A 50,632-nucleotide genomic window follows, 5' to 3' on the forward strand; every position below is an offset into this window, starting at 1 on the left:
ACAAGAGAAACCGAACAGCCCAGGGGCGGCCGGTCTCTTGCTCTCGCCGCCCCCCCCCCCCCCCCCCCCCCCCCCCCCCCCCCCCCCACCTGGCACCCTGGGAGGGTGAGTATCTCCCCCTCCCCGAAGAGCGCCGAGCAGCGCGCCCGTGCCCGTAATCCGGTCGGCGGCCATGTGCCGGTGGCCGGCGGTCTGGCGAAGACCGGCATTCCGTACGCCCAGGAGATGGGCGACGAGGTCGTGCAGGTCTTCGTGGCCAATCCGCGCGGCTGGGCGACGGTCCCCGGCAACCCCGGCCAGGACGAGGCGTTCCGGGCGGCCTGTGCGCAACAGGGGATTCCGGCGTACGTCCATGCGCCGTATCTGATCAACTTCGGTTCGCACACCGAGGCGACCGTCGAGAAGTCCGTGGCGTCGCTGCGCCACTCCCTGCGCCGCGGCCGGGAGATCGGTGCGCTCGGAGTGGTCGTGCACACCGGCTCGGCGACCGGCGGACGGGCCCGTGCGGTGGCGATGGCGCAGGTCAGGGAGCAGATGCGGCCGCTGCTCGACGAGCTGACGCATCCGGACGACCCCTGGCTGCTGCTGGAGCCGACGGCCGGGCAGGGGGCGTCGCTGTGCGCGCGGGCCGAGGACCTCGGTCCGTATTTCGACGCGCTGGACCGGCACCCCAAGCTGGGGGTCTGCCTCGACACCTGCCACGCGTTCGCCGCGGGGCACGACATGGCGGCGCCCGGCGGGATGAAGGCGCTGCTGGACGAGCTGGTGGAGGTCACCGGCGAGGGCCGGCTGAAGCTGATCCACGCCAATGACTCCAAGGATGTGGCCGGCGCCCACAAGGACAGGCACGAGAACATCGGCGCAGGTCACATCGGTGCGGAGCCGTTCGGCGAACTGTTCGTCCATCCGGCGACGGCCGGGGTGCCGCTGGTCGTCGAGACGCCGGGCGGCAAGGAGGGCCATGCGGCGGACGTGGCCCGGCTCAAGGAGCTGCGCGCGCCCTGAGCCCGCCGGCCAGGACCGCTGCCTCGCGTTGGGGGTTTCCATGGAACAGGCACCGCACGAGCACGGGGCGGCGGCACCCGACACCCGCGCCGCGGCCGTCCCGCCGGCCGCCGGCCCGGCGGGCTGGGCGCCGGCCGCCAGGGCGACCCTGCACTGTCTGACCGGCTGTGCCCTCGGCGAGATCCTCGGCATGGTGATCGGCACGGCGCTGAGCTGGCACAACGTCCCGACGATGGTTCTGGCGATCGTGCTGGCCTTCGTCTTCGGCTATGCGCTCACGGTGCGCGGCGTCCTGGCGGCGGGCGTCGGCCTCCGGGCGGCGCTCCGGGTCGCGCTGGCCGCCGACACGCTGTCCATCGCGGTCATGGAGCTGATCGACAACGGCGTGATCGTGCTCTGGCCGAGCGCCATGGACGCCCAGCTCTCGGACGCGCTGTTCTGGGGCGTCCTGGCGGCGTCCCTGGTGCTCGCCTTCGTGGTGACCACGCCGGTCAACAAGTGGATGATCGGCCGTGGGAAGGGGCATGCGGTGGTGCACCGGTACCACCACTGACCAGGCGCCCGCCGGATGACGGTAACCCGTCCCGGGGGCTCCGGCTCAGAGCTCGGGGCCGTCCCCGGGCTCTTCCTGGTACGAGTAGCGCTGCTCCCGCCACGGGTCGCCCAGGTTGTGATAGCCGCGTTCCTCCCAGAAGCCGCGGCGGTCGGCCCGCATGTATTCGATACCGCGGACCCATTTGGGCCCTTTCCAGGCGTACAGATGCGGCACGATCAGCCGGACCGGGAATCCGTGCTCCGCGGTGAGGAGTTCACCGGAGCGATGGGTGGCGAAGAGGCACTTCTCCGCGGCGAAATCCTCGATCCGCAAATTCGAACTGAAGCCGTACTCGGCCCACACCATGACATGGGTGGCATCGGGTGCCGGCGGCGCCAGCTCCAGGATCGTCCGGGTGCGTACCCCACCCCATTCGGCTCCCAGCATGCTGAATTTCGTCACGCAGTGCATATCCGCGACGACCGTGCTGTACGGCAGCGCCGTGAATTCCTCGTGCGACCAGCAGTGTTTCGCCCCGTCGGCGGTGGCGCCGAATGCCCGGAACTCCCAGCGTTCGGCGCGGAACTTCGGCACCGGCCCGTAATGCGTCACCGGCCAGCCCCGCTGGAGCCGCTGCCCCGGAGGCAGCTCCACAGGCTCCTCTTCGCGGCTTTCCGGCTGACCCATGCCTCCATGTTGTCAGACCGGAAGGGGTGCCGATGACCAGGGATGGGAGGGAATCGGGCAACTCGTACTAAGCGTGCACTTACTGGACGCCCCACTCCGGGCGGTGCGAGGATGCGCGGCACCTGCCCAGTTCTCGCGTGGAAGGAGCCCGCTGCCATGCAGGGCGACCCCGAGGTCATCGAATTCCTCAACGAGCAGCTGACCGCCGAGCTGACCGCGATCAACCAGTACTTCCTGCACGCCAAGATGCAGGAGAACTTCGGCTGGACGAAGCTCGCGAAGTACACCCGCTCCGAGTCCTTCGACGAGATGAAGCACGCGGAGATCCTGACGGACCGGATTCTCTTCCTCGACGGCCTGCCGAATTACCAGCGGCTGTTCCATGTCCGGGTCGGCCAGACCGTCACCGAGATGTTCCAGGCCGACCGGCAGATCGAGGTCGAGGCCATCGACCGGCTCAAGCGCGGTATCGAGCTCATGCGCAACAAGGGCGACATCACGTCGGCGAATATCTTCGAGGACATCCTCGCGGACGAGGAACACCACATCGACTATCTCGACACCCAGCTGGAACTGATCGAGAAGCTCGGAGAAGCGCTCTACATCGCCCAGGTCATCGAGCAGCCGAGCTGACCGAGCGGCCCACTGCCCGCACTCCGCGACGGCCGGGCCGGCACGGGGCGCTCACCCGCGCCCTGAGGGCTACGCGGCCTCCGAGAGCGCCGCTGGCACCACTGCGCCCGCCTCCGCGGCCAGCGGCTCGGACGCGCCGCTGTCGATGAGCTCCCGGCGGGGGCAGTCCCCCCGGCCGAGCAGTGACTGGATACGGCGCACACAGCCGCCGCAGTCGGTGCCGGCCTTGCAGGCGGAGGCGATCTGGCGGGGCGTGCAGGCGCCCGTGTCCGCGTGCTCGCGGACCTGCTGCTCGGTGATCCCGAAGCAAGAGCAGACGTACACGCGGTTCACCTCCGGTGGGAATCCCCACCGATCCGGGTGATCTTCAGTGAGGTAACCCTTACCTTACCTGGCCCGGCGGGGGCGGCACAACGCAGTGGGGCGCGGATCACAGGATCCGCGCCCCACCTCTGCTATGTCCCTGACCGTCGGTGCAGGTCAGCGGCTGGTCGCCTCACTGATCGCGGTACATCTCCGCCACCAGGAACGCCAGGTCGAGCGACTGGCTGCGGTTGAGCCGCGGGTCGCAGGCGGTCTCGTAGCGCTGGTGGAGGTCGTCGACGAAGATCTCGTCGCCGCCGCCCACGCACTCGGTGACATCGTCACCGGTGAGCTCGACGTGGATGCCGCCCGGGTGCGTGCCGAGGCTCTTGTGGACCTCGAAGAAGCCCTTGACCTCGTCCAGCACATCGTCGAAGCGCCGGGTCTTGTGACCGGAGGCCGCCTCGAAGGTGTTGCCGTGCATCGGGTCGCAGATCCAGGCGACCTGCGCGCCGGAGGCGGTGACCTTCTCGACCAGCTCGGGGAGCTTGTCGCGGATCTTGTCCGCTCCCATGCGGGTGATGAAGGTCAGCCGGCCCGGCTCCCGCTCCGGGTCGAGGCGCTCGATGAGCGTCAGCGCGTCCTGGGCGGTGGTCGTCGGGCCGAGCTTGACGCCGATGGGGTTGCGGATGCGCGAGGCGAACTCGATGTGCGCACCGTCCAGCTGACGGGTGCGCTCGCCGATCCAGACCATGTGGCCGGAGACGTCGTAGAGGTTGCCGGTGCGCGAGTCGACGCGGGTCAGCGAGGACTCGTAGTCGAGGACGAGTGCCTCGTGGGAGGCGTAGAACTCGACGGTGCGGAACTCCTCCGGGTTGACCCCGCAGGCGTTCATGAAGTTCATCGCGCGGTCGATCTCGCGGGCCAGCGCCTCGTAGCGCTGTCCGGAGGGCGAGGACTTCACGAAGTCCTGGTTCCAGGCGTGCACCTGCCGCAGGTCGGCGTAGCCGCCGGTGGTGAAGGCGCGCACGAGGTTCAGGGTCGCCGCGGAGGCGTGGTACATCCGCTTCAGCCGCTGCGGGTCCGGGATCCGGGCCGCCTCGGTGAACTCGAAGCCGTTGACGGAGTCGCCGCGGTAGGTCGGCAGCGTCACCCCGTCACGCGTCTCGGTGGGCTTGGAGCGCGGCTTGCTGTACTGGCCGGCGATCCGGCCGACCTTGACCACCGGCACGGAACCGGCGTAGGTCAGGACGGCGCCCATCTGGAGGAGCGTCTTGAGCTTGTTACGGATGTGCTCGGCGGATACGGCGTCGAAGGCCTCCGCGCAGTCGCCGCCCTGAAGCAGGAACGCCTCACCACGGGCGACCGCTCCCAGGCGCTCGCGCAGCTGGTCGCACTCGCCCGCGAAGACGAGCGGCGGATAGGACTCGAGCTCCGCGATCACATCGCGCAGAGCCTCTTGGTCCGGCCAGTCAGGCTGCTGCGCCGCGGGCAGGTCTTGCCAGGTGTTGCCACCGGCGTGGGTTTCAGCGTTCACGGTCACAAGCCCCACATTACGGGGTCCCGGCAGACTGTCCGTCCCGGCATCCGGACTTTGAGACGCACCGCACTCGGAGGGTCCGGTAGGGTGCCCTCCATGTGCACGCGACCTGCGATGAACAGCAACTGGTGGTGGACCGCTCATCCGGCGGCCCACTGATTCGCGCGCACAACCCACACTTCGCGAAGGCCGCCCGAGGGGCGGCCTTCAGCCTTTTCCGGCGGCCGTTCCTCCTCTCCTGGAAGGAACCCCGCCATGCACCGCGAGCCCCCCGCCCGCACCGGCGCCGCCGCGCTCGTCCAGCGGCTGCTCGACCCCGCCTGCCCGCCGTTCGCCCTGCTGCACCGCCGTACCCCGGGGCGGGACGCCGCCTCCCCCACCGTCGAGGTGCTGACCGGTGAGGTGACGGAGGTCGAGCGGCTGGCCGACATCCCGCTGGGCGAGGGCGTGCCGGACGCGCCGGTCACCGACGCGCTCGCGCTGATCCCGTTCCGGCAGATCCGCGAGCGCGGCTTCCGGGCCCATGACGACGGCACCCCGCTGGCCGTGCTGCGCCCGCGGGAGACCGCCGAGCTGCCCCTGGACGAGCTGCTGGCGGCGCTGCCCGCCCATGACGTGCGGGTGACCGACGGGGCGTTCGACGTGGACGACGACGCCTACGCCGGGATCGTCGGGCGGGTGGTCCGGGACGAGATCGGCACCGGCGAGGGCGCGAACTTCGTCATCCGCCGGACGTTCGAGGGCGAGATCGCGGACTTCTCGGCGGCCGGTGCGCTGGCGCTGTTCCGGCGGCTGCTGGCCGGTGAGCGCGGCGCGTACTGGACCTATGTCGTCCACCGACCCGGGGTGCACACGCTGGTCGGCGCCAGTCCCGAGGTGCATGTCCGAGCCTCCGGGGGGACGGTCGTGATGAATCCGATCAGCGGCACCTACCGCTACCCGGAGGGCGGCCCCACCGCCGAGAGCCTGCTGGCGTTCCTCGACGACCGCAAGGAGGTCGAGGAGCTGTCCATGGTGGTGGACGAGGAGCTGAAGATGATGTGCACCGTCGGCGACAAGGGCGGGGTGGTGATCGGGCCCCGGCTCAAGGAGATGGCGCATCTCGCGCACACCGAGTACGAGCTGCGCGGCCGGTCCACCCTCGATGTGCGCGAGGTGCTCAAGGAGACGATGTTCGCGGCGACGGTCACCGGGTCACCGGTGCAGAACGCCTGCCGGGTGATCGAGCGGCACGAGCCGGTGGACGCCGACGGCCGGGGGCGCGGCTACTACGCGGGGGCGCTGGCGCTGATCGGGCGGGACACCGGCGGAGCCCAGACACTGGACTCGCCGATCCTGATCCGTACCGCCGATATCTCCGCCGCCGGGCGGCTGCGGGTGCCGGTCGGGGCCACCCTCGTGCGCGGCTCCGACCCGCACGGCGAGGTCGCCGAGACGCACGCCAAGGCCGCGGGGGTGCTCAGCGCGCTGGGTGTGCGGCCGGCGCCCGCGCGCCCGGCGGACGGGGGGCGGCCGCCGCGGCTGGCCGACGACCCGCGGGTACGGGCCGCGCTGGACGCCCGCCGGGCCGATCTGGCGCCGTTCTGGCTGCGGATGCAGACCACCGCGCCCACCGCCGAGCTCAGCGGGCACGCCCTGGTCATCGACGCGGAGGACACCTTCACCGCGATGCTGGCGCATCTGCTGCGCACCTCGGGGCTGACCGTGACCGTGCGCCGCTTCGACGAGCCGGGGCTGCGCACGGCCGCCCTTGCGCACCGGGGCCCGGTGGTGCTGGGCCCGGGGCCGGGCGATCCGTCCGACGCCGCCGACCCCAAGATGCGCTTTCTGCGGTCGCTGACGGCCGAGCTCGTCGCGGGCCACCGGCATGGGCCCGCCCGTCTCCCGGCCACCGCCCCTCATCGAGGCCCTTCGGGCCGCCCCTGCTTGTTGGGGGTCTGCCTCGGCCATGAACTCCTCGCCGCGGAGCTGGGGTTGGAGATCGTCCGCAAGGAGGTGCCCTTCCAGGGCGCGCAGGAGCGGATCGAGTTCTTCGGGCGTGAGGAGACGGTCGGTTTCTACAACACCTTCACGGCCCGCTGCGATGACACCACCGCGGCCGAACTGGCGATGCACCGCGTGGAGTTGAGCCGGGACGCGGCCACCGGCGAGGTGCATGCGCTGCGCGGTCCGGGCTTCGCGGGGGTGCAGTTCCACCCGGAGTCGGTGCTGACCCTGGACGGTGCCTCGGTCACGGCGCAGCTTTTGGCAGCTGTCCTCGTGTGACCAGCATGTTCTCGTTGGTGCGGTGGGCCAGGTAGTCCTCGACGTTGGCCACGGTGGCCTCGATGATCTGGCCCACCGCGTCCTGGGTGAAGTACGCCTGGTGCGAGGTGACCAGCACGTTCCCGAAGGTCATCAGGCGGGCGAGGGTGTCGTCGCTGATGATGTCCAGGGACTTGTCGAAGAAGAAGAACGCGGCCTCCTCCTCGTAGACGTCCAGGCCGACGCCGGTGAGCCGGCCGGCCTTGAGCGTGTCGACGAGGGCCACGGTGTCGACCAGCCCGCCGCGGCTGGTGTTGATCAGGATCGCGTCGTCCTTCATCGCGGCCAGCGCGGCGGCGTCGACGAGATGCCGGGTGTCGTCGACCAGCGGGAGGTGCAGGGTGACCAGATCCGCCTCGGCGAACAGCCGCTCCCGGGCGACGTACTTCATACCGAGCTCGACACACTGCGGGTTCTCGACGAGGTCCCAGCCCAGCAGGTTCATGCCGAAGCCATGGGCGATCCGGGTGAAGGCCGTGCCGATCTTGCCGGTGCCGAGCACCCCGGCCGTACGACCGCGCAGATCGCGGCCCATCAGGCCGTCCAGCCGGAAGTCGAAGTTACGGGTGCGGTTCGTGGCCCGGACCAGCCGCCGGTCGACGGCCAGCGCCAGCGCCCAGGCGAATTCGGCGACCGCGTGCGGCGAGTAGTGGGCGACCCGGCCGACGCTCATCCCGAGGTCGGCCGCGGCCTCCAGATCGATGTTGTTGAAGCCGGTGGAGCGCTGGGCGATCATCTTCGTCCCGCCGGCCGCGAGGGTCTGGAGGACGTCCGCGCCCAGATCGGCGTTGACGCTGGAGCTGACGATCTCGTATCCACGGGCGATGGGGGCGGTGTCGCGGTTGAGGAAGACATTGAGGCTGCGGACCTGGTGGCGGCCGGCGAAGCCCCGCTCCAGGAACGGCTGCTCATCGGTCTGCACGCCGAAGGCGACGATCTCCACGAGCTCTCCCGGTTCTTCCGACGGTTGAGAATGTCCCGCTCTGTGAGCGAGAGGCCGGATATGCCGCGTACGGCGAATATACGGCCCCTCGCCCGGCGACGCCGCCCGGGATGTGGGACGGCGGGAGCGGTGCGCGGCCGGGCCCAGCGGCCGGGCCCAGCGGCCGGGCCCAGCGGCCGGGCTCAGCCGAAGAACACCCCGGCCTCGGCGTACAGCGCCGGATCGACGGTCTTCAGCTTGGCGGTGGCCTCCGCGATCGGCACCCGGACGATGTCCGTGCCGCGCAGCGCGACCATCGTGCCGAAGTCGCCGTCGCGCACCGCGTCGATGGCGTGCAGCCCGAAGCGGGTGGCCAGCCAGCGGTCGAAGGCGCTCGGGGTACCGCCGCGCTGGGTGTGCCCGAGGACCGTCGTCCGCGCCTCCTTGCCCGTCCGCGCCTCGATCTCCTTGGCCAGCCACTCCCCCACACCGGACAGCCGGACATGCCCGAAGGAGTCCGTGGAGTCGTCCTTGAGCACCATCTGTCCGTCCTTGGGCATCGCGCCCTCGGCGACGACCACGATCGGCGCGTAGCGGACCTTGAAGCGGGAGTCGATCCAGCGGCAGACCTGCTCGATGTCGAAGCGCTGCTCCGGGATGAGGATGACGTTCGCCCCGCCGGCGAGTCCGGAGTGCAGCGCGATCCAGCCGGCGTGCCGGCCCATCACCTCGACGACCAGGACCCGCATATGGGATTCGGCGGTGGTGTGCAGCCGGTCGATGGCTTCGGTGGCGACGCCGACGGCGGTGTCGAAGCCGAAGGTGTAGTCCGTGGCCGACAGATCGTTGTCGATGGTCTTGGGGACGCCGACGCAGGGGACGGCGTACTCGCCGGAGAGCCGGGCGGCGACGCCGAGGGTGTCCTCGCCGCCGATCGCGATCAGCGCCCCGATCTCGTGTTTGGTGAGCGTCTCCTTGATCCGGCGGACGCCGTCGTTCTCCTTGAAGGGGTTGGTCCGCGAGGAGCCGAGGACGGTGCCGCCGCGCGGCAGGATGCCGCGTACCGCCGGGATGTCCAGCGGTACCGTGTCGCCTTCCATCGGCCCGCGCCAGCCGTCCCGGAAGCCGACGAACTCGTATCCGTACTCCTGGGTGCCCTTGCGGACGAGGCCCCTGATCACCGCGTTCAGACCCGGGCAGTCGCCGCCGCCGGTCAGTACTCCGACCCGCATCGCTGCTTCACCTACATCCCGTCAGTGGCCGCACGCACACGGCCGGGTTCGATCCGACGCCGGTCACGCTAATGGTGATCTGGGTCACTCAGGGATGGGACAAACGGTGATGTCGGTGATTTATCCGGGAGTTGGGGCGAGGCGTTCACCCGTACGAGCGGACCGCATCCGGCCGCGGCCGGTACGGCCGGTGAACGCGCCGGTCACGCCTCGTCGAGACCGCGCTCGATCGCATACCGCACCAGCTCCACCCGGTTGTGCAACTGGAGCTTGCCGAGGGTGTTCTGGACGTGGTTCTGCACCGTGCGGTGCGAGATGACCAGGCGTTCGGCGATCTGCTTGTACGAGAGTCCCTTGGCGACCAGCCGCAGCACCTCGGTCTCCCGGTCCGTCAGCTGCGGTGCGCCCGGCTCGTCCGGCGTCGCCGGGGCCGGCTCGGTCGCCAGCCTGCGGTACTCACCGAGCACCAGACCCGCCAGGCCCGGGGTGAACACCGCGTCGCCGGCGGCCGTGCGCCGCACCGCGTCCAGCAGCTCCGCCGTGCTCGCCGACTTCAGCAGATAGCCGGTCGCCCCGGACTTGACCGCTTCCAGGACATCGGCGTGCTCACCGCTCGCGGACAGCACCAGCACCCGCAGCGCCGGATTGGCGCCGACCAGTTCCTTGCACACCCGGACGCCGGGCAGCCCCGGCAGATTGAGGTCCAGGACCAGCACATCGGGCGAGGCGGCCTGCGCCCGCCGCACCGCCTGGAGGCCGTCACCGGCCGTCGCGACCACGTCGAACCCGGCCTCCGCCAGATCCCGCGCGACCGCGTCCCGCCACATCGGGTGGTCGTCGACCACCATGACCCTCAGGGCCGTCTGCTCGCCCACGCCGGCACCGCTCCGCGCGGCCTCGTCCCGCTCCGTGCTGCTCACGCTCTCGCCTTCCCCCGCCTTCCGCCCTCGGGCGCCGTGCCCTTGGGGACCGTCAACTCCACTTCCGTGCCCTGGCCAGGGACCGAGACCCACTCCGCGGTGCCGCCCAGATCCCGCAGCCGGCCGCGGATCGACAGGGCCACCCCCATCCGGCCCTCGCGCTCGGCGTCCGCGAGCCGGCCCTCGGGAATGCCGGGGCCGTCGTCGCGGACCGTCACGATCACCGCCCGCGGCTCATCCTCCACCAGGATCCACGCACGGGCCCCGTCCCCCGCGTGCACCCGCACATTGTCCAACGCCGCACTGACAGCGGCCGCGAGCTCGGCCGCCGCGGCGGCCCGCAGCAGCACCGCGGCACCGGGCTCGGAGAACGTCACCCCGGCGCCCGCGAAGGGCGCGAGCAACGCCCGCACGTCACACGGCCCGTCGGCGTCGGGCTCCGGTGCCGGTGCCGGTACGGCCGGGGCGGCGCCCCTCTCGTCCGGCTCGCTCCCGTCGGCCGGGTGCGGCACGGTCCGCGCCGCACCGTCCGGCCCGCCCCCGCGCGGCGGCGACACCAGCCCGCCGGCGACCAGGGTCCGCAGCGCGACCTCCTGCTCCCCGGCCATCCGGCCCAGTTCGGCCGCCTCGCCGCCGATCGCGGCGCCGCGCCGCTGCACCATCGCCAGGACCTGGAGCACGCTGTCGTGGATGTCGCGGGCCAGCCGCTCCCGCTCGCGGGTGGCGGCCTCTATCTGGAGCGCACGGGCGAGGGTGCGCTCACTGGCGCGGGCCACCTCGACGACATAGCCGATGGCGACGCTGGCCACCCACACCAGCACCACGTTGTGGATCGTGTCCCGGGCCAGCTCCTGGCGCTCGACGAGGTTGGCCACCGCCACCGCGCTGGAAGCCACCGCGGCCCAGCGCCAGCCGCCCTTGATCGCGAAGCCCAGGACGGCGCCCGCCGTCCAGATGGAGGGCAGCGTCGGCGCGCCGTCCATGATGCGGGCGTGGCTGTCGACCAGCGGGGTGAGCAGGATGCCGCCGACCGCGAAGCCGAGGTCGGCGAGCAGGAAGTGCCGGGTGCAGCGCTCCGCGGAGGTCGTCCGGCGCCAGGTCAGCACCATCCAGAGCGTGAGCGCGCCCATATAGGCGGCGGCGCCCAGCGGGTGGTCGTACTTCCGGTAGGAGAGCCCGACCAGGCACAGGGTGTAGACGAGGGTCAGGATGCGGTAGCCGGTGAGCGCGCGCCACAGCGGCAGCTCGACGGACATCCGCACCACCTTCGGCGGCTTGTCTTTGCCCCTGGCGCCCGGGCCGCCGCGCACGGTCCGTGTCTCCGTATCCGTCATTGCCGGCCCCCACCCCTCGCCGGGCGCCCCCGCGCCCGGCCTCGGCTCTGCCCGTCTATTCGGCGGCTGCCTTCTTGGCCTGCTCCGCCTCGGCCTGCTGCTTCGCCTCGGCCTTCGCCGCCTCGGCGATCTGCCGCTTGGCCGCGGTCGCGTAGATGTCGACGTACTCCTGGCCGGACAGCTTCATGATCTCGTACATGACCTCGTCGGTGACCGACCGCAGGATGAAGCGGTCGCCCTCCATGCCCTGATAGCGGGTGAAGTCCAGCGGCTTGCCGATACGGATGCCCGGTCGGATCATCTTCGGCACGATCTTGCCCGGCGGCTGCACCTTCTCGGTGTCGATCATCGCCACGGGGATGACCGGCGCGCCGGTGGCCAGCGCCACCCGTGCCAGCCCGCCCGGCTTGCCACGGTAGAGCCGGCCGTCCGGGGAGCGGGTGCCCTCCGGGTAGATGCCGAACAGCTCACCGCGCTCCAGGACCTCGATGCCGCTCTTGATGGCCGCCTCGCCCGCGCCGCGGCCGCCCGAGCGGTCGACCGGCAGCTGGCCCACGCCCTTGAAGAACGCGGCGGTCAGCTTGCCCTTGACGCCCGGGGAGGTGAAGTACTCCGACTTGGCGATGAAGGTGACCTTGCGGTCGAGCACCGCGGGCAGGAAGAAGGAGTCCGAGAAGGACAGGTGGTTGCTCGCGAGGATCGCAGGACCCTCGGCGGGAATGTTCTCGATGCCTTCCACCCAGGGCCTGAAGGCAAGCTTCAGCGACCCGCCGATGGAAAACTTCATTGCGCCGTAGATCAACCGACTGCCTCCTGTGTGTGACGCAAAGACCTTAACCTGCCCCGGTGGCGCACTCGCGCCGTGGCCGCCGCCGGACCTACCCGCTTGCCGTCACTTTGCGTACCCTGAGGTAACTCGCCAGCCCCTCATCGATCGGAGTCCCCCGGTGCCGCTCCTTCCCGGAGCCGAGCCGTTCCGCCGTGACGGCGGAGAGGTCGGCGTCCTCGTGTGCCACGGCTTCACCGGCTCCCCCCAGTCCGTCCGCCCCTGGGCCGAATACCTGGCCGACCGCGGACTGACGGTCGCCCTCCCGCTGCTGCCCGGTCACGGCACCCGCTGGCAGGACATGCAGATCACGACCTGGCAGGACTGGTACGCCGAGGTCGACCGCGAGCTGCGCGCGCTGACCGAGCGCTGCTCCAAGGTCTTCGTCTGCGGCCTGTCGATGGGCGGCGCGCTGGCGCTGCGGCTGGCCGCCAAGCACGGCGACGCGATCAGCGGGGTGGCGGTGGTCAACCCGGCCAACAAGCTCCATGACGCGGCCGCCCCGCTGCTCCCGGTGCTGCGGTATCTCGTACGGACCACCAAGGGCGTGGTCAGCGACATCGCCAAGCCCGGCGCCGAGGAGGTCGGCTACGAGCGGGTGCCGCTGCACGCCGCGGATTCGCTGCGCCGGTTCTTCGGGCAGGTCGACTCCGAACTCCCGGGCGTCACCCAGCCGTTGCTGGTGATGACCAGCCCGCAGGACCATGTCGTACCGGCGGCGGACTCCGAGCGGATCCTCGCCCGGGTCTCCTCCACGGACGTGCGGCAGACGCTGCTGGAGCGCAGCTACCACGTCGCGACGCTGGACCACGACGCCGAGCAGATCTTCCGGGACACCTTCGCCTTCATCGCCCGGCTCGCGCCGGAGGCAGCGGACCCGGCACACGAGGGGACGGCGGCCAGTGGCGGAGCGTAGCCCCCGTGACCCCCGGGACCCGCTGGACGAAGAGGCCGCCTGGGCCGAGATCGTGGCGGGCTACGGCGAGCAGCCGTCGTTCCCCGTGGGCGGCGGTGACGGCGGGGACGGGACGGCCGGGAAGGACGGGACGGCCGGGAAGGACGGCAAGGACGGCGCGGCCGAGAAGCCCGAGGCCGCCGCCCCGTCCGAAACGGCCGGGAAGGACGGCACCGGAGCCGAGGACGGCACCGGCGACGCCGCGCGGCCGGGCAGCTTCGTGGTCTTCGCGCCGGGTGTCGGCCCGCGCAACTGGACCCCCTCGGAAGCGTCCGACGACGACTTCGACGAGACCGACGAGGGCCACTTCACCCCGCCCGAGCCGCCCCCGCTGCCGAAGGCCGATGTCACCGCCAAGTTCGCCTGGCTCGCGGTGATCGGCGGCCCGCTGCTGCTGGTCGCCATGGTGCTGCTCCAGCAGCCGGTGACATGGTGGATCACGGTCCTGGGCATCGGTGGCTTCCTCGGCGGCTTCGCCACCCTGGTGGCCCGGATGAAGGACGACGACGAGGACGACAACGACCTGCCGGGCAGCGGCGCGGTGGTGTGAGTCAGCCGCCGGCCGGCACCCGCAGTGCGGCCAGCACCGGCAGATGATCCGTGGCGGCGCGCAGGTCGGTCTCCCGTACCCCCGCCAGCCCGTGCGGCACACCGCAGCCCAGGACCTCCACACCCGCCGTGGTGAAGATCGCGTCGATCCGCTGATGCGGGTCGTGCGGCGTGGAGGTGAACTCCCCGCCCCACGGCTTGGCCGCCCAGGCGTCCGTGAGCGCCCCCGCCAGCCGCCGGAAGCTGCGGCCCTCCGGCCGGTCGTTGAGGTCACCCCCGGCGACGGCGTACGGCACGTCCAGCGCGGCCAGCCGCTCCAGCAGCAGCCCGGCCTGCTCGTAGCGCTCCCGGTCGGCGAGGCTGAGATGGCAGCTGAGCACCCCGAGCCGGGCCCCGCCGATCCGGACCACGGCGAGCGCGAAACCGCGCTGGTGCAGCCCGGGGGTGCGGGGCAGCAGCACCTCCTCCGTACGCTCCACATGGGCGCGCAGGGTGGAGAGGATCATCGGGCCCGCGGTCGTCGCGCCGCCGCTGACGTACACCAGACCGGTCGCCCGGGCCAGCTTCTCGGCGGCCTTGCGCCAGCGGAAGAACCGCGGCGCCTCCTGGATCAGCACGAGATCGGGTGCGCAGGCCCGGATCACCCGGGCCAGTGCCGCCCGGTCGTCGCGCAGCGAGCGGATGTTGTAGCTGAGCACCCGGATCACGGCCGCACCGCCGCGTCCTGACGCCCCGGCGGCGGGGCCGGGTTCGGTGGCGGAGGCGGGGAGCGAGATCACGGCGGCAGGTCCTCTCACCGGGAGGGTCACGCGGGCCAAGATAGAGCACCGCCCGCCGCTCCCCCACGGGGCGCGACGGACGGTGCCGTACGGATGAGCGGGCGCCGCGCGCCCGGTGGCGGGTCAGCCCTGGCGTGCCAGGTCGGCCGCGCCGACCAGACCGGCCTTGCCGCCGAGCTGGGCGGCGAGCACCTGGGCGTGCGGCCGCCACTGGTTGCCGACCAGCCAGCGGCGGAAGGACTTGCGGATCGGCCCCAGGACCAGTTCGCCCTCGTCCGAGACGCCGCCGCCGACGATGAACGCGGACGGGTCGAAGAGCGAGGCGAGGTCGGCGAGCCCGGCGCCGGCCCAGCGGGCCAGTTCGCGGAACGAGTCGATGGCGACCGGGTCACCCTGGCGGGCGGCCTCACTCACGTGCCGGCCCTCGATGCCCTCGGAGGTGCCGTCACCGAGCGACAGCAGGATCTGGGCGTTCTCGGGGGTGGCGAAGGCGCGCTGGCGGGCGTAGCGCAGCAGGGCGCGGCCGGAGGCGTACTGCTCCCAGCAGCCCTGGTTGCCGCAGCCGCACAGCAGACCGTCGGGGACGACCCGGATGTGCCCGAACTCCGCGGCGACGCCGAAGCGGCCACGGCGCAGCTTGTTGCCGATGATGATGCCGCCGCCGAGGCCGGTGCCGAGGGTGATGCAGATGACGTCGCTGTGGCCCTGGCCGGCGCCGAACTTGTACTCGCCCCAGGCCGCCGCGTTGGCGTCGTTCTCGACCACCACGGGCAGGCCGACGCGCTGTTCGACCTTGTCCTTGAGCGGTTCATGGCGCCAGTCGATGTTCGGTGCGAACAGGACCGTGGCGCGCTTCTCGTCGACATAGCCGGCGGCACCGATGCCGACGGCCTCGACATGATGGCCCGCGCCGACGGTGCGTACCGCCTCGGCGATGGCCTCGGTCAGCGCATCGGTGGCATGCGGGGTCGGCACCTGGCACGTCTCAAGGATCGAGCCCTCTTCGTCGACCACGCCGGCCGCGATCTTCGTGCCGCCGATGTCGACGCCGATGGTGAGTCCCATGTGTCCCTCAGTTTTTCGCTCGAACCCCGCCGGGACCCACCGTACCGGAGGCCGGGGTGCCGCCCACGTTCTTCGGGCTGTAGGGGTGGGGACACCCCGCGTACACCGGCGGCCCGGGGGGCTCAGTCGAGGTCGATCCGCTCGGTGCCGGTGGGGCCGTCGTCGTCGCGCGGATCGTCCTCGCGGCGGGCGTCGGGCCGGTCGCCGAGGTCCTCACGGGTCCAGCGGCGCTCGCTGCCCTCGACGGCGGAGCGGTAGGCGGCGAGCAGCTCGGAGCCGGCCGCGGCGAGGTGGTCGAAGATATCGGGGTTGCGCTCGATGACCGGCTCGACGGCCGCCTTGGCCTGCTTGAACAGCTGGTTGACGGCGCCCTGTGCGGCGATCCCGCCGAGCGCGCCGGGCAGCTGGATACCGGCGAGCTTGTCGGTCACCGCCTCCGCGAGCTTGCGCAGTTCCTCGGCGGCGCTGCCCGGCTGCGGGCCGTGGGCGGCGCGGTGCCGGGCCTTCTCGGCCGCGAGGTCCTCGGCGCAGGCGGTCGACCAGGCGTCGGCATCGGGCTCGGCCCGGCGGTCGGCGGGGCGCTCGGTGGCATCACTCATGGGGAACTCCGTGACTCCTGCTGCGAGGCGGTACGGCGAAGCAGTGCGGGACGGGCACGTCGGGGCGGGGCCCACCCTCGACGTTACCCGAACGGTGGTAGCGCGTTCAGTCGCTCTTGGGCCACAGGTCCGGATCCGGGGTGAAGCGGATCTCCAGGGCGCCGTCGCGCAGTCCGGCGCCGGAGACGGTGCAGCGGCGCAGCGCGGAGGGCAGCGTACGGATCCGCCGGAAGCGGCCGACGGTGACCACGATCTCGTCGCCGCGGCGCACCAGACCGAGGCCCCGGCGTTCGGCACCGGGCAGCGGCACCCGCCAGACGAGGATGCCGTCGGTGGCCAGCCGGTCCTCGACGGTCCAGGGGTCGAGCCGGCGTCCGCCGGCGGGCCCTTCCGTGCCGATGCCGCCGGCCGGGCCGCCGATCAACTCGTCGAGCTCATCGACGCCCTGGGGGTCCCGGCCCAGGTGCGGGACCTCGTGGACGGGGAGGTCGGGGAACTCCTCGCGCAGTGCCTTGAGGGCGGTCTGCTGGCTGCCGGAGAGCGCGGCGAGGAACGGGTCGGCCGAGCCGGTGGGCAGCAGCCGGTTGACGACCAGGCCGTCGGTGCGCCGGCCGTGCAGCGCGAGTCCGGCGCGGAGGGTGCGCAGCGTGGCGGCGGCGACCGGGCCGGCTTCGGTGACCAGACGTACGGAGGTGCCGGGGTCATCGATCGTCCGCTGGACGGCGGCGAGTTCGGTCTCCCAGCGCTCGGCGGCGTCGTACAGCTTCTGGGCGGGCATCGGGACGCCGGCCAGCTGGGCGAGCACCGGGCGCAGCGCCCGGGCCGCCTGCCGCTCGGGCGGCAGCAGCCGGCGCAGATAGCGGCGCACCTGGGCCGGCAGGGCGAGCAGCCGGACGGTCTCGGCGGCCGACGGCATGTCGACGACGACGAGGTCCCAGTCGTCCGAGGCGTGTTCGGCGCGCAGCGCGTGCAGCAGCGCGAAGTCCTCGGAGCCGGGGAGTTCGGTGAGCTCGTCCTCGTCGAGGGGCGCGGCGCCGAGCAGGTCGAGGGCGGCGCCGGCGCGCTCCTGGAAGGCGAGGAACTCCTGGCGGAAGCGGTCGCCGGGGTCGATCCGGCGGGCGTGCAGACCGGGGGCTATCGGGGTGGGCGCGTCGGCGCCGAGGGGCGTGCCCAGCACCGTTTCCGGTGCGCTGCTCCCCGTGGTGAGCAGCAGGGCCCGCTCGCCCCGGCGGGCGCCGGCCAGGGCGGTCGCGGCGGCGAGCGTGGTGCGGCCCGCACCGCCGGTGCCCGTGACGAGGACGAGGCGCACGCTCAGAGCTTCTTGGCCTCGTCGGCGGGCGTCCGCGGGCCGTCGTGGCCGCTCTCGACGCGCTTCTTCAGCCCGGCCAGCGCGCGGTCGATGATGACCTTCTCGGCCTTGCGCTTGATCATGCCGAGCATCGGGATCTTGACGTCGACGGTGAGCTGGTAGGTCACCTCGGTACGTACGCCGTTGCCGAGCGCGGAGAGGTGGTAGGAGCCGTCGAGGGCGCGCAGCATCTGGGACTTGACCAGGGACCAGCTGACCTCGTTCTCACCGGTCCAGGTGTAGGCCAGGGTGTGGTCGTCCTTGATCGCGCCGGCGTCCAGCAGCAGGCGCACCTGCTCGGCGCGGCCGCGGTCGTCCTTGGCGAGCACCTCTGCCTCTTTGACCTCTCCGGTCCATTCCGGGTAGCGGTCAAAGTCGGCGATCACTCCCATCACTTCGGCGGGTGCCGCCTCGATCGTGATGCTCGAGCTGGTGTGTTCGGCCATCGCCGTGACTCCTCCATGCCGATTCATGTCGGTCCGCCGACTTGCTGAAACGCGGTGTCTCTGCTGCTGAAGGCTACCGCGCGGGGGAACGGGGGCGGACACCAGCAGGCCCGGAACGACGGGGCGGGGCGGCCGGCCGGCCCGCTCCCCCGGGCTCACGACCAGAGGTGTCCGGGCTCACCACTCCAGGACATAGGGCGTCCCGGTCGCGTTGAAGTGGCCGACATTGACGCATTCCGTGCCCTCGATACGGGCCCGGCGGACGAGCGGCTGGTGCACATGGCCGAAGAGCGAGTAGCGCGGCCGGGTGGTGCGGATGGCGTGCAGCAGGGCCGCGCTGCCGCGCTCGAAGCGGCGGGCGACGGTGTCGTAGCAGAGCTCGGGGACGTCGGGCGGGATATGGGTGCACAGCACGTCCACCTCGCCGACCGCCTCGATCTTCGCGGCGTACTCCTCGTCGCTGATCTCGTAGGGCGTGCGCATGGGGGTGGTCAGGCCGCCGCCGACGAACCCGAAGACCCGGCCGCCGATCTCCACCCGCTGGCCGTCCAGGACGGTGGTGCCCGGTCCGGCGTACTCGGGCCACAGGCGCGGTATGTCGACGTTGCCGTAGGTGGCGTACGTGGGAGTCGGGAAGGCGGCGAAGAGTTCGGCGTACTGCCGGCGGACCGCGCCCTCGATGACCGACTCCCGGCTCACGCCCGTACGGTCCAGCTCGCCCCACAGCCGGCGGCCCAGGGCGCGGGCCTCCTCGAAGCGGCGGGCGGTGCGCAGTTCGACCAGGGCGTCCGCGTTCGCGGTGCCGAAGAGGTCGGGGAAGATGCCGCGCGAGTGGTCGGCATAGTCGAGGAAAAGGACCAGGTCACCGAGGCAGACCAGGGCATCGGCGCCGGCTCCGGCCGCCGCCAGGTCCCGGCTGTTGCCGTGGACGTCACTGACCACATGCACACGCATGGCGTCACCCTAGATCGCGCGCGCGGCCCACGGGAGACGGGGTCCCGCAGCCGGAGTTACTTTCGGGTCACCTACCCATTGGTCTAGTCTGCGCGGGTCAGTCCCCATGGCGTGTCCCGCAGCTGTGACGCATCGAACATCTGGCCGTTCCCCCCTATCCCAACTGCGATACCGATGGGTAACGTCCGGGCAGTCCAATCCCCCTTGCATGATCGTGGACCGCCGCCGGTGCAACACACAGCGTCGTGGCGCCGGCGCTTTTGAGGAGCAGCAGTCTTGCGCGAGTTCAGCCTTCCGGCCCTGTACGAGGTCCCCGCGGACGGCAATCTGACGGATCTCATCCGCCGAAATGCCGCGCAGCATCCGGATGTTGCCGTCATGGGACGCAAGGTGAACGGAGCGTGGCAGGACGTCACCGCCGCCACCTTCCTCGCCGAGGTCCGCGCCGCCGCCAAAGGTCTGATCGCCTCCGGGGTCCGGCCCGGCGACCGGGTCGGTCTGATGTCGCGCACCCGTTATGAGTGGACACTGCTGGACTTCGCCATCTGGAGCGCCGGCGCGATCACCGTCCCCGTGTACGAGACCAGTTCCGCCGAGCAGATCCAGTGGATCCTGGGGGACTCCGGCGCGGTGGCCTGTCTGGTGGAGAGCCCCACCCACGAGGCGACCGTCGAGTCGGTCCGCGACCGGCTGCCCGAGCTGGAGAACATCTGGCAGATCGAACGGGACGCCATCGCCCGGCTCCAGGCCGCGGGCGCCGACATCTCCGACGACGAGGTGGAGGCGCGCAGCGCGCTCGCCGACGCGGACTCGCCCGCGACCATCGTCTACACCTCCGGCACCACCGGCCGCCCCAAGGGCTGTGTGCTCAGCCACCGCAGCTTCTTCGCCGAGTGCGGCAACATCGTCGAGCGACTGCGGCCGCTGTTCCGCACGGGCGAGTCCTCGGTGCTCCTCTTCCTCCCCATCGCGCATGTCTTCGGCCGGCTGGTGCAGGTCGCCGCGGTGATGGCACCCATCAAGCTGGGCCACGCCCCCGACATCAAGAACCTCACCGACGACCTCGCCTCCTTCCGGCCGAAGCTGGTCCTGGGCGTGCCCCGGGTCTTCGAGAAGGTCTACAACTCGGCGCGGGCCAAGGCGCAGGCCGACGGCAAGGGCAAGATCTTCGACAAGGCGGCGGACGTCGCGATCGCCTACAGCCGCGCGCTGGACACCCCGGCGGGCCCGACGTTCGGTCTGAAGCTGAAGTACAAGGTCTTCGACCGGCTCGTGTACGGCAGGCTGCGCGCCGTCCTCGGCGGCCGCGCCACCCACGCCATCTCCGGCGGCGCCCCGCTCGGTGAACGCCTCGGCCACTTCTACCGCGGTATCGGCTTCACCGTCCTGGAGGGCTACGGCCTGACGGAGTCCTGTGCGGCCACCGCCTTCAACCCGTGGGACCGGCAGAAGATCGGCACCGTCGGCCAGCCGCTGCCCGGCTCGGTCGTGCGGATCGCCGACGACGGCGAGGTGCTGCTGCACGGCGAGCACCTGTTCACCGAGTACTGGAACAACCCGTCGGCCACCAAGGAGGCGCTGTCCGACGGCTGGTTCCACACCGGCGACCTCGGCACCCTCGACGAGGACGGCTACCTCGCCATCACCGGCCGCAAGAAGGAGATCCTCGTCACCGCGGGCGGCAAGAACGTCGCCCCGGCGGTGATCGAGGACCGGATCCGGGCGCACGCCCTGATCGCCGAGTGCATGGTCGTCGGCGACGGCCGGCCGTTCATCGGCGCGCTGGTCACCCTCGACGAGGAGTTCCTGCCCCGCTGGGCCGAGGAGCACGGCCACCCCGCCGATGTGACGCCGTCCCGGATCGCCGAGGACCCGGAGCTGCTGGCCGCCGTCCAGCGCGCGGTCGACGACGGCAACGCGGCCGTCTCCAAGGCCGAGTCGGTGCGCAAGTTCCGCATCCTGCCGACCCAGTTCACCGAGGAGTCGGGCCATGTCACGCCGTCGCTGAAGCTCAAGCGGAACGTGGTCGCCAAGGACTTCGCGGAGGACATCGAGGCGCTCTACCGCGCGTAGCGGCGGCCCCCGCCGGGCCGTTCGGCCTTCCGTGATCCGCCGTCGTGGCCGCGCCACGGCGGCGGATTCGTCATGGGACCCGGACTGCGGAAGGGCCGCTCAGAGGAGTTCCTTCAGGCGCTCCGCCAGCAGGTCCCAGCGCCACTTCTCCTCCACCCAGGCGCGTCCGCGTTCGCCCATCGAGCGGCGCAGCGCGGGGTCGCGGAGCAGGGTGACGATGCGGTCGGCGGTGGGGGCCGGGGACCCGCCGGGGACGACCCAGCCCGTCTCGCCCTCCAGGACGGCGTCGGGGGCGCCGCCCGAATCGCCCGCCACCACGGGCAGGCCGGTCGCGGATGCCTCCAGGTAGACGATGCCGAGGCCCTCGACGTCCAGCCCGCCGCGGCGGGTGCGGCACGGCATCGCGAAGACATCGCCGGCGCCGTAGTGGGCCGGCAGCTCCTCCCACGGGACCGCTCCGGTGAACTGCACCGATTCCGCGACGCCCTTCTCCTGGGCCAGCGCGCGCAGTTCCTTCTCGTACGGGCCGCCGCCGACGATCAGCAGCACCGCATCGGGCACCGCGGCCAGAATGGCCGGCATCGCCTCGATCAGGGTGTCCTGGCCCTTGCGCGGGACCAGCCGCGAGACACACACCACCACCGGCCGGCCGGTCAGCCCGAGCCGGTCCCGTACGGCATCGCCCCCCGAACCGGGGTGGAAGGTCTTCTCGTCGACGCCGGGCGGGAGTTGGACCATCCGCGCGGCGGCCTCCGGGGTGAGCGCACCGGCGATCCGCGAGCGGGTGTACTCCCCGAGGTAGGTGAGCGTGTCCGTCCCCGTACCGATCCGGCGCAGCAGCTGCCGGGCGGCCGGCAGCTGTGCCCAGCCCGCCTCGTGGCCGTGCGTGGTCGCCACGATGCGGCGGGCGCCGGCCGCACGGAGCGCGGGCGCCATCAGCCCGAGCGGCGCCGCCGCCCCGAACCAGACGGAGGAGCAGCCGTGTTCCCGCAGCAGCCCGGTGGCCCGCCGGGTCACCCTCGGGGTGGGCAGCAGCATCGTCGTACGGTCCCGGATCACCGGGAACGGCTGGTCGGCGTCGAAGGCGGCGGTGGCCGCGCGCCCCTCCTCGCTGCGCTTCCAGGTCGAGGCGTAGACGACGACCTGGGTGGGGTCCAGGCGCAGCGCCATGCTGTGCAGGAAGGCCTGGATGCCGCCGGGCCGCGGCGGGAAGTCGTTCGTGACGATCAAGGTCTTGTGCACGATGGTCTCTCGACGGTGGGTCTCGGTGACGGGTCTCGGCGGTCGTGGCCCGACAGTACCCGCCGGCACCGGGGGGGGGGGGGGGGGGGGGGGGGGGGTCGGGGGGGGGGGGGGGGGGGGGTGGGGGGGGGGGGGGGGGGGGCCCCCCCCCCCCCCGCCACCCCCGTGCCTCCTCTACGGTCATGACAGCCGCCTTCGGCATCATGCAGAGGCACGAGCGGGAAAGCGACGAGGTGACGATGGACAGGATCAGCAGAGCGCGCGGGGTGTGGCTCCCGGTCGCGGTCTGGGCCGCGACCCGGGCGGTGGTCCTGCTGTGCGTCCTGAGAGTGCTGGTGCTGCCGGGGCCGGACGTCACCACCGACGTCTCGGTGATCTATCAGGGCTGGTTCGGCGTCCTGCAGACCGGCACCTTCCCGCTGAACGATGTGACCTGGCAGTACCCGCCGGCCGCGGCGCTGGCGATCCTCTCCCCCGGTCTGCTGCCGTTCCTGGACTACGCCACGGCCTTCTTCACCCTGATCCTGATCACGGACGCGGCGACGCTGGCGCTCCTGCTGCGGGCCAGCCGCCGGGCGGAGCACCGGCCGGCCAGCGCCTGGGTGTGGATCGCGGGGGTGGCGCTGCTGGGCCCGACGGCCTACGCCCGCTACGACCTGATGGTCACCGCGGTCGCCGTCGCCGCGCTGTTCGCCGCCGCCCGGCGGCCGCGGGTGGCGGGCGCGCTGATCGCCTTCGGGGCGCTGCTGAAGGTCTGGCCCGCGCTGCTGCTGACCGGGGCGGCGCTGCGCGGCCGCCGGGCCCGCGCGCTGTGGCGGACCGCGGCCGGCACCGCGACCGGGCTGACCGTGCTCCTCGTGGCCGCCGCACCGGGCGCGCTGGCCTTCCTCACCTTCCAGCGCGACCGCGGTACGGAGGTCGAGTCGCTCGGCGCGCTGGTCTTCCATGTGGCCCGCCACTACGGGTGGGACGGGCAGGTGCTGCTGAACTACGGCTCGCTGGAGTTCCTCGGCCCGGGTGTCCCGTTCGTCAGCACCGTCTCGCTCACCCTGAGCCTGGCCGCCGTGGGCTGGCTGTTCCTGTGGCGGGTGCGGGTCCGGGAGCTGCGGCCCGGGACGCTGTGCGAGGCCGCCTTCACCGCCACGCTGCTGTTCACGACCACCAGCCGGGTGATCAGCCCGCAGTACATGCTGTGGCTGGTGGGGCTCGGCGCGGTCTGTGTGACCGTACGTGCCGCCCGGCAGACGCTGCCCGTGGTGCTGGTCCTGATCGCCACCGGGGTCACGCTGCTGGAGTTCCCCGTCGGCTTCGCGCAGGTCGTCGCGAGCGATCCGTGGGGCGTCGCGCTGCTGACCGTACGCAACGGGCTGCTGGTCACCGCGTCGCTGATCGCCTGCCGCCGGCTGTGGGTCTCGACCCGGGGCGACGGGCGCGGGCGGGCCGGTCGCGGGCGGACCGGGACCGTCGGCGTGGTGCCCGCCCGCCGTGCGCCCGCCGGGGCCCCCGCCGCTCCCCCGGAACTCACCGGCACCGCCCCGCAGCCCCGTACCGAGGGCGCGCCACCCTCGCCGTGAGCCCGTCCGCCGCCCTCAGCGCGCCAGCTGTTTCCGCACGAAGGCGCGCCACTGCCGGGTGAACTCCGCCATGCTGACGCCCAGTTGGGCGCGCATGGCGTGGTCGGTCCGCTCGGCGCGGGCCTTCGGCCGCTCCCCGGGGCGGGCGGCCGGGGTGGCCGGGCGGGAGCGGGAGGAGGCCGCCGTGGCCGACGAGGCCGCCTCGATCGGGGCCCCCGCACTCCCCGCCGAGACCTGGGCCGCGCTCCTGCCCGCCGCCCGGTAGAAGGCGCGCAGCTTGGCCTCGCCCCACTTCTCGGCGATCATCCGGCAGGCCAGCCAGCTGCCCTCGTAGGCCTTCGCCAGCCGGTCGGCGCCCGCCTTGAAGCCGAAGTCCTCGTCGGTCGGCAGACGGACGGGGAGCTTGCCGGCGGCGACCGCGTGGGTGAGTTCGGGGGCCGTGAGGGCCGCCTTGCGGCGGATACCGCGGTAGGCGGCCCAGTCGGCGAAGCCCTCGGAGAGCCACAGCGGGGTGGCCGGCGTGGTGGCCGTACGGGTGGCGACATGGGCGGTCTCGTGGGTGAGGACCACCCGGCGGCCCAGGTCGTTGAGCTCCTCGTAGGCGTCCGGGTTGATGATCACGCGGTCCGCGGGCGCGGTCGTCGAAACCCCGGCCTCCCCGGTGGTGACCGCCGCGATCCCCGCGTAGCCGGACGGGTCGTCGCTGCCCATCAGCTGCGCCATGCCCTCCACCGAGTCCGGCGCCTCCACCACGACCTTCTGCGACCACTTCCCCTTCCAGGCCGCGGAGACCGCCGGCACCGCCCGGTCCACCCGGTGCGCCAGATCCTTCAGCCGCGCCCGCTGCGCGCTGCCGCCGAGCACCAGGCTGTACCGGCCGCGGACCAGCTTCACCGGCCCCTGGTCCCACAGCTGGCGGGTGCCGCTGCGGCCCGCCGCCGCGCCGTCGGTGTCCGAGGAGATCAGCCAGCGACCGTCGCGCTCGGTCAGGGTGAGGTACTGGACGGCGTGCACCGGCGCGGTGTCGAAGCCCTTGAGGCGGTAGCGCAGCCGCACCTTCGCGGCCAGCCGCGTCCGGTCGCCGCCGGCCGGGAGCGGGAAGGCGTCGGTGGAGTCGAGGTCGTAGTGCCAGTCGGCCAGCGGCACGCCCTTCAGGTGGGCGAACATCGCGCGCTGGCGGTCGCGGTAGCCGGCGGCCCGCGGGTCGACGGAGGCGAGGAAGCCCGCCGCGTCCTGCCGCTCGACGGCGCGCGCGCGGGCGACGAGCATCCGCTGGACGTCGGGGAAGCGGGCCGGGGCCGGCGGGGAGCCCGCGGGCCCGCAGCCGGCCAGCGGGGCGAGCAGCGCGAGAAGCAGGGCGGCGCAGCCCGCCGCCCCGGCCCGCGACGGCCGCCGTCTCGCCCGCTGGTAGGACATGCGGACGATCGTAGGTCGGGCCCGGCCCGGGCAAAAACGCGGAGATCCGCCTCAGGGCCTGGTGACGGACGAGATCGGCATCATCCCGACGGGGTCGTAGCGGACCCGTGCGCCGGGGTAGGGCGCGTGCACCACTTGGCCGTTGCCGACGTACATCCCGACATGGCTGGCGTCCGAACGGTAGATGACCAGGTCACCGGGGCGTGCCTGGCTCAGCGGCACCTGCCGGCCGGCGCCCCGCTGGGCCTGGGAGGTACGCGGGAGGGAGACTCCGGCCCGGCCGTAGGCCCATTGGGTGAGTCCGGAGCAGTCGAAGGACGTGGGGCCGCTGCTCCCCCAGGCGTACGGGCGCCCGACCGCGGCCCGCGCCGCGGCGACGGCGGCGGCGGCCCGCCCGGAGGAGGGTACGGCGCCGCTCAGGTCCGGGGCCGCCTCGCGGTGCCCGTCGCTCCGGGAGGCCCGCTCGTAGGCGGCCCGGTCGCGCTGGGGGAGCGCGTTCAGCAGCCGTCGCGCGGTGGCCAGCTTGCGCTGTACGTCCTTCTTGTGGCGGGCGACGGCCTTGCGGCCGGCCTCCAGCTCGGCGAGCTTCCTGACGGTCTCCCTGCGCTGCTGCTCCAGGCAGCGCTGTGCCGCTTGGAGGCCGCGCAGCTCATCGGCCTGCCGGTGGCCGAGCCGGTCGAGCGCGGAGGCCTTCTCCAGGTAGGTGTCGGGCCGTTCGGAGAGCATCAGCCGGACCGTGGGGTCGATCCCGCCCGACCGGTACTGGGCGGCGGCCAGCGCGCCCAGATGGCCGCGCATCCGGTTCACCCGCTCCTGGGCGCGGGCGGTGCGGTCCTGGAGGGCTGCCACCTCGTGGCGCAGCTCCTTGGTCCGGGCCTGTGCCCCGTTGTACTTCTCGGTGGCCCGCTCCGCCTGGACGTAGAGGCTGTCGACCCGTGCGGCCGCCGCGGCACGGTTGGTGGACGGGCTGCCCGCGGGGTCGGCGGCGGCCGGTGGCGCCGACAGCGCGGCGGCCGCGGTCGCCAGGGCGGCCGACACCACGGTGGCTCCGGCGAGGGCGGTATGGGCGCGCTGCGAGGTACGGCGGTGGGACACCACGAGAGCCGCACTCCTTCCGTGCAGCCCCTGCCGCCCCGGGAGGGCGCGCGGTGAACCGGATGCTGCGAGGGCAGACAGTAACGGCGGCGATGCACACCGGCCAAAGCGCCCATTTCGACCGCAAAAAGCCGCCCCGCCGGTGACTGTGCAGGTCACCGGCGGGGCGGCAGGTCAGCGGCCGAGGCCGCAATTCGCCCGTTCGGGCGGCAGGTTGAGGGGGCTGTACGGCTTGTCAGACCCGCACGCCATACATGAAGGGCATGTTGTTGATCGACTCATAGCGCACGTTGGCGCCCGGCTTCGGTGCGTGCAGCACCTGGCCGTTGCCCGCGTAGAGGCCGATGTGGTGCAGGTCGCTGTAGAAGAGCACCAGGTCGCCGGGCTTGAGGGCGCTCTGCGAGCTGATCTGGGTACCGGCGCTGGCCTGTGCCTGCGAGGTGCGCGGCAGCGACTGGCCGGCCTGCTGGTACGCCCACGAGGTCAGACCGGAGCAGTCGAAGGACGACGGGCCGGTGGCACCCCAGACGTAGGGCGAACCTATCTTGGACTGCGCGGCCTGGAGGGCGGCCGCACCGCGGCCCGAAGCCGGGACGTCATCGCCGAGGTTGACCCGCTCGTTGCTGCGGTTGGCGCGGTCCTCCTCGGCCTGCATGGCCGCCCGCTCCTTGGCGGTCATCTTGTTGAGCAGCTCCTGCGCCTTGCCGAGCTTGCCCTTGATCTCGTCCTTCTTGTCACCGAGCGCCTTACGGGTCTCGGAGAGGTCCTTGATCTTGGCCGCGGCCTCCGCGCGCTCCTGGGCGAGCCGGCGCTGCTTGTCCGCGATGGTCTTCAGCTGGTCGGCCTGCTTGCCGCTCAACTGGTCGAGCGTGGCGGCCTTTTCGAGGTAGGTGTCCGGGTCGCCGGAGAGGAACAGCTGGACCGAGGGGTCGATGCTGCCGCTGCGGTACTGGCCGGAGGCGACCGCACCGAGGCCCTTGCGCATCTCGTTCAGCTCACCCTGGCCCCGGGCCACCTTGTCCTGGAGGTCGTCGACCTCCTTCTGGAGCTTCTCCTGCTGCTCCTTGACCCCGTTGTACTTCTCGGTGGCCTGCTCGGCCTCCCCGTAGAGCTTGTCGACCTCGGACTTGACGTCCTTCTTCGACTGGTGGGGGTCGGCCTGGGCGGCCTGGGACGAGAGAGCCACGGCCGCCGCGGCGGTGGCGGTGAGCACGGTCACGCGGGTACGGCTCGGCTGCTTGGGTCGACGGTGGGACGCCACGGGGGCGAGCTCCTTCTTCCTCCAGCCGCCTACCGGGAAGTGGGGGGGTGAGACCCCGGCTCCGCGTGAACGCCGCGGACTCGGCGGTTCCTTCACTGTTCATCCCGGTTGGATGATCATCTGCATGAAGGTTCGGGGCTGACCTTAGTAACGGAGTTGTGATCGCTTCAAATCCTCACGGGAAAATTCTGCGCCACCAACCCCATCCTTTACCAACATCGCACAGGCAGTAAGCGCCAATTGACGCTCAGATACGGAGCGCAAGCGAATTCCGCGTCCGGCACCCCGAGGAAGGGGCAGTGCGTCAGGTGCGGGCAAGTCGCTTGAGAAGCAAGGCCGATGCGACCGGGCGCGCCCCGGCCTTCGCCACACCGTCGGCCACTTCCCGGTCCGTGGAGACCACGACGACCGGGCGGCCGGGCGGTTCGGCCCTTACCAGCTGACGAATCAACTCATCGGCCGTTACGCCCGGTTTGCTGAACAGGACCCGGACCCCGCGCGGCGGCGCGAGCAGCACCGGCGCCGCCAGCTCCGCCCCGTCGAAGACACAGGTCATCTCGGCGCCGGTCTGCGCCGCCAGCACCGCGAGGCCGCCCAGCAGCCGCAGCCGCTGCTTTTCGAGCGGCATGGTCGGATAGCCGGTTTTGGTGACGTTGTAGCCATCCACCACCAAATGCGCCTGCGGCAGGGCGAGAAGCTGGTCGAGCAGCGCCGGGTCCATCTCCGACAGCGCCCGGGTCGCGATGTCCTTGGGCGTCATCCGCCCCGGCGCGACCGCCTCGACGGTGTCCGCCGGGTGCACGTTCGCGGGCGGCAGGGCCAGTTCGCGGCGCAGCCCCTGGGCCGCGTCCAGGACCGTGTCCAGCAGCAGCCGCAGCCGCATGTCCTCGACGCTGCGGCCCTCGCGCGCGGAGCGCCGGCTGGTCTCCAGCGCCGTCTCGGCCTCGGCGATCCGGCCCTTGAGCCGGCGCACCTCGCTGTCCGCGCCGGTCTTCTCGGTGGCCGCCCGGTCCCGCTCCTCCGCCAGCGCGGCCTCGGCCTTGCGGACCGCCGCCTCACCGCGCTTGATGTCGCTCAGCGCACTGCGCAGCTTGCGCCGCAGCGACTCGTTCTCCTTGCGCACCGCATCCAGGTCCACCCGGATGCGGTCGGCCTCCGTACGGGCCTCGCCGCGCGCCTGCGCCAGCTCCTCGCGCAGCCGGGCCAGCTCCCGCTCGGCCTCCTCGCCGGCCCGCTCGGCGCGCGCCCGCTGGGCCTCCTCGCCGGCCGCCGCGACCAGCTTGACCCAGCCCTCGGGCCGCAGCACATAGGCCGCCGCCGCGACATCGAGCGGATCGGCGGCCGCGGGCGGGGTGCCGTGCTCCAGCGCCGCGGCCAGCTCCGGCTGCGTCTCGTGCAGCTTGCCGGCGATCCGCTGCCGGAAGACCGCGTCGCTCTCCAGCGCCGCGGCCATCGCGTTTCCGGCGAATTTGGCCCGACGAGTCGGGGTGAACCGGGCGTACTGCCGCAGCGGGGGCGGGAGTTCGGCGACCGTCAGCGCGCCGAACGACTCCGCGGTGAGCGCCACGACACGGCGCCGTACGCCCTCGGGCAGCGGTCGGTCGAGCACCTCGTCCGCCGCACCCTCGGGTACGTCGTCACGCCGGGCCCCCGGCTCCCCTTCTGGACGGTCCACCACGGCTGCCTCGCTCCGATCTCAGGCGTTCGCGCCCGGACGGTCCACCAGCTCGATCTGGTCGACCGCGTTGCACCAGCGGCAGCGCACGGACTCGATGCTCTCACTGAGGACCTCGCGCTCCTCCACCTTCGGGTCCCCGGCAAGGTCCAGGTGGACGTACTCCACCACCTTGGACCGGCGGGTCACATCGAAACGCGTGAGGTTGCCGCACAGCGTGCAGCGCCACCGGGTTTCGGCCGTCGGCAGGGGAACAGCCATCGTGTCGTCCTCTTTCGTACTCATCGTCATGTGCTGTTGCGCGGTTCACGCGGTGCGCCGTCGGACTGCGGAAGTACGCAAGGTACTGCCTGTAACCCTACGGCCTGACGGGGGGCGGGTGCGGGCCCCGCCCGGGTGCCGGGACCCGGCGAGGCGCTCTGTCCCGATTGCCCGCATTAAGCCATGATCACTTCATGACGGCGCCGGCCCCCTCTCCCCGTTCTCCCCGCTCCTCCGGTCTCCTCCCCCGTCGTCCGCACCCCACCCGGTCCCTGACCGCGGTGTTCTCGCGGATGACGAATGTGCTGATCGGCCTGTGCTGTGCGGTCTTCGTGCTCGGCCCCGCCTCCGGCCTGAACCGGATATACGGCACCGGCGACGCCCTGCTGAAGGCCCAGACCGCCTATTTCGAGCGGTGGGGCGTGATCCCGCTGGATCTGTGGAGCGGCTCGGTACGGGCGCTGGTCACGCCGCTCACCGCGTTGTTCGTGCACGGCAGCTGGCTGCACCTGCTCGGCAACATGCTGTTCCTCTACGTCTTCGGCGCGATGGCCGAGGCGCGCATGGGCCGGCTGCCGTTCACCGCCTTCTACCTCATCATCGGCTACCTGGCGCTGCTCGGCTACGCGGCCGCGCACGCCGACTCGGGCCAGACGCTGGTCGGCGCCTCCGGCTCGATCTCCGGCGTCCTGGGCGCCTTCCTCTACCTGTTCCCGACGGCCCGGGTCACCAGCCTCTTCCCGTTCCTGTTCTTCCTGCCGCTGCGCTTTCCCGCCTGGATCGTGCTGCTCTTCTGGTTCGTCATCCAGTGGCAGGCGGCCCAGGACGACCCCCGCGGTCCGGGCGTCGCCTACCTCGCCCATGTCATCGGCTTCGCGCTCGGCTTCCTCTACGCATGGGCCCGCTACGGGAGGGATAGTGTGGGGGCCACCAGGGCGAACGACCGGGCGACCGAGGAAGAGAGCCAGCCGTGATCACGTCGATCGTGCTCATCAAGACCAACGTGGACCAGATCCCGGAGATCGCCGAGAAGATCGCCGCGCTGGACGGCGTCAGCGAGGTCTACTCGGTCACCGGCGCCCACGACCTCATCGCGATGGTCCGCGTCGCCGCCCACGACGACCTCGCCGACGTCATCCCCGGCCGCATCAGCAAGGTCCCCGGCGTCACCTCCACAGAGACGCACATCGCCTTCCGCACGTACAGCCAGCACGATCTTGAGGCTGCCTTTGCGATTGGGCTGGAGGCCTAGCCCTTCTTTTCCCACGTTTTCGGCTTTCCCGCCGTGGGTGTTGCTCGCCGTTGCGCCTGCGGCGGGCCGGGTGGTTTGTGGGTGCGGTGACGGGCCGGAGGGGCCGGTGAGTGGGGGCGGGCGTCCGTAGGCTGTTTCACTGCGACCAGTGCGGCGCACCGGACCACTCAGAGCAGCCCCCACCAACCGTTTTCCCACCACCCAACGGGAGGGGACGGGCCGGAGCGGGGGGGGGGGGGGGGGGGGGGGGGGGGGGGGGGGGGGGAGGGGGGAGGGGGGGCCCCCCCCCCCCCCCCCCCCCCCCCCCCCCGCGCAGGCCCGTCACCGCACCCAACAGCCCCGCGCAGCGGACCCCGCCCGCCGCAGGCGCAACGGCGAGCAACACCCACGGCGGGGAGGCCGAAAACGTGGGAATTAAGCCGGCACGCAACGCCCGGCTTCGGTGCGGTAGTTCCAGCGGGCCCCGTTCGTCACCAGTTCCTTGACCGCGCGGAGAAAGCGGTCGATGTGCTCATCCGGTGTGCCCACGCCCAGGCTGACGCGGATGGCGTTGAGGGACTTCTCGCCGGGGGCCGCGTCGGGGGCGCCGCACTCGCCGGGGTCCTGGGGGGCGCTGCCCAGGAGGGTGCGGACGAGGGGGTGGGCGCAGAAGAGGCCGTCGCGGACGCCGATGCCGTACTCGGCCGACAGCGCGGCGGCGAAGTGGGAGCTGTTCCAGCCCTCGACGACGAAGGAGAGGACGCCGACGCGTGCCGCGTCGTCGCCGAAGAGGGAGAGCACGTTCACCTCGGGTACCTCGGCCAGGCCGGTGCGGAGGCGGGCGATCAGCTCCTGTTCGCGGGCGACCAGGCCGTCGAAGCCGGCCTCGGCGAGTGCCCGGCAGGCCGAGGCGATGGCGTAGGCGCCGATGACGTTGGGCGAACCGGCCTCGTGCCGGGCCGCGGTGGTGTGCCACTCGACGTCCACCCCGCCGTCGGTGCGGCGGGAGACCTTGCGGCTGGCGCCGCCGCCGGCCAGGTACGGGGCGGCGTCCCGCAGCCAGTCCGCGCGGCCGGCCAGCACCCCGGCGCCGAACGGCGCGTAGAGCTTGTGTCCGGAGAAGGCGACCCAGTCCACGTCCAGCTCGCCGAGGTTCACCGGGTGGTGCGGCACGAGCTGCGCGGCGTCCAGCACGATCCGGGCGCCGTGGGCGTGCGCGGCGGCCGCCAGCTCCCGCACCGGCCACAACTCACCGGTCACATTCGACGCACCGGTCACGCATACCAGCGCCGGGCCGTAGGGCTCGCGCGTGGCCAGCGCCTTCTCCAGGGTGTCCACGGCCTGCTGCGGGGTCCGGGGCGCGTTGAGGTAGGTCACCGTGGTGTCCGGGCGCTGCTCCCACGGCAGCAGCGAGGCGTGGTGCTCGGTCTCGAAGACGAACACCCGGGTGTTCTCGGGGAGTACGGACGCGAGCAGGTTCAGCGAGTCGGTGGTGGAGCGGGTGAAGACGACCTGGTCGCCCTCCCGTCGCCCGCCACCGCCCTTGCCGGACCGGGCTTCGCCCGGGCCCCCTTCGGCCCGGCAGCCGAGGAACTCCTCAATCGTGCGGCGGCTGTTCTCGAAGAGGTCGGTGGACAGCTGCGAGAGGTATCCGGCGCCGCGGTGCACGCTGCCGTAGTACGGGGCGTAGGCCGCCACGTCGTCCCAGACCCGCTGGAGCGCGGGGGCGCTGGCGGCGTAGTCCAGCGCGGCGTAGTCGACCTCGCCACCGGTCACGAGCGGGACGAGGACATCCCGGCCGAGAACCGGCAGCGGGGCACAAACGGAACGGTCGGCGGCAACGGCGGAACCAGACATGGCGAACTCCCGTAAGAGGTAAGCGAATTCGCTGCGGGCGGGGGCGCGAAGGCGCGCCGGGGCAACCGCGGCGGGAAAAGAAAAAGGGATGCGGAAAAGGGGCCGTCGGGCCCTATCGCATTCGCTGATTCACGGAAGTTCTCCCTCGGGGACCAGGATCCCTGGCGAGGGATCCGCGCTTGCCGCAGACCTCGCTGCCTACGGCCTGGTCATCACCCGGGGCACCCCGCCACGGAAGGAGGGTTGCCGGACAGCGGGCCGGGGCCTGCATCGCTGTCACTCGTGACCTGGGCAGAATCATGCCACACGGGCAAAGAGGCGCAAGGCCCGGTCCGTATGACGGACTGAGCCTTGCGTCACACCCTGCGTCACCGCTCGCTCATGTGTTGCTGGCCGCCACCCAGCGCTCCAGCGCCCGCTTGGCCGCCCCGGAGTCGATCGACGCGGCGGCCCGCTCGATCCCGGCCCGGATCTGCTCGGCCAGCGGAGCGTCCGCCGGCTCCAGCGCGACCAGCGCCGCCGCGGAGTTCAGCAGCACCGCGTCGCGCACCGGTCCGGTCTCCCCGTCCAGCAGCCGGCGGGCCACATCCGCGTTGTACGAGGCGTCCGCCCCGCGCAGCGCCTCGACGGGGACGAGGGGGATGCCGACGTCGCGGGGGTCGAAGGCCTCCTCGCGGACCGTGCCGTCGCGGACGATCCAGACCCGCGAGGTCGCGGTCGTGGTCAGCTCGTCCAGGCCGTCGTCGCCCCGGAACACCAGCGCCGACGAGCCGCGCTCGGCGAGCACCCCGGCCAGGATCGGCGCCATCCGGGCGTCCGCGACACCGGTCGCCTGGGCGCGGACCTTCGCGGGGTTGGTCAGCGGGCCGAGCACATTGAAGGTCGTACGGATGCCGAGCTGGGCCCGCGCGTTGGCGACGTGCCGCAGCGCGGGGTGGAACTTCACCGCGAAGCAGAAGGTGATGCCCGCTTCCCGGGCGACCTCGGTGACCCGCTGCGGGGTGAGGTCGAGATTGACCCCGAGCTTCTCCAGGACGTCGGAGGCGCCGCTGGCGGAGGAGGCGGCGCGGTTGCCGTGCTTGACGACCTTGGCGCCGGTGCCGGCGACGACGATCGAGGACATCGTGGAGATGTTGACGGTCTTGGCGCCGTCGCCGCCGGTGCCGACGATGTCGACGCTGGGGCCGGGGACCTCGATCAGCCGGGCGTGCTCGTACATGGTGCGGACGAGCCCGGAGATCTCCGCGACGGTCTCGCCCTTGGCGCGCAGGGCCACCGCGAACCCGGCGATCTGGGCGTCGCCGGCCTCGCCCCGCATGATCTTGTCCATCGCCCAGGCGGTGTCGTCCGCGCTGAGGTCACGGCCGGCGAGCAGGGCGTTGAGGAGCTCGGGCCAGGTCTGGGCCGCCACGCTGTCGCCGCCAACCGGGGTCACAACGTTCATGGTCCACTCTCCTGGATTGTCTCCTGCTTATGCCGTCACCCTATCGAGCCAACGGGCACGCCGGAGGGCCCCGTCCGATCACCGGACGGGGCCCTCTGGGTGGCGTACTACCTACGGTGCGCTAGGAAGCGCTGCGGTGATCAGTGGTGGCCGTGGCCGCTGGTGATCTCCTTGTACTCCTCGACCGTGGCCTTCGGGATGACGTTGTCCTCGCCGTAGTAGGCCTTGGAGAGCTTGGCGCGCAGCTTCTGCGAACGCGACAGCTTGCGCTCCACACCGTTCTCGTCGACCTCCGGGCCGAGCTCCAGCGGCGCGGGCTGCTCGTGCTGCGTGAGCAGGTGCAGCTGCTCCTGGTCGAGCGGCTCGTGGACCTCGATGAACTCACCGTGCGGCAGGCGCTTGATGATGCCGGACTCGCGGCCGTGCAGCACCTTGTCCTTGTCGCGACGCTGGAGCCCCAGGCAGATCCGCTTGGTGGCGATGAAGGCCAGCACCGGTCCGACGAAGAACGCGATCCGCACGAACCAGGTGATCGAGTTGATCGACAGGTGGAAGTGCGTCGCCCACAGGTCGTTACCGCCACCGATCAGCATCACGAAGTACGCGACGAGCCAGGCGACACCGAAGCCGGTACGGGTCGGGACGTTGCGCGGGCGGTCCAGGATGTGGTGCTCGCGCTTGTCGCCCTTGACCCAGGACTCGATGAACGGGTAGACCGCGATCGCGACCAGGACCAGCGGGAAGACCAGGATCGGGATCAGCACACCGAAGTTGAGGGTGTGGCCCCAGAAGTTCCACTCCCAGCCCGGCATGACACGCACCAGACCCTCGGCGAAGCCCATGTACCAGTCGGGCTGGGCGCCGGTGGAGACCTGGTCGGGCCGGTAGGGGCCGATCGCCCACACCGGGTTGATGCTGGCGATCGCGGCGATCACCGAGATCACACCGAAGACCAGGAAGAAGAAGCCTCCGGCCTTGGCCATGTAGACCGGCAGCAGCGGCATGCCCACGACGTTGTTGTTGGTCTTGCCGGCACCCGGGAACTGGGTGTGCTTGTGGTAGAAGACCAGGATCAGGTGCGCCACCAGCAGGCCGAGCATGATGCCCGGCAGCAGCAGGACGTGCACCGTGAAGAACCGCGGGATGATGTCGTGCCCCGGGAACTCCCCGCCGAAGATGAAGAACTGCAGGTACGAACCGACCAGCGGCATCGCCAGGATGACGCCCTCGATGAACCGCACACCGGTGCCGGAGAGCAGGTCGTCGGGGAGCGAGTAGCCGGTGAAGCCGGTGAACATGCCCAGCACCAGCAGCAGGAAGCCGAACAGCCAGTTGACCTCGCGCGGCTTGCGGAAGGCGCCGGTGAAGAACACCCGCATCATGTGGACCATCATCGCGGCCAGGAAGACCAGCGCGGCCCAGTGGTGGATCTGGCGGATCAGCAGACCACCGCGCACGTCGAAGCTGATGTCCAGCGTCGACTCGAAGGCCTGCGTCATCCGGACCCCCTGCATGGGCACGTAGGAACCGTGATAGGTCACCTCGGCCATGCTCGGGTGGAAGAACAGCGTCAGATAGACACCGGTCAGGATGATGATGATGAAGCTGTAAAGCGCGACCTCACCCAGCATGAAGGACCAGTGGTCCGGGAAGATCTTGCGCATGTTGGACTTGGCCAGGCTGTAGATGCCCAGCCGGCCGTCCGCCCAGTCGGCGATCCGCTCGCCCCGTGGCGCCTGGCCACGGCGCGGGTTGGTCGCGCTCGTCTCGTTACTCATCCGCGCTCCCAGAAGCTCGGGCCGACGGGCTCCTCGAAGCCGCTTGCGGCCTCCAGGAAGCCGTCCTTCTCTGTGATGTGCAGCTGCGGCAGGGCGTGTCCGGCCGGACCGAAGATCACCCGACCGCCGTCAGAGAGGTCGAACGTCGACTGGTGGCAGGGGCAGAGCACGTGGTGTGTCTGCTGCTCGTACAGGCTGATCGGGCAACCCACGTGGGTGCAGATCTTCGAGTACGCCACGATGCCCTCGTGCGACCAGGACAGCTCGTGCTTGTCCTTGATGTTCTGCGGCTGGATCCGCACGAGCATCAGGGCGTCCTTGGCGATCTCCTGAGCGAACTCCTCGTCGTGCTCCTCCAGGCCCTCCGGCATGGCGAACGTCAGGGAGCCGACCGCGATGTCCTCGGGACGCAGCGGGAGGTTGGTGGACTGGTTGACCAGGCGGACGCCCTTCTTCCAGTTCGTGGTGCGCAGCTTGTTCCCGGGCAGCGGCCCGAGGTCACGCAGCAGCACCACACCGGAGAGCGGCACCAGGGCCAGCGCGCCGAACATCGTGTTGCGGATCAGCTTGCGGCGGCCGACCTGCGACTCCTTCGCCCCCTGGGCGAAGTCCGCCATGACCTTGGCCTTGACCTCCGGCGCCGCCTCGATCGGGTGGCGCTCGTCGGCGACCTCCTCGTCCGACATCAGCGTGCGGGCCCAGTGGACCGCACCGGCGCCGATGCAGAAGAGCGCCGCGCCCAGCGTCAGACCGAGCGCGAAGTTCAGCGCGCTGATGTGACCGAGCGGCCAGATGTAGACGTTCTGCTCGATCGGGATCGCCACGTACGAGGCGATGAAGGCGACCGTGGCGATCATGGACACGACGAAGAGAAGCGCCACGGTGCGCTCGGAGCGCCTGGCGGCCCGGTCGTCGATGTCCTGGGCACGGTGCTCGTGGGGCGGCAGACCCGGGTCGGCGAACGGGTTCTCCGCCGTGGTCACCGCACCTTCGTGAGCCGTCTCCCGCTCACCGGGAAGGGTTTCTTCTGGCACGTCTTCGTGTCGTCCAGTCTCACTCATGACTTCTTGGCCTTCGTAGTCCGGGCTGCGACCCAGATGGCGACCGCGATCAGCGCGCCCAGGCCGAAGATGTAACCGAAGAGACCCTCACTGACCGGACCGAGACCGCCGAGGTCGAGGCCGCCGGGGCTCTCGGATTCATCGCCGTTGACGGCGCCGAGGTACGCGATGATGTCCTTCTTGTTCTGCTTCGACAGCGAACCGTCACCGAAGGAGGGCATGTTCTGCGGGCCGGTTTCCATGGCCTCGTAGATGTGCTTCGGGTTCACGCCCTCAAGCGTCGGCGCGTACTTGCCATCGGTCAGGGCGCCGCCCTTACCGGTGAAGTTGTGGCACTGCGCGCAGTTGGTGCGGAACAGCTCGCCACCCTTGCCGATGTTGGCACCGTCGGGGCTGTACTGCTCCTTGTCCGGCACGGTCGGGCCGGCGCCCAGCGAGGCGACGTAGGCCGCGAGCTGGTCGATCTGGGCGTTGGTGTAGATGTTCTTCTTCCGCGGCACCTGGGCGCCGGGCTGCTGGGCCGGCATCCGGCCGGTGCCCACCTGGAAGTCCACGGCTGCGGCGCCGACGCCGACCAGGCTGGGGCCGTCGGAGGTGCCCTGACCGCCGGTGCCGTGGCAGCTGGCGCAGCCCACGGCGAAGAGCTTCTTGCCCTCCTTGATGGCAAGAGACTGGGCGGTGTCATCGGCCTGAGCCTTGTCCGCCGGCGCGAACGCGGCGTACAGCCCCCCAGTGACCGCCAGCGCGAAGAGTAGGACGACGAGCGCCGCCAGCGGATGGCGCCGTCGTGCGGAGAGCTTTTTCACGGATTACCCCGGTGTCAGGATCTTCTGCGTCGATGCTTTGGATATGTCTGTCTGATACGAGCCGGTATGGATCCCGACTACTTGATCAGGTAGATCGTGGCGAAGAGGCCGATCCAGACGACATCGACGAAGTGCCAGTAGTAGGACACGACGATGGCCGCGGTGGCCTGCGTGTGGGTGAACCTCTTGGCCGCGTACGTCCTGCCCAGGACCAGCAGGAAGGCGATCAGACCGCCCGTCACATGCAGTCCGTGGAAACCGGTGGTCAGGTAGAACACCGAGCCGTACGGGCCGGACGAGAGCGACAGGCCCTCGTGCTTGACCAGCTCCGTGTACTCGAAGACCTGACCGCCGATGAAGATCGCACCCATGACGAAGGTGACCACGAACCAGGCCCGGAGCTTCTTGACGTCCCCGCGCTCGGCGGCGAACACGCCGAGCTGGCAGGTCAGAGAGCTGAGCACCAGGATCGTGGTGTTGGTCGCGGAGAACGGAAGATTCAGCGCACTGGCGGATTCCTTCCAATACTCGGATCCGGTCACCGATCGAAGGGTGAAGTACATCGCGAAGAGGGCCGCGAAGAACATCAGCTCGGAACTCAGCCAGATGATGGTTCCGACGCTGGTGAGGTTCGGCCGATTGACCGACGGGTGCGCGTGCCCGGTTTCTACTGTCGTTGCTGTCGCCACGACCGACATTATGTCGGTCGCTTATCCCGCCCTCACTCCGGGGGGTGCCGTTCGGTGTGTCAAGGACGTATGCGCTGCTCGTACGGACGGTTCCGGCGGTCGCTCGAAGGAGGGACGCCGCCGTCCGGTCGCCGTGCCACGGGCCCGCCGGCGCCGGTCCTGACGGGCCGTCGGGCAGATCTTGGATCCGGTCAACCCCTCCTGCCGGCGCCCCTTGCGGGAGTAGCATCCGCCCCACCCGATGCTGTGCCGCTACGAAGCGTGGAGGAACGATGCAGGCGACTGCCACGGTGCTGGTCTACAGCGACAACGCCAACACCCGCGAGCAGGTCCGGCTGGCGGCCGGACGGCGCCCCGCCGCCGATGCCCCGCAGATCGAGATCCTGGAGTGCGCCACCGCACCGGCCGTCCTGACGGCCCTGGAGCAGGGCGGTATCGACGTCTGCGTCCTGGACGGCGAGACCGCGCCCGCGGGCGGTATGGGCGTCTGCCGGCAGATCAAGGACGAGATCTACCGGTGTCCGCCGGTGCTGCTGCTGATCGGCCGCCCGCAGGACGCCTGGCTGGCCACCTGGAGCCGGGCGGACGCCGCGGTGACCCATCCGCTGGACCCGGTGGCCTTCGCCGACACCCTGGCCGGGCTGCTGCGCCGCAGGAACCTCGTACAGGCCTGAGCGGCCTGCTGGGCGGCGCTCAGATCCGCGGGCGCAGCCGGGCCTCGCCGACCGGGTTCTGCTCCCGCTCGGCCGCTCCTGTGGTGCTGGACGCCTTGTTCTTCAGCGCGCTGCCGTCCCGCCATTCCTTCCAGGGCATGTTCCAGTCACCGAAGCCGTTGCCGAACGGCGTCATCATCTCGCCGCCGCTGTTGAGGACCCTGACGATGTCGCCGACCCGCACGGTGTTGAAGAACCACTGGGCGTTGCCCGTGGACATGCCCGTACAGCCGTGGCTGACGTTCGCCGCGCCCTGCGATCCGACGGACCAGGGTGCGGCGTGGACGTACTCGCCGCTCCAGGTCACCCGGGTGGCCCAGTAGACCGGCAGGTCGTAGGAGTCCCCGCTCCCGGCGGCGATGCCGACGGTCGAGCTGCGCATCCGTACGAAGCTCTCCTTGCCGAGGACGACCTTGATGCCGTTGCGGGTGGAGAAGCCGGGCTTGCCGGTGGTCACCGGGATGGTCTTGATCGACTCGCCGTTGCGCCACACCGTGAGCTGGTGCGTGCCCGCGTCGGTGATCGCCTCCACCCGGTCGCCGGTGGTGAGCTTCACGGGCTTGGACGGGCCGCCGTAGAGCCCCTTCGCGATCTTCAGGCCCGCCAGGTTGCTGTGCACCGAGATCGTGGCGTGGGCGGGCCAGTACTCCTTCGGGCGGAAGTGCAGCTTCTTGTCGTCCACCCAGTGCCAGGAGCCCTCCACCCGCGGCATGGAGTCGACCTTCAGGGCGCTCTCCACGATGGCGCGGGCCTTCGGGTCCTTGACGGGCTGGCTCAGCTCCGCGGTGACCGGCTGGCCGACGCCGTACTCGCCGGCCTCCGGCCCGAAGGCGGCCGTCAACTGGCCGTCCGCCTCCTGGGTGTTGACCACGAGCGTCTTGCGGCCGGGCTCACCGTCCTCCTCGGTGCTCACCCGCACCGTGTAGCGGGAGCCGGCGGCCAGCGGCGCGGTGGTGCGCCAGTGCCTGCCGTCGGCGCTCAGCTCGCCGTGGACGAAGCGGCCGGTGGAATCGGTGGCCGTGACGTCGGTGATGCGCGCGTCGTCCCCGTTGACGGACACCTCAAGCGGCTTGTCGGGGTCCGCCTTCTTGTTGCCGTCCGGGGTGTTGGCCGAGATCTGGTCGGCCGCGTCGTAGGGATTGGCGGAGAGCGCTTCCGAATCCGAGCCCCCGCACGCGGTGGCGCTCACCGCAAGGGGCACGAGCAGGAGGCCGCAGCTCAGCACCGTCCGGGTTCGAGGTCTGTGACTCATGCCCCAAAAATATGAAGAATCACCTGTCCCAGCGCGCTGGAGGACTGCAAACGGGTCTGGCCCGCGCCACCAAAAGCGGCGGGCCCGGACACCTGTTGAGGTGTCCGGGCCCGCCCGACGGCAGCTGTGTGCCGTTACTGCGTGCGGTTCTCGCCGTGGTAGTACTCGAAGACCCAGCCGAAGAGACCCACGAGGATCACCGGCAGGGAGAAGTACAGCAGCCACCAGCCGAAGACGACGCCCAGGAAGGCGAGCGCGCCACCGACGGCCAGGGACAGCGGCTGCCAGCTGTGCGGGCTGAAGAAGCCCAGCTCACCGGCGTCGTCCGAGACCTCGGCGTTCTCGTTGTCCTGCGCACCCGCGTCGACCCGCCGGGCCGTGAAGGCCAGGTAGTAGCCGACCATGATGCACAGGCCGAAGGCGAGGAACAGTGCGGTGGTACCCGCCGGCTCCTTCGACCAGACGCCATAGACGATCGCCATGGCGAGGACGAAGACGGAGAGCCAGATGAACATCTTGCCCTGGATCTTCACTTGCCCGCCTCCTTGCCGCCGGCGAGGCTCTTGTCGTCCTCAGTGGCGCGGCCGTTGTGCAGCGCGTCCAGAGCTGCGATCTCCGGGTGGTGCAGGTCGAACGCCGGGGATTCGGAGCGAATACGCGGCAGGGTGAGGAAGTTGTGCCGCGGCGGCGGGCAGGACGTCGCCCACTCCAGCGAGCGGCCGTAGCCCCAGGGGTCGTCGACCTCGATCTTCTCGCCGTACTTGGCCGTCTTCCAGACGTTGTACATGAACGGCAGGATCGACAGGCCCAGCAGGAACGAGCTGATCGTCGAGATGGTGTTCAGCGCCGTGAAGCCGTCGGCCGCGAGGTAGTCCGCGTAACGACGCGGCATGCCCTCGGCACCCAGCCAGTGCTGGACGAGGAACGTGCCGTGGAAGCCGATGAACAGCGTCCAGAACGTGATCTTGCCGAGCCGCTCGTCCAGCATCTTGCCGGTGAACTTCGGCCACCAGAAGTGGAAGCCGCAGAACATCGCGAAGACGACCGTACCGAACACCACGTAGTGGAAGTGCGCCACGACGAAGTACGAGTCGGAGATGTGGAAGTCCATCGGCGGCGAGGCCAGGATGACACCGGTCAGACCACCGAAGGTGAAGGTGATCAGGAAGCCGATCGCCCAGAGCATCGGCGTCTCGAAGGACAGCGAGCCCTTCCACATCGTGCCGATCCAGTTGAAGAACTTCACACCGGTCGGCACCGCGATCAGGAACGTCATGAACGAGAAGAACGGCAACAGCACGCCGCCCGTCACATACATGTGGTGCGCCCACACCGTGACCGAAAGACCGGCAATCGAAATCGTCGCCGCGATCAGACCGATGTAACCGAACATCGGCTTCCGCGAGAACACCGGAATGACCTCGGAAATGATGCCGAAGAACGGCAGCGCGATGATGTACACCTCGGGATGACCGAAGAACCAGAAGAGGTGCTGCCACAGCAGCGCCCCGCCATTGGCCGCGTCGAAGACATGCGCACCGAATTTACGGTCCGCCTCCAGCGCGAACAGCGCCGCCGCCAGCACCGGGAAGGCCAGCAGGACCAGCACACCGGTCAGCAGCACGTTCCAGGTGAAGATCGGCATCCGGAACATCGTCATGCCAGGGGCGCGCATGCAGATGATCGTGGTGATGAAGTTGACCGAACCGAGGATCGTGCCGAAGCCGGAGAAGGCCAGACCCATGATCCACATGTCGGCGCCGACGCCCGGCGAGCGGACCGCGTCCGACAGCGGGGAGTAGGCGAACCAGCCGAAGTCGGCCGCACCCTGCGGGGTGAGGAAGCCGGCCACCGCGATCAGCGAGCCGAACAGGTAGAGCCAGTAGGCGAACATGTTCAGCCGCGGGAACGCCACGTCGGGCGCGCCGATCTGGAGCGGCATGATCCAGTTCGCGAATCCGGCGAACAGCGGCGTCGCGAACATCAGCAGCATGATCGTGCCGTGCATCGTGAACGCCTGGTTGAACTGCTCGTTCGACATGATCTGCGTGCCGGGACGGGCCAGCTCGGCGCGCATGAGCAGCGCCATCAGGCCGCCGACGCAGAAGAACGCGAACGACGTGACCAGGTACATCGTGCCGATGGTCTTGTGGTCAGTGGTCGTCAGCCACTTCACGACAGCGATGCCGGGTTGCTTCTTGCGTACGGGCGGTGCTGCCGGAGCCGTATCGGCGGCGGCACCCTGAGGTTCGTTGAGGATGCTCACTGGTTCTTGGTCTCCGCATTCCTGGCGTGATCCGTCTGCTCAATGCCCGACGGCAGGTATCCGGTCTGGCCCTTCTTCGCCAGGTCCTTGAGGTGCTCCTGGTACCGCTCGGGGGAGACAACCTTGACGTTGAAGAGCATCCGGGAGTGGTCGACACCGCAGAGCTCGGCGCACTTGCCCATGAAGGTGCCCTCCTTGTTGGGAGTCACCTCGAAGACATTGGTGTGGCCCGGGATGACGTCCTGCTTCATCAGGAACGGCACCACCCAGAAGGAGTGGATGACGTCACGAGAGGTCAGCACGAACTGAACCGTCTCGCCCTTCGGCAGCCACAGGGTCGGACCGGGGTTGCCGGTCTGCGGGTTACGCGTACCCGGGGTGCCCGTGTCGTAGACACCGTCGGCACCAGCCGGCGCGGTCTTCTTCCACTTGTCCGGGATCGCCTTGAGCGCCGGGGAGTCGATGGCCGACGTCGACTTGTCGCCGTCCGTGTTCTCCAGGTAGTTGAACGCCCAGCTCCACTGGAAGCCGACCACGTTCACGACGTGGTCCGGCTTCTTCGAAGTCTTGAGGAGTGCGCTCTCATCACGTGCGGTGAAGTAGAAAAGCACCGCAATGATGATGAACGGCACGATCGTGTACAACGCCTCGATCGGCATGTTGTACCGGGTCTGCGCGGGGACCTCCACCTTGGTCCTGCTGCGGCGGTGGAAGATCACGCTCCAGATGATCAGGCCCCACACCAGCACGCCCGTTGCGAGGGCGGCGGCCCAGGAGCCCTGCCAAAGAGAGAGGATCCGCGGCGCCTCGTCGGTGACGGGCGTTGGCATGCCGAGGCGGGGGAAGTCCTTATATGTGCAACCAGTCGCGGTCGCCAGGACCAGGCCCGCAGCAAGCACCTGCGGCAGCTTCCGCCGCATCGGGCGCCGCGACGAGCGGTCGGAGCCGTTGGGACTCACGTAGCGCCTTCCCGAGAGTCTCGCCCGCGAGACCGGCTGCGGCCGTCTCGCTGGTCGGTCGCCGGCCCTGGCGCGGGCAGGGGTTTGGATGTTTATGCGGACCAAACCCTACTGGACGCTATTTGGGGTCGCGCGGGGAGGGTGCCCAACGCGCCGCGTCGCACCCCTAAGGGGTGGCCAGGGCCTCCCGGAGACGTCCGCCGAAGCCCCGATTACCCGCTTTCACCAGGCAACTGACGCCGCGCCCGGCACCGGCTCCCGGCGGACGCCGGCCCGCCCCGCCGCCGCGGGACCGGGGTCCGTGCTCCCCTTTGGCCGGGTGGGCGGCCCGCTCCCCGGAAAGAGGGGACTAACGTCTCGTATGTGCCCTACTTCGACGCGGCGTCCGCCGCCCCGCTGCATCCCGTCGCCCGGGAGGCCCTGCTCGCCTCGCTGGACGAAGGCTGGGCCGACCCGGCCCGCCTCTACCGCGAGGGCCGGCGCGCCCGGCTGCTGCTGGACGCGGCGCGGGAGGCCGCGGCCGAGGCCGTGGGCTGCCGCCCGGACGAGGTGGTTTTCACCCCTTCGGGGACACAGGCGGTGCACTCGGGAGTCTCGGGGGCGCTGGCGGCCCGCCGTCGTGCCGGCCGCCGGCTGCTGCACTCCGCCGTCGAGCACTCCGCCGTGCTGCATGCCGCCGAGGTCCATACGGCGGCCGGCGGCAGCTGCACGGAGCTGGCGGTGGACCGCGGGGGCCGGGTGGCGGCCGGGGACGTCGCCGCCGCGCTGAGCCCGGACACCGCACTGGTCTGCCTCCAGTCCGCCAACCACGAGGTGGGGACCGAACAACCGGTCGAGGAGGTGGCCGCGCTCTGCCAGGAGGCGGGCGTGCCCCTCCTGGTGGACGCCGCGCAGTCGCTGCCCTGGGGGCCGGTGCCAGGTGGCTGGTCGCTGCTGGCGGCGAGCGCCCACAAGTGGGGCGGCCCGCCCGGGGTGGGGCTGCTCGCGGTCCGCAAGGGGACCCGGTTCGCCCCCCAGGGGCCACGGGACGAGCGCGAGGCGGGCCGCAGCCCGGTGTTCGAGAACATCCCGGCGATCGTGGCCGCCGCGGCGTCGCTGCGCGCACTGCGGGCGGGCCCGGAGACCACCGCCGAGGCGGCGCGGCTGCGGAAGCTGGTGGACCGGATCCGGGCCCGGGTGCCGGAGCTGGTCCCCGATGTGGAGGTGGTCGGCGATCCGGTGCACCGCCTCCCCCACCTCGTGACCTTCTCCTGCCTCTACGTCGACGGGGAGGCGCTGCTGCACGAGCTCGACCGGGCGGGCTTCTCGGTGTCGTCCGGCTCGTCCTGCACGTCCAGCACGCTGACACCGAGCCATGTGCTGCGCGCGATGGGCGTGCTCTCCGAGGGGAATGTCCGGGTCTCGCTGCCGTACGGCACGGCTGAGGCCGAGGTGGAGCGCTTCCTGGAGGTGCTGCCGGCGGTGGTGCGCTCGGTGCGGGAGCGGCTGGGCGTCCCGGCCGGGGGGCGGGAGACGGTGGCGGCGACGGCCGGCGGGAGCCCGGAAACGGCCCCGGCGGCGGCAGCCGAGGAGGCCGGTGAGCCCGTGGAGTCGGCGCCCTCCGCCGAACCGGCCGCTCTGGTCGTCGACTCGCTCGGCAAGCGCTGTCCGCTCCCGGTGATCGAGCTGGCGAAGGCGATCGTGGAGGTGCCGGTCGGTGGGACGGTGACGGTGCTCGCGGACGACGAGGCCGCCCGGCAGGACATCCCGGCCTGGTGCACCATGCGCGAGCAGGAGTACGTGGGTGAGCGGCCGGCCGAGCGCGGCGCCGCGTATGTCGTGCGGCGCCGCGCCTGACCCGGCGGTTCAGACCAGGTGCTGCTGGACCTCGGCGGCGGCCTCGTGGCCGTAGGCCTTGGTGAAGCGGTCCATGAAGTGGCTGCGGTGCAGCTCGTACTCCTGGGTGCCGACGGTCTCGATCACCAGCGTCGCCAGCATGCAGCCGATCTGCGCGGCGCGCTCCAGGCCGACGCCCCAGGCCAGACCGGACAGGAAGCCGGCGCGGAAGGCGTCGCCGACGCCGGTCGGGTCGGCCTTGGCGTTCTCCTCCGGGACGCCGACCTCGATGGTCGGCTCGCCGACCCGCTCGATGCGGACGCCGTTGGCGCCGAGGGTGGTGACGCGGGTGCCGACCTTGGCGAGGATCTCCTCGTCGGTCCAGCCGGTCTTGGACTCGATCAGACCCTTCTCGTACTCGTTGGAGAAGAGGTAGGTGGCGCCCTCCATGAGGGTGCGGATGGCGTCGCCGTCCATGCGGGCGATCTGCTGGGAGAAGTCGGCGGCGAAGGGGATGCCGCGGGTGCGGCACTCCTCGGTGTGCCGGATCATCGCCTCGGGGTCGTCCGCGCCGATCAGGACGAGGTCCAGGCCGCCGACCCGCTCGGCGACGTGCTGGAGCTCGATCAGCCGGGCCTCGCTCATCGCGCCGGTGTAGAAGGAGCCGATCTGGTTGTGGTCGGCGTCGGTGGTGCACACGAAGCGCGCGGTGTGCAGCACCTCGGAGATGCGTACGGAGCGGGTGTCGACGCCGTGGCGGTCGAGCCAGGCGCGATACTCCTCGAAGTCGTTGCCCGCGGCGCCGACCAGGATCGGCTCGATGCCGAGCTGGCCCATGCCGAAGCAGATGTTGGGGGCGACGCCGCCGCGGCGGACGTCGAGCTGGTCGACCAGAAACGAGAGGGAAACCGTATGCAGCTGGTCGGCGACCAACTGATCGGCGAAGCGGCCGGGGAAGGTCATCAGGTGGTCGGTGGCGATGGAGCCGGTGACTGCGATACGCACGACGGGTCTGCTCCTGCGGAAGGCGGAGGGACGGGCGGACGTGAAGCAACGCTACCCCGCGAGGTCGCGCACCACCCGGTCATCCCGGACACTTGGAACCACTGAAACTACCCAATAGTAGGTCTTTCTCCTCGATACTCAGCTGCGTACGGTGCCCCTATGACCAAGCCTGTGAAAGCCGTCACACCGCACCACGGTGCCTCCCCCGACCCCCAGGAGCCGGAGTCGCTCGACGAGCTGCGCGGCGACTGCGCGCGGATGGCGGGCCGCTGGAAGGCCGGCCGGCACTCCGCGCCCACCCCGGGGCGCACCGCCGATCTGCACGGCGTCAAGGTCCCCTCCTCCTCCGCCGCACTCGTGGACGGAATGTCCGAGTACGGCGACTGAAGTCCGCCCCGCGGCCGCCGCAGCGCGTACCGGGGGGAACCACGCACGCCCCCGCCCCGTCCCATCGACGTCCACCTCATGGAGGATGGCACGTCAGATGTTCAGCGGAGCTGAAGGAGCGATGCGGTGAACACCGAGGACAGCACCGACACGAACCCCAAGGAGCGCAAGCGGCGCACCCCGCTGGTGGCCGCCTCGATGGCTGCCGCGGTGCTGCTGGCCGGGGGCGGCGCGGCGTACTGGGCCTCGTCCGCGTCCAGCAGTGAGGGCTCCGGCGCGGGCTCCGCGGCCAAGGGTGACCCGCCGCCGCTCGCACTCGACGGCTACACCGGCGGCGGCTCGATCGCGGCCGGTGAGCCCAATCCGCAGGGTGCGAAGTACCGGGCGGTGAAGAAGCTGCCCGGCGGTCCGGCGTCAGCACCGGTGTACCGCCCCAAGGGCGAGATCAGCCGGCAGTCGGTGGAGCGGCTGGCGAAGGCGCTGGATGTGGCCGGAAAGGTCCGCTCGGAGGGCACCAGCTGGAAGGTGGGCGGGGCGCCGGACTCCCGCGGCCCCCTCCTCCAGGTGAGCAAGACCGGCTCGGGCGCGTGGACGTACTCGGAGTACGGCACGCCGGGCGGGACGAACTGTGCGCTGCCGTCCTCGCCGAAGGGCGGCCAGGACGGGACCGGTGGCGGTACGCCGTCGAACCGGCCGGGCTGTCCGTCGTACCGCGGCGGCGGGGACGTCACGACCGAGGACGACAGCAGCGGCAAGGGCGCGGTGTCGCCGGAGAAGGCCAAGCAGGCGGTGCGTCCGGTGCTGGCGGCGCTCGGCCAGAAGAACGCCCGGCTCGACGCGGGCGGGCTGTCCGGCGCGGTACGGGTCGTGACCGCGAATCCGGTGCTCGGCGGGCTGCCGACCTACGGCTGGCAGAGCGATCTGCAGGTCGGCTCGGACGGTCAGGTGGTCGGCGGCAGCGGCCAGTTGGCGAACCCGGTCAAGGGCGCGGACTATCCGGTGCTGAGCGCCGACAAGACGCTGGACCGGCTGAATTCGGGCGAGGGCCGCAAGCCGGCCGGCTGCCCCTCGACGCCGGCCGGCAAGACCGACAAGGGCGACAAGATCGCGCCGTGTGAGCCGTCGCCGACGAAGGCACAGCCGCCGGCCGAGGTGACCGGTGCGGTCTTCGGGCTCGCGGTGCAGTACGTGGACGGCGGCCAGGCGCTGGTGCCGTCGTGGCTGTACAAGGTGCGCCAGCCGGGCGCCGGCAGCGGCCCGGACACCGCCTCGACGGTCACGCACCCGGCGGTGAACCCGAAGTACCTGGCCCACCGGGGCGGCGGGGCGTCGCAGAGCCCGGACCAGTCGCCGCACAAGCCGTCCGGGAAGCCGGGGGCGATGGCCCTGGAGTCGTACGACGTGAGCGACGGCGGCAAGAAGCTGACCGTGCACTTCTGGGGCGGGGTGTGCAGCGTCTACTCGGTGAGCGCGCAGGAGTCGGCGACGACGGTGAAGACCAAGGTCGTCGGCAAGGACAAGAAGCCCGGGCAGGTCTGCGTGAAGATCGCCAAGGAGTTCACCAAGACCGTGACGCTGGAGAAGCCGCTGGACGGCCGGAAGGTGATCGATGAGTCGAGCGGCGACTCCGTGCCGAAGCGGTAACGGGCCCCGCGGATGCCGCCGGGCCGCACCCGGCAAAGACGGACACAGCGAAAGCGGCGCTCCCCCTCCCGGGGAGGCGCCGCTTCCGTGTGTACTGCCCGCGCTCCTTAGCTGAAGGAGTCGCCGCAGGCGCAGGAGCCGGTGGCGTTCGGGTTGTCGATCGTGAAGCCCTGCTTCTCGATGGTGTCGACGAAGTCGATGGAGGCACCGCCCAGGTAGGGGGCGCTCATCCGGTCGGTGACGACCTTGACGCCGTCGAAGTCCTTGACGACATCGCCGTCGAGCGAACGCTCGTCGAAGAAGAGCTGGTAGCGCAGGCCGGAGCAGCCGCCGGGCTGCACGGCCACCCGCAGCGCGAGGTCGTCCCGGCCTTCCTGCTCCAGAAGGCTCTTGACCTTCGACGCGGCCGCGTCGGACAGGATGATGCCGTCGCTGACGGTGGTCTCGTCCTGAACGCTCATCTAGATCTCTCCCGGGTTGTACGGACCGCTTGTCATCGGTTGCAACCAGCTGCAACCGGGGACGTCCCGGATAAATTCCGGCTGGGCGCAATTCGTCGAGAAGCCTTCCGGACACCGCCGGGGGCAGCCTCTCCTGTCGTTCTCTCCTCATGCTCGCACACCGGCCGCCGGGAACAGGTGGCCGACCGCACACGGCGGGGTGCTGATGCGTCACATCGACACTATGGCCATCGTCAAAGTGACGTGAAGCAGCTATGATAGATAACGTCAAATAGACGAAAAGGCTGTATCAAGAGCCGCCCGCAGAAAAGAGAGGGTGCGTGTTGTGACCACCGCCCAGCCCCTGGACGTCCAGCCGACCCCGCTGGCCCTGCTCCTCCTCGGCCGCGAGGCCGACCCGAAGAGCGAGCGCGGTGTGGAGTGCCCCGGCGACCTGCCGGCCCCGTCGGACCCCGACCTCGTCGAGCGCGCCCGCGCGGCCAAGGCGAAGCTCGGGGACAAGGTCTTCGTCCTCGGGCACCACTACCAGCGCGACGAGGTCATCGAGTTCGCCGATGTGACCGGCGACTCCTTCAAGCTCGCGCGGGACGCCGCCGCCCGGCCGGACGCCGAGTACATCGTCTTCTGCGGTGTGCACTTCATGGCGGAGTCCGCCGACATCCTCACCGGCGACGACCAGCAGGTCATCCTCCCCGACCTGGCCGCCGGCTGCTCGATGGCCGACATGGCCACCGCCGAACAGGTCGCCGAGTGCTGGGACGTGCTCACCGAGGCCGGTATCGCCGAACAGGTCGTGCCGGTCTCGTACATGAACTCCTCCGCCGACATCAAGGCCTTCACGGGCAAGCACGGCGGCACGATCTGTACCTCCTCCAACGCCAAGCGCGCGCTGGACTGGGCCTTCGAGCAGGGCGAGAAGGTCCTCTTCCTGCCCGACCAGCACCTGGGCCGCAACACCGCCGTCCGCGACATGGGCATGTCCCTGGACGACTGCGTGGTCTACAATCCGCACAAGCCGAACGGCGGGCTGACCGCCGAGGAGCTGCGGGCCGCCAAGATGATCCTGTGGCGCGGCCACTGCTCGGTGCACGGCCGCTTCTCCCTGGACTCGGTGAACGACGTACGGGCACGCATCCCCGACGTCAATGTGCTGGTCCACCCCGAGTGCAAGCACGAGGTCGTGGCGGCGGCGGATTACGTCGGCTCGACGGAGTACATCATCAAGGCCCTGGAGGCCGCCCCGCGCGGCTCGAAGTGGGCCATCGGCACCGAGCTGAACCTGGTCCGCCGGCTGGCGAACCGCTTCGCCGCGGAGGACAAGGAGATCGTCTTCCTCGACAAGACGGTCTGCTTCTGCTCGACGATGAACCGGATCGACCTTCCCCACCTGGTGTGGGCGCTGGAGTCGCTGGCCGCGGGCAAGGTGATCAACCAGATCTCGGTTGATGAGGAGACGGCGAGCTTCGCCAAGTTGGCGCTTGAGCGGATGCTGGCGTTGCCGTAGCCGTACGCTTTCGGCTTTCCCGCCGTGGTGGCTTCTCACCGTTTGTTGCCCGCTTGCGCGGTGCCCCCACCGTTGCGCCTGCGGCGGGCGGGGCCGCTGCGCGGGGCTGTTGGGGTGCGGTGACGGGCCTCCGCGGGGGGGGGGGGGGGGGGGGTTGGTTTTCCTTTCCCCCCCCCCCCCCCCCCCCCCCCCCCCCCCCCCCCGCGGGGGGGGGGGGAGGGGAGGGG

General features: G+C 71.1%; 47 protein-coding genes and 1 riboswitch. Of the genes, 15 read left to right on the forward strand and 32 right to left on the reverse strand.

Translation table 11 applies throughout. The features are described from left to right. Positions 1–105 precede the first annotated feature (105 nt). Positions 106–1,005: a deoxyribonuclease IV gene (locus tag ACZ4XD_RS18800; protein ID WP_468043419.1), complete on the forward strand. Its 900-nt coding sequence runs from the start codon at positions 106–108 to the stop codon at positions 1,003–1,005. 40 nt (positions 1,006–1,045) lie between these two features. Then, complete coding sequence (locus ACZ4XD_RS18805; protein ID WP_468043421.1) at positions 1,046–1,558, forward strand: DUF4396 domain-containing protein; 513 nt, start codon at positions 1,046–1,048, stop codon at positions 1,556–1,558. Positions 1,559–1,603: 45 nt separating this feature from the next. On the opposite strand, the gene ACZ4XD_RS18810 is transcribed toward ACZ4XD_RS18805, so the two are convergent. After that, positions 1,604–2,227 carry a sulfite oxidase-like oxidoreductase gene (locus tag ACZ4XD_RS18810; protein WP_042161986.1) on the reverse strand — a complete coding sequence of 208 codons (624 nt, stop codon included), beginning with the start codon at positions 2,225–2,227 and terminating at the stop codon, positions 1,604–1,606. A gap of 156 nt (positions 2,228–2,383) precedes the next feature. Here ACZ4XD_RS18810 and bfr point away from each other — a divergent pair, with 156 nt between their 5' ends. Then, positions 2,384–2,860: a bacterioferritin gene (bfr, locus tag ACZ4XD_RS18815; protein ID WP_018093517.1), complete on the forward strand. Its 477-nt coding sequence runs from the start codon at positions 2,384–2,386 to the stop codon at positions 2,858–2,860. Positions 2,861–2,929: 69 nt separating this feature from the next. Here bfr and ACZ4XD_RS18820 read toward each other — a convergent pair whose 3' ends face one another. Together ACZ4XD_RS18820 and ACZ4XD_RS18825 are read right to left on the reverse strand one after the other, a co-directional pair. Further along, a complete protein-coding gene (locus ACZ4XD_RS18820; protein WP_468043424.1) occupies positions 2,930–3,184 on the reverse strand; it encodes a (2Fe-2S)-binding protein in 255 nt (84 codons plus the stop codon). A gap of 172 nt (positions 3,185–3,356) precedes the next feature. Next, positions 3,357–4,700 (reverse strand): class II 3-deoxy-7-phosphoheptulonate synthase, encoded by a 1,344-nt coding sequence (locus tag ACZ4XD_RS18825; RefSeq protein WP_181018733.1) that lies wholly within the window; start codon positions 4,698–4,700, stop codon positions 3,357–3,359. A gap of 258 nt (positions 4,701–4,958) precedes the next feature. Between ACZ4XD_RS18825 and ACZ4XD_RS18830 the strand changes: the two genes are divergently transcribed. Next, the gene (locus ACZ4XD_RS18830; protein ID WP_468043426.1) at positions 4,959–6,968 is read left to right on the forward strand and encodes an anthranilate synthase family protein; all 2,010 of its coding nucleotides are present in this window, start codon (positions 4,959–4,961) and stop codon (positions 6,966–6,968) included. On the opposite strand, the gene ACZ4XD_RS18835 is transcribed toward ACZ4XD_RS18830, so the two are convergent. The 5 genes from ACZ4XD_RS18835 to ACZ4XD_RS18855 all read right to left on the reverse strand — a co-directional run bounded on the left by ACZ4XD_RS18835 (position 6,934) and on the right by ACZ4XD_RS18855 (position 12,202). Then, complete coding sequence (locus ACZ4XD_RS18835; RefSeq protein ID WP_468043428.1) at positions 6,934–7,950, reverse strand: 2-hydroxyacid dehydrogenase; 1,017 nt, start codon at positions 7,948–7,950, stop codon at positions 6,934–6,936. The two genes, ACZ4XD_RS18830 and ACZ4XD_RS18835, sit on opposite strands and share 35 nt — an antisense overlap. A 182-nt stretch (positions 7,951–8,132) precedes the next feature. Then, positions 8,133–9,161, reverse strand: a complete 1,029-nt coding sequence (locus tag ACZ4XD_RS18840; RefSeq protein WP_468043430.1) for a 6-phosphofructokinase — start codon at positions 9,159–9,161, stop codon at positions 8,133–8,135. Positions 9,162–9,364: 203 nt separating this feature from the next. Continuing rightward, positions 9,365–10,009 (reverse strand): response regulator, encoded by a 645-nt coding sequence (locus tag ACZ4XD_RS18845; RefSeq protein ID WP_468043562.1) that lies wholly within the window; start codon positions 10,007–10,009, stop codon positions 9,365–9,367. 68 nt (positions 10,010–10,077) lie between these two features. Beyond that, positions 10,078–11,337, reverse strand: coding sequence for a MacS family sensor histidine kinase (gene macS, locus ACZ4XD_RS18850; RefSeq protein WP_468043432.1), 1,260 nt, complete (start codon positions 11,335–11,337; stop codon positions 10,078–10,080). A 133-nt stretch (positions 11,338–11,470) separates the two neighbouring features. Then, positions 11,471–12,202 carry a lysophospholipid acyltransferase family protein gene (locus ACZ4XD_RS18855; RefSeq protein ID WP_042161973.1) on the reverse strand — a complete coding sequence of 244 codons (732 nt, stop codon included), beginning with the start codon at positions 12,200–12,202 and terminating at the stop codon, positions 11,471–11,473. 160 nt (positions 12,203–12,362) lie between these two features. On the opposite strand from ACZ4XD_RS18855, the gene ACZ4XD_RS18860 reads away from it, so the two are divergent. Further along, a complete protein-coding gene (locus ACZ4XD_RS18860) occupies positions 12,363–13,157 on the forward strand; it encodes an alpha/beta hydrolase (protein WP_468043434.1) in 795 nt (264 codons plus the stop codon). Continuing rightward, a complete protein-coding gene (locus ACZ4XD_RS18865) occupies positions 13,144–13,746 on the forward strand; it encodes a hypothetical protein (RefSeq protein ID WP_468043436.1) in 603 nt (200 codons plus the stop codon). Before ACZ4XD_RS18860 ends, ACZ4XD_RS18865 begins: the two co-directional genes overlap by 14 nt. Position 13,747: 1 nt before the next feature. Here the strand turns inward: ACZ4XD_RS18865 and ACZ4XD_RS18870 are convergent, their stop codons facing one another. The 6 genes from ACZ4XD_RS18870 to ACZ4XD_RS18895 form a co-directional block, all read right to left on the reverse strand. Beyond that, positions 13,748–14,524 (reverse strand): endonuclease/exonuclease/phosphatase family protein, encoded by a 777-nt coding sequence (locus tag ACZ4XD_RS18870; RefSeq protein ID WP_468043438.1) that lies wholly within the window; start codon positions 14,522–14,524, stop codon positions 13,748–13,750. 123 nt (positions 14,525–14,647) lie between these two features. Further along, positions 14,648–15,589 (reverse strand): ROK family glucokinase, encoded by a 942-nt coding sequence (locus ACZ4XD_RS18875; RefSeq protein WP_042161967.1) that lies wholly within the window; start codon positions 15,587–15,589, stop codon positions 14,648–14,650. A gap of 122 nt (positions 15,590–15,711) precedes the next feature. Beyond that, positions 15,712–16,188: a DUF5304 domain-containing protein gene (locus ACZ4XD_RS18880; protein WP_468043440.1), complete on the reverse strand. Its 477-nt coding sequence runs from the start codon at positions 16,186–16,188 to the stop codon at positions 15,712–15,714. 106 nt (positions 16,189–16,294) lie between these two features. Then, on the reverse strand, positions 16,295–17,497 hold the full coding sequence (locus tag ACZ4XD_RS18885) for an ArsA family ATPase (protein WP_468043442.1): 1,203 nt from the start codon (positions 17,495–17,497) through the stop codon (positions 16,295–16,297). A 2-nt stretch (positions 17,498–17,499) separates the two neighbouring features. Further along, a complete protein-coding gene (locus ACZ4XD_RS18890; RefSeq protein WP_468043444.1) occupies positions 17,500–17,982 on the reverse strand; it encodes an SRPBCC family protein in 483 nt (160 codons plus the stop codon). 177 nt (positions 17,983–18,159) lie between these two features. Then, the gene (locus ACZ4XD_RS18895) at positions 18,160–18,936 is read right to left on the reverse strand and encodes a metallophosphoesterase family protein (RefSeq protein WP_042161959.1); all 777 of its coding nucleotides are present in this window, start codon (positions 18,934–18,936) and stop codon (positions 18,160–18,162) included. 276 nt (positions 18,937–19,212) lie between these two features. Here ACZ4XD_RS18895 and ACZ4XD_RS18900 point away from each other — a divergent pair, with 276 nt between their 5' ends. Next, positions 19,213–21,009: an AMP-dependent synthetase/ligase gene (locus tag ACZ4XD_RS18900; protein ID WP_468043446.1), complete on the forward strand. Its 1,797-nt coding sequence runs from the start codon at positions 19,213–19,215 to the stop codon at positions 21,007–21,009. A 99-nt stretch (positions 21,010–21,108) separates the two neighbouring features. On the opposite strand, the gene ACZ4XD_RS18905 is transcribed toward ACZ4XD_RS18900, so the two are convergent. Further along, positions 21,109–22,251 (reverse strand): glycosyltransferase family 4 protein, encoded by a 1,143-nt coding sequence (locus tag ACZ4XD_RS18905; RefSeq protein ID WP_468043448.1) that lies wholly within the window; start codon positions 22,249–22,251, stop codon positions 21,109–21,111. A gap of 239 nt (positions 22,252–22,490) precedes the next feature. Here ACZ4XD_RS18905 and ACZ4XD_RS18910 point away from each other — a divergent pair, with 239 nt between their 5' ends. Continuing rightward, entirely contained in the window at positions 22,491–23,825 is a 1,335-nt protein-coding gene (locus ACZ4XD_RS18910) for a glycosyltransferase 87 family protein (protein WP_468043564.1), read from the forward strand. A gap of 15 nt (positions 23,826–23,840) precedes the next feature. Here the strand turns inward: ACZ4XD_RS18910 and ACZ4XD_RS18915 are convergent, their stop codons facing one another. The 5 genes from ACZ4XD_RS18915 to ACZ4XD_RS18935 all read right to left on the reverse strand — a co-directional run bounded on the left by ACZ4XD_RS18915 (position 23,841) and on the right by ACZ4XD_RS18935 (position 29,533). Continuing rightward, positions 23,841–25,241 carry a hypothetical protein gene (locus tag ACZ4XD_RS18915; RefSeq protein ID WP_468043450.1) on the reverse strand — a complete coding sequence of 467 codons (1,401 nt, stop codon included), beginning with the start codon at positions 25,239–25,241 and terminating at the stop codon, positions 23,841–23,843. 51 nt (positions 25,242–25,292) lie between these two features. Further along, positions 25,293–26,339 (reverse strand): C40 family peptidase, encoded by a 1,047-nt coding sequence (locus tag ACZ4XD_RS18920; RefSeq protein ID WP_468043452.1) that lies wholly within the window; start codon positions 26,337–26,339, stop codon positions 25,293–25,295. 232 nt (positions 26,340–26,571) lie between these two features. Continuing rightward, positions 26,572–27,597 (reverse strand): C40 family peptidase, encoded by a 1,026-nt coding sequence (locus ACZ4XD_RS18925; protein WP_468043454.1) that lies wholly within the window; start codon positions 27,595–27,597, stop codon positions 26,572–26,574. Between the two features lie 304 nt (positions 27,598–27,901). Beyond that, complete coding sequence (locus ACZ4XD_RS18930) at positions 27,902–29,275, reverse strand: NYN domain-containing protein (RefSeq protein WP_468043456.1); 1,374 nt, start codon at positions 29,273–29,275, stop codon at positions 27,902–27,904. 18 nt (positions 29,276–29,293) lie between these two features. Next, a complete protein-coding gene (locus tag ACZ4XD_RS18935; RefSeq protein WP_388198606.1) occupies positions 29,294–29,533 on the reverse strand; it encodes a hypothetical protein in 240 nt (79 codons plus the stop codon). A 293-nt stretch (positions 29,534–29,826) separates the two neighbouring features. On the opposite strand from ACZ4XD_RS18935, the gene ACZ4XD_RS18940 reads away from it, so the two are divergent. Together ACZ4XD_RS18940 and ACZ4XD_RS18945 are read left to right on the forward strand one after the other, a co-directional pair. After that, positions 29,827–30,507 carry a rhomboid family intramembrane serine protease gene (locus ACZ4XD_RS18940; protein ID WP_042162181.1) on the forward strand — a complete coding sequence of 227 codons (681 nt, stop codon included), beginning with the start codon at positions 29,827–29,829 and terminating at the stop codon, positions 30,505–30,507. Next, complete coding sequence (locus tag ACZ4XD_RS18945; RefSeq protein ID WP_042161938.1) at positions 30,504–30,785, forward strand: Lrp/AsnC family transcriptional regulator; 282 nt, start codon at positions 30,504–30,506, stop codon at positions 30,783–30,785. The genes ACZ4XD_RS18940 and ACZ4XD_RS18945 overlap by 4 nt, the downstream gene beginning before the upstream one ends. 414 nt (positions 30,786–31,199) lie before the next feature. On the opposite strand, the gene ACZ4XD_RS18950 is transcribed toward ACZ4XD_RS18945, so the two are convergent. The 6 genes from ACZ4XD_RS18950 to ctaE all read right to left on the reverse strand — a co-directional run bounded on the left by ACZ4XD_RS18950 (position 31,200) and on the right by ctaE (position 38,408). Beyond that, positions 31,200–32,621, reverse strand: coding sequence for an aminotransferase class V-fold PLP-dependent enzyme (locus ACZ4XD_RS18950; protein ID WP_468043459.1), 1,422 nt, complete (start codon positions 32,619–32,621; stop codon positions 31,200–31,202). Between the two features lie 170 nt (positions 32,622–32,791). Further along, positions 32,792–32,909: riboswitch (SAM riboswitch) on the reverse strand. Between the two features lie 91 nt (positions 32,910–33,000). Continuing rightward, on the reverse strand, positions 33,001–34,065 hold the full coding sequence (gene trpD, locus ACZ4XD_RS18955; RefSeq protein WP_468043461.1) for an anthranilate phosphoribosyltransferase: 1,065 nt from the start codon (positions 34,063–34,065) through the stop codon (positions 33,001–33,003). Between the two features lie 140 nt (positions 34,066–34,205). Next, entirely contained in the window at positions 34,206–35,843 is a 1,638-nt protein-coding gene (gene qcrB / locus ACZ4XD_RS18960) for a cytochrome bc1 complex cytochrome b subunit (protein WP_468043463.1), read from the reverse strand. After that, entirely contained in the window at positions 35,840–36,904 is a 1,065-nt protein-coding gene (gene qcrA / locus ACZ4XD_RS18965) for a cytochrome bc1 complex Rieske iron-sulfur subunit (protein ID WP_468043465.1), read from the reverse strand. The genes qcrB and qcrA overlap by 4 nt, the downstream gene beginning before the upstream one ends. Continuing rightward, on the reverse strand, positions 36,901–37,710 hold the full coding sequence (gene qcrC, locus ACZ4XD_RS18970; RefSeq protein WP_468043467.1) for a cytochrome bc1 complex diheme cytochrome c subunit: 810 nt from the start codon (positions 37,708–37,710) through the stop codon (positions 36,901–36,903). The genes qcrA and qcrC overlap by 4 nt, the downstream gene beginning before the upstream one ends. Before the next feature lie 77 nt (positions 37,711–37,787). After that, positions 37,788–38,408, reverse strand: coding sequence for an aa3-type cytochrome oxidase subunit III (ctaE, locus tag ACZ4XD_RS18975; protein ID WP_387247357.1), 621 nt, complete (start codon positions 38,406–38,408; stop codon positions 37,788–37,790). Between the two features lie 263 nt (positions 38,409–38,671). Between ctaE and ACZ4XD_RS18980 the strand changes: the two genes are divergently transcribed. Continuing rightward, entirely contained in the window at positions 38,672–39,073 is a 402-nt protein-coding gene (locus ACZ4XD_RS18980; protein WP_042161926.1) for a DNA-binding transcriptional response regulator, read from the forward strand. A 19-nt stretch (positions 39,074–39,092) separates the two neighbouring features. On the opposite strand, the gene ACZ4XD_RS18985 is transcribed toward ACZ4XD_RS18980, so the two are convergent. The 4 genes from ACZ4XD_RS18985 to ctaC all read right to left on the reverse strand — a co-directional run bounded on the left by ACZ4XD_RS18985 (position 39,093) and on the right by ctaC (position 43,589). After that, on the reverse strand, positions 39,093–40,364 hold the full coding sequence (locus tag ACZ4XD_RS18985) for a L,D-transpeptidase (RefSeq protein WP_468043469.1): 1,272 nt from the start codon (positions 40,362–40,364) through the stop codon (positions 39,093–39,095). A gap of 134 nt (positions 40,365–40,498) precedes the next feature. Beyond that, positions 40,499–40,897, reverse strand: a complete 399-nt coding sequence (locus ACZ4XD_RS18990) for a cytochrome c oxidase subunit 4 (RefSeq protein ID WP_042161924.1) — start codon at positions 40,895–40,897, stop codon at positions 40,499–40,501. Beyond that, positions 40,894–42,630, reverse strand: a complete 1,737-nt coding sequence (gene ctaD / locus ACZ4XD_RS18995; protein WP_468043472.1) for an aa3-type cytochrome oxidase subunit I — start codon at positions 42,628–42,630, stop codon at positions 40,894–40,896. Before ctaD ends, ACZ4XD_RS18990 begins: the two co-directional genes overlap by 4 nt. Then, on the reverse strand, positions 42,627–43,589 hold the full coding sequence (gene ctaC, locus ACZ4XD_RS19000) for an aa3-type cytochrome oxidase subunit II (protein ID WP_468043474.1): 963 nt from the start codon (positions 43,587–43,589) through the stop codon (positions 42,627–42,629). The genes ctaD and ctaC overlap by 4 nt, the downstream gene beginning before the upstream one ends. Positions 43,590–43,952: 363 nt before the next feature. On the opposite strand from ctaC, the gene ACZ4XD_RS19005 reads away from it, so the two are divergent. Further along, complete coding sequence (locus ACZ4XD_RS19005; protein ID WP_468043476.1) at positions 43,953–45,425, forward strand: aminotransferase class V-fold PLP-dependent enzyme; 1,473 nt, start codon at positions 43,953–43,955, stop codon at positions 45,423–45,425. Between the two features lie 9 nt (positions 45,426–45,434). On the opposite strand, the gene ACZ4XD_RS19010 is transcribed toward ACZ4XD_RS19005, so the two are convergent. Beyond that, positions 45,435–46,409, reverse strand: coding sequence for a carbohydrate kinase family protein (locus ACZ4XD_RS19010; RefSeq protein ID WP_468043478.1), 975 nt, complete (start codon positions 46,407–46,409; stop codon positions 45,435–45,437). A gap of 159 nt (positions 46,410–46,568) precedes the next feature. Here ACZ4XD_RS19010 and ACZ4XD_RS19015 point away from each other — a divergent pair, with 159 nt between their 5' ends. Together ACZ4XD_RS19015 and ACZ4XD_RS19020 are read left to right on the forward strand one after the other, a co-directional pair. Next, complete coding sequence (locus ACZ4XD_RS19015; protein WP_468043480.1) at positions 46,569–46,796, forward strand: hypothetical protein; 228 nt, start codon at positions 46,569–46,571, stop codon at positions 46,794–46,796. Between the two features lie 126 nt (positions 46,797–46,922). Next, entirely contained in the window at positions 46,923–48,440 is a 1,518-nt protein-coding gene (locus ACZ4XD_RS19020; RefSeq protein WP_468043482.1) for a hypothetical protein, read from the forward strand. 107 nt (positions 48,441–48,547) lie between these two features. Here ACZ4XD_RS19020 and erpA read toward each other — a convergent pair whose 3' ends face one another. Then, the gene (gene erpA / locus ACZ4XD_RS19025; protein WP_006606077.1) at positions 48,548–48,901 is read right to left on the reverse strand and encodes an iron-sulfur cluster insertion protein ErpA; all 354 of its coding nucleotides are present in this window, start codon (positions 48,899–48,901) and stop codon (positions 48,548–48,550) included. A gap of 316 nt (positions 48,902–49,217) precedes the next feature. Here erpA and nadA point away from each other — a divergent pair, with 316 nt between their 5' ends. Continuing rightward, on the forward strand, positions 49,218–50,405 hold the full coding sequence (nadA, locus tag ACZ4XD_RS19030; RefSeq protein WP_468043484.1) for a quinolinate synthase NadA: 1,188 nt from the start codon (positions 49,218–49,220) through the stop codon (positions 50,403–50,405). Positions 50,406–50,632: the final 227 nt, after the last annotated feature.

The organism is Streptomyces sp. NPDC029466, assembly GCF_055574515.1.

What these genes read in the sequence shown, in the direction of transcription:
- ACZ4XD_RS18985 (WP_468043469.1), bottom strand. Translation starts at nt 40,364, where the DNA reads ATGAGTCACAGACCTCGAACCCGGACGGTGCTGAGCTGCGGCCTCCTG.
- ACZ4XD_RS18895 (WP_042161959.1), bottom strand. Translation starts at nt 18,936, where the DNA reads ATGCGTGTGCATGTGGTCAGTGACGTCCACGGCAACAGCCGGGACCTG.
- ACZ4XD_RS18805 (WP_468043421.1), top strand. Translation starts at nt 1,046, where the DNA reads ATGGAACAGGCACCGCACGAGCACGGGGCGGCGGCACCCGACACCCGC.
- macS (WP_468043432.1), bottom strand. Translation starts at nt 11,337, where the DNA reads ATGTCCGTCGAGCTGCCGCTGTGGCGCGCGCTCACCGGCTACCGCATC.
- ACZ4XD_RS18890 (WP_468043444.1), bottom strand. Translation starts at nt 17,982, where the DNA reads ATGGCCGAACACACCAGCTCGAGCATCACGATCGAGGCGGCACCCGCC.
- ACZ4XD_RS18940 (WP_042162181.1), top strand. Translation starts at nt 29,827, where the DNA reads ATGACGAATGTGCTGATCGGCCTGTGCTGTGCGGTCTTCGTGCTCGGC.
- ACZ4XD_RS18840 (WP_468043430.1), bottom strand. Translation starts at nt 9,161, where the DNA reads ATGCGGGTCGGAGTACTGACCGGCGGCGGCGACTGCCCGGGTCTGAAC.
- erpA (WP_006606077.1), bottom strand. Translation starts at nt 48,901, where the DNA reads ATGAGCGTTCAGGACGAGACCACCGTCAGCGACGGCATCATCCTGTCC.
- ACZ4XD_RS18845 (WP_468043562.1), bottom strand. Translation starts at nt 10,009, where the DNA reads ATGGTGGTCGACGACCACCCGATGTGGCGGGACGCGGTCGCGCGGGAT.
- ACZ4XD_RS18915 (WP_468043450.1), bottom strand. Translation starts at nt 25,241, where the DNA reads ATGTCCTACCAGCGGGCGAGACGGCGGCCGTCGCGGGCCGGGGCGGCG.
- ACZ4XD_RS18980 (WP_042161926.1), top strand. Translation starts at nt 38,672, where the DNA reads ATGCAGGCGACTGCCACGGTGCTGGTCTACAGCGACAACGCCAACACC.
- ACZ4XD_RS18950 (WP_468043459.1), bottom strand. Translation starts at nt 32,621, where the DNA reads ATGTCTGGTTCCGCCGTTGCCGCCGACCGTTCCGTTTGTGCCCCGCTG.
- qcrB (WP_468043463.1), bottom strand. Translation starts at nt 35,843, where the DNA reads ATGAGTAACGAGACGAGCGCGACCAACCCGCGCCGTGGCCAGGCGCCA.
- ctaE (WP_387247357.1), bottom strand. Translation starts at nt 38,408, where the DNA reads ATGTCGGTCGTGGCGACAGCAACGACAGTAGAAACCGGGCACGCGCAC.
- ACZ4XD_RS18875 (WP_042161967.1), bottom strand. Translation starts at nt 15,589, where the DNA reads ATGGGACTCACCATCGGCGTCGACATCGGCGGCACGAAGATCGCGGCC.
- ACZ4XD_RS18880 (WP_468043440.1), bottom strand. Translation starts at nt 16,188, where the DNA reads ATGAGTGATGCCACCGAGCGCCCCGCCGACCGCCGGGCCGAGCCCGAT.
- trpD (WP_468043461.1), bottom strand. Translation starts at nt 34,065, where the DNA reads ATGAACGTTGTGACCCCGGTTGGCGGCGACAGCGTGGCGGCCCAGACC.
- ACZ4XD_RS18830 (WP_468043426.1), top strand. Translation starts at nt 4,959, where the DNA reads ATGCACCGCGAGCCCCCCGCCCGCACCGGCGCCGCCGCGCTCGTCCAG.
- ACZ4XD_RS19015 (WP_468043480.1), top strand. Translation starts at nt 46,569, where the DNA reads ATGACCAAGCCTGTGAAAGCCGTCACACCGCACCACGGTGCCTCCCCC.
- qcrA (WP_468043465.1), bottom strand. Translation starts at nt 36,904, where the DNA reads ATGAGTGAGACTGGACGACACGAAGACGTGCCAGAAGAAACCCTTCCC.
- ACZ4XD_RS18910 (WP_468043564.1), top strand. Translation starts at nt 22,491, where the DNA reads ATGGACAGGATCAGCAGAGCGCGCGGGGTGTGGCTCCCGGTCGCGGTC.
- ACZ4XD_RS18810 (WP_042161986.1), bottom strand. Translation starts at nt 2,227, where the DNA reads ATGGGTCAGCCGGAAAGCCGCGAAGAGGAGCCTGTGGAGCTGCCTCCG.
- ACZ4XD_RS18855 (WP_042161973.1), bottom strand. Translation starts at nt 12,202, where the DNA reads ATGAAGTTTTCCATCGGCGGGTCGCTGAAGCTTGCCTTCAGGCCCTGG.
- bfr (WP_018093517.1), top strand. Translation starts at nt 2,384, where the DNA reads ATGCAGGGCGACCCCGAGGTCATCGAATTCCTCAACGAGCAGCTGACC.
- ACZ4XD_RS18935 (WP_388198606.1), bottom strand. Translation starts at nt 29,533, where the DNA reads ATGGCTGTTCCCCTGCCGACGGCCGAAACCCGGTGGCGCTGCACGCTG.